The sequence below is a fragment of the Lentzea tibetensis genome (genome assembly GCF_007845675.1).
Taxonomy (GTDB): Bacteria; Actinomycetota; Actinomycetes; order Mycobacteriales; family Pseudonocardiaceae; genus Lentzea; species Lentzea tibetensis.
The window spans coordinates 1-57,671 of sequence record NZ_VOBR01000011.1 but is presented as its reverse complement, the minus strand read 5'-3'; the positions used below and the strand labels follow the sequence as shown (position 1 = coordinate 57,671).

The 57,671-nt window shown below is 69.8% G+C and carries 35 protein-coding genes (1 of these 35 running past the window's edge); 12 read left to right on the top strand and 23 right to left on the bottom strand.

The genetic code is table 11. The annotated features are described in order from the left end of the window. The 3 genes from FKR81_RS18650 to FKR81_RS18640 all read right to left on the bottom strand — a co-directional run. Nucleotides 1-2,908, bottom strand: partial view of a non-ribosomal peptide synthetase gene (locus FKR81_RS18650; RefSeq protein WP_146353356.1) — the 5' portion only. It extends 4,184 nt beyond the left edge of the window; only the first 2,908 of its 7,092 coding nucleotides appear in the window; it begins with the start codon at nt 2,906-2,908; its stop codon lies beyond the left edge, outside the window. Between the two features lie 9 nt (nt 2,909-2,917). Beyond that, the gene (locus tag FKR81_RS18645) at nt 2,918-5,938 is read right to left on the bottom strand and encodes an amino acid adenylation domain-containing protein (protein ID WP_268891572.1); all 3,021 of its coding nucleotides are present in this window, start codon (nt 5,936-5,938) and stop codon (nt 2,918-2,920) included. Between the two features lie 377 nt (nt 5,939-6,315). Continuing rightward, complete coding sequence (locus FKR81_RS18640; RefSeq protein ID WP_222598319.1) at nt 6,316-7,329, bottom strand: serine hydrolase domain-containing protein; 1,014 nt, start codon at nt 7,327-7,329, stop codon at nt 6,316-6,318. A 60-nt stretch (nt 7,330-7,389) separates the two neighbouring features. Between FKR81_RS18640 and FKR81_RS18635 the strand changes: the two genes are divergently transcribed. Further along, on the top strand, nt 7,390-7,854 hold the full coding sequence (locus FKR81_RS18635) for a MarR family winged helix-turn-helix transcriptional regulator (protein WP_222598318.1): 465 nt from the start codon (nt 7,390-7,392) through the stop codon (nt 7,852-7,854). Here FKR81_RS18635 and FKR81_RS18630 read toward each other — a convergent pair. The 3 genes from FKR81_RS18630 to FKR81_RS18620 are packed head-to-tail and all read right to left on the bottom strand — an operon-like array spanning nt 7,851 to nt 10,438. Continuing rightward, a complete protein-coding gene (locus FKR81_RS18630) occupies nt 7,851-8,639 on the bottom strand; it encodes an ABC transporter ATP-binding protein (protein ID WP_146353354.1) in 789 nt (262 codons plus the stop codon). The two genes, FKR81_RS18635 and FKR81_RS18630, sit on opposite strands and share 4 nt — an antisense overlap. Further along, nucleotides 8,636-9,631, bottom strand: coding sequence for an ABC transporter substrate-binding protein (locus tag FKR81_RS18625; protein ID WP_328593148.1), 996 nt, complete (start codon nt 9,629-9,631; stop codon nt 8,636-8,638). Before FKR81_RS18625 ends, FKR81_RS18630 begins: the two co-directional genes overlap by 4 nt. A gap of 27 nt (nt 9,632-9,658) precedes the next feature. After that, on the bottom strand, nt 9,659-10,438 hold the full coding sequence (locus FKR81_RS18620; protein ID WP_235921632.1) for an ABC transporter permease: 780 nt from the start codon (nt 10,436-10,438) through the stop codon (nt 9,659-9,661). Nucleotides 10,439-10,557: 119 nt separating this feature from the next. Between FKR81_RS18620 and FKR81_RS18615 the strand changes: the two genes are divergently transcribed. Together FKR81_RS18615 and FKR81_RS18610 are read left to right on the top strand one after the other, a co-directional pair. Continuing rightward, nucleotides 10,558-11,589, top strand: a complete 1,032-nt coding sequence (locus FKR81_RS18615; protein ID WP_186763042.1) for a LacI family DNA-binding transcriptional regulator — start codon at nt 10,558-10,560, stop codon at nt 11,587-11,589. Between the two features lie 375 nt (nt 11,590-11,964). Next, the gene (locus FKR81_RS18610; RefSeq protein WP_146353351.1) at nt 11,965-13,095 is read left to right on the top strand and encodes a mandelate racemase/muconate lactonizing enzyme family protein; all 1,131 of its coding nucleotides are present in this window, start codon (nt 11,965-11,967) and stop codon (nt 13,093-13,095) included. Here FKR81_RS18610 and FKR81_RS18605 read toward each other — a convergent pair. Then, nucleotides 13,081-14,118: a chitinase gene (locus tag FKR81_RS18605; RefSeq protein WP_146353350.1), complete on the bottom strand. Its 1,038-nt coding sequence runs from the start codon at nt 14,116-14,118 to the stop codon at nt 13,081-13,083. The two genes, FKR81_RS18610 and FKR81_RS18605, sit on opposite strands and share 15 nt — an antisense overlap. Before the next feature lie 213 nt (nt 14,119-14,331). On the opposite strand from FKR81_RS18605, the gene FKR81_RS46005 reads away from it, so the two are divergent. The 3 genes from FKR81_RS46005 (at nt 14,332) to FKR81_RS18590 (ending at nt 19,153) form a co-directional block, all read left to right on the top strand. Continuing rightward, a complete protein-coding gene (locus tag FKR81_RS46005) occupies nt 14,332-14,496 on the top strand; it encodes a proprotein convertase P-domain-containing protein (RefSeq protein WP_146353349.1) in 165 nt (54 codons plus the stop codon). 224 nt (nt 14,497-14,720) lie between these two features. After that, a complete protein-coding gene (locus FKR81_RS18595) occupies nt 14,721-17,585 on the top strand; it encodes a putative bifunctional diguanylate cyclase/phosphodiesterase (protein ID WP_146353348.1) in 2,865 nt (954 codons plus the stop codon). Between the two features lie 11 nt (nt 17,586-17,596). After that, nucleotides 17,597-19,153 (top strand): ABC transporter substrate-binding protein, encoded by a 1,557-nt coding sequence (locus FKR81_RS18590; RefSeq protein WP_146353347.1) that lies wholly within the window; start codon nt 17,597-17,599, stop codon nt 19,151-19,153. Here the strand turns inward: FKR81_RS18590 and FKR81_RS18585 are convergent. From FKR81_RS18585 to FKR81_RS18570, 4 genes are all read right to left on the bottom strand, one after another. Beyond that, on the bottom strand, nt 19,150-19,326 hold the full coding sequence (locus tag FKR81_RS18585; RefSeq protein ID WP_146353346.1) for a DUF397 domain-containing protein: 177 nt from the start codon (nt 19,324-19,326) through the stop codon (nt 19,150-19,152). The two genes, FKR81_RS18590 and FKR81_RS18585, sit on opposite strands and share 4 nt — an antisense overlap. Continuing rightward, nucleotides 19,304-20,173, bottom strand: coding sequence for a helix-turn-helix domain-containing protein (locus FKR81_RS18580; protein WP_146353345.1), 870 nt, complete (start codon nt 20,171-20,173; stop codon nt 19,304-19,306). The genes FKR81_RS18585 and FKR81_RS18580 overlap by 23 nt, the downstream gene beginning before the upstream one ends. 78 nt (nt 20,174-20,251) lie before the next feature. After that, nucleotides 20,252-24,892 (bottom strand): cytochrome P450, encoded by a 4,641-nt coding sequence (locus FKR81_RS18575; protein ID WP_146353344.1) that lies wholly within the window; start codon nt 24,890-24,892, stop codon nt 20,252-20,254. Next, complete coding sequence (locus FKR81_RS18570; RefSeq protein ID WP_146353343.1) at nt 24,889-26,589, bottom strand: fatty acyl-AMP ligase; 1,701 nt, start codon at nt 26,587-26,589, stop codon at nt 24,889-24,891. The genes FKR81_RS18575 and FKR81_RS18570 overlap by 4 nt, the downstream gene beginning before the upstream one ends. A 132-nt stretch (nt 26,590-26,721) precedes the next feature. Between FKR81_RS18570 and FKR81_RS18565 the strand changes: the two genes are divergently transcribed. Next, nucleotides 26,722-28,017 (top strand): FAD-dependent oxidoreductase, encoded by a 1,296-nt coding sequence (locus FKR81_RS18565; protein WP_146353342.1) that lies wholly within the window; start codon nt 26,722-26,724, stop codon nt 28,015-28,017. A 59-nt stretch (nt 28,018-28,076) separates the two neighbouring features. On the opposite strand, the gene FKR81_RS18560 is transcribed toward FKR81_RS18565, so the two are convergent. From FKR81_RS18560 to FKR81_RS18550, 3 genes are read right to left on the bottom strand one after another with little or no spacing between them, the layout of a single operon-like run. Next, nucleotides 28,077-35,027, bottom strand: a complete 6,951-nt coding sequence (locus FKR81_RS18560; RefSeq protein ID WP_146353341.1) for a beta-ketoacyl synthase N-terminal-like domain-containing protein — start codon at nt 35,025-35,027, stop codon at nt 28,077-28,079. A gap of 13 nt (nt 35,028-35,040) precedes the next feature. Next, nucleotides 35,041-41,583, bottom strand: coding sequence for a type I polyketide synthase (locus tag FKR81_RS18555; RefSeq protein WP_146353340.1), 6,543 nt, complete (start codon nt 41,581-41,583; stop codon nt 35,041-35,043). A 13-nt stretch (nt 41,584-41,596) separates the two neighbouring features. Beyond that, on the bottom strand, nt 41,597-43,207 hold the full coding sequence (locus FKR81_RS18550) for a PfaD family polyunsaturated fatty acid/polyketide biosynthesis protein (RefSeq protein ID WP_222598317.1): 1,611 nt from the start codon (nt 43,205-43,207) through the stop codon (nt 41,597-41,599). Between the two features lie 151 nt (nt 43,208-43,358). On the opposite strand from FKR81_RS18550, the gene FKR81_RS44360 reads away from it, so the two are divergent. The 3 genes from FKR81_RS44360 to FKR81_RS18535 are packed head-to-tail and all read left to right on the top strand — an operon-like array spanning nt 43,359 to nt 46,649. Then, nucleotides 43,359-45,347, top strand: coding sequence for an adenylate/guanylate cyclase domain-containing protein (locus tag FKR81_RS44360; RefSeq protein ID WP_222598316.1), 1,989 nt, complete (start codon nt 43,359-43,361; stop codon nt 45,345-45,347). After that, on the top strand, nt 45,340-45,870 hold the full coding sequence (locus FKR81_RS18540) for a GAF domain-containing protein (protein ID WP_186763041.1): 531 nt from the start codon (nt 45,340-45,342) through the stop codon (nt 45,868-45,870). The genes FKR81_RS44360 and FKR81_RS18540 overlap by 8 nt, the downstream gene beginning before the upstream one ends. After that, nucleotides 45,867-46,649: a S8 family serine peptidase gene (locus FKR81_RS18535; RefSeq protein WP_146353338.1), complete on the top strand. Its 783-nt coding sequence runs from the start codon at nt 45,867-45,869 to the stop codon at nt 46,647-46,649. Before FKR81_RS18540 ends, FKR81_RS18535 begins: the two co-directional genes overlap by 4 nt. Here FKR81_RS18535 and FKR81_RS18530 read toward each other — a convergent pair. The 8 genes from FKR81_RS18530 to FKR81_RS18495 form a co-directional block, all read right to left on the bottom strand. After that, complete coding sequence (locus tag FKR81_RS18530; protein WP_146353337.1) at nt 46,567-48,972, bottom strand: hypothetical protein; 2,406 nt, start codon at nt 48,970-48,972, stop codon at nt 46,567-46,569. The two genes, FKR81_RS18535 and FKR81_RS18530, sit on opposite strands and share 83 nt — an antisense overlap. Nucleotides 48,973-49,013: 41 nt before the next feature. Next, entirely contained in the window at nt 49,014-50,405 is a 1,392-nt protein-coding gene (locus FKR81_RS18525) for an acyl-CoA carboxylase subunit beta (RefSeq protein WP_235921631.1), read from the bottom strand. 17 nt (nt 50,406-50,422) lie between these two features. Beyond that, nucleotides 50,423-50,941 (bottom strand): sigma-70 family RNA polymerase sigma factor, encoded by a 519-nt coding sequence (locus tag FKR81_RS18520; RefSeq protein ID WP_146353336.1) that lies wholly within the window; start codon nt 50,939-50,941, stop codon nt 50,423-50,425. Between the two features lie 9 nt (nt 50,942-50,950). Then, nucleotides 50,951-51,715, bottom strand: coding sequence for an IclR family transcriptional regulator (locus tag FKR81_RS18515; protein ID WP_146353335.1), 765 nt, complete (start codon nt 51,713-51,715; stop codon nt 50,951-50,953). An 18-nt stretch (nt 51,716-51,733) separates the two neighbouring features. Continuing rightward, a complete protein-coding gene (locus tag FKR81_RS18510; protein ID WP_146353334.1) occupies nt 51,734-52,072 on the bottom strand; it encodes a hypothetical protein in 339 nt (112 codons plus the stop codon). Further along, nucleotides 52,069-52,305 carry a hypothetical protein gene (locus FKR81_RS18505; protein WP_146353333.1) on the bottom strand — a complete coding sequence of 79 codons (237 nt, stop codon included), beginning with the start codon at nt 52,303-52,305 and terminating at the stop codon, nt 52,069-52,071. Before FKR81_RS18505 ends, FKR81_RS18510 begins: the two co-directional genes overlap by 4 nt. 176 nt (nt 52,306-52,481) lie before the next feature. Next, nucleotides 52,482-52,907, bottom strand: coding sequence for a response regulator (locus FKR81_RS18500; RefSeq protein ID WP_146353332.1), 426 nt, complete (start codon nt 52,905-52,907; stop codon nt 52,482-52,484). A 79-nt stretch (nt 52,908-52,986) separates the two neighbouring features. Continuing rightward, a complete protein-coding gene (locus FKR81_RS18495; RefSeq protein WP_235921630.1) occupies nt 52,987-53,445 on the bottom strand; it encodes a GbsR/MarR family transcriptional regulator in 459 nt (152 codons plus the stop codon). 100 nt (nt 53,446-53,545) lie between these two features. Between FKR81_RS18495 and FKR81_RS18490 the strand changes: the two genes are divergently transcribed. Then, complete coding sequence (locus FKR81_RS18490; protein ID WP_146353331.1) at nt 53,546-53,986, top strand: NAD(P)-binding protein; 441 nt, start codon at nt 53,546-53,548, stop codon at nt 53,984-53,986. 54 nt (nt 53,987-54,040) lie between these two features. Continuing rightward, nucleotides 54,041-56,302: a helix-turn-helix transcriptional regulator gene (locus FKR81_RS18485; protein WP_146353330.1), complete on the top strand. Its 2,262-nt coding sequence runs from the start codon at nt 54,041-54,043 to the stop codon at nt 56,300-56,302. A gap of 366 nt (nt 56,303-56,668) precedes the next feature. Here FKR81_RS18485 and FKR81_RS18480 read toward each other — a convergent pair whose 3' ends face one another. Next, nucleotides 56,669-57,454: a helix-turn-helix transcriptional regulator gene (locus FKR81_RS18480; protein ID WP_186763039.1), complete on the bottom strand. Its 786-nt coding sequence runs from the start codon at nt 57,452-57,454 to the stop codon at nt 56,669-56,671. Between the last annotated feature and the right edge of the window lie 217 nt (nt 57,455-57,671).

Genomic DNA, 57,671 nt, shown 5'->3' with positions numbered 1-57,671 from the left:
CGACGAGCGTCGCGACGCTCCAGCCGTCCAGGATCGCGTGGTGGAAGCTCAGCCCGAGCACCACCCTGTCCGGCCCGGTGACGAAGAACCGCACCCGGTACGCCGGTGCGATCGTGGGGTCGACCGGAAGTCGCTTCTCCTGCTCGGCCCACGTGGCCGGGTCGACGCCGTTGAGCACCTCGACCGGCAGCGCGGGCGCGTCCTCGACGACCATCCGGTCGACGTCGAACCTGCTGCGCAGCACCGGATGCCTGCGTGCCAGCCACTCCCACGACGCGACCAGCGCGGCGAGGTCGACCCGCTCGACGGCGATCTCGTAGCGGAAGATGTCGTGGTAGACGGGGACGTCCGTCTCCAGGCTGGAGTGGTAGATCATGCCGACCTGCAGCGCGGACGCGCGCCACTCCCAGCAGTCCTCTTCGGACACCACGACCGCGGCTGAGGCCTTGCGCACCACCGCGGCGAGGTCCGAGAGTCGCTGGTGGGCGAACACGTCGCCGACGGTCAGCTCGTAGCCCGCCTCGCGCAGCGCCGCGACGACGCGGATGCCGAGGATCGAGTCACCGCCGAGCGTGAAGAACCCGTCCCGCGCGCCGACCCGCTCGACACCGAGCACGTCCGACCAGACCCGCGCGAGCAGCTGCTCCACCTCGGTGGCGGGCTCGACGAAGTCCTCGTTCGCCTGCCGCGACGGACGCGGCAACGAAGACAGGTCGCGCTTCCCGTTGTGGTTGGCGGGAATCTCGGGCACGGTCAGCACGAACTGCGGCACCATGTACGACGGCAGCTCGGCCGACAGGGCGGCGCGCAGTGCGGACTCGTCGAAGCCGGGACCGGCCACGACGTAGGCGACCAGCGCCTTGTCGTCGCCTTCGGTGACGGCCGTGACCGCGCACTCCGCCACACCGGCGGCCTTCGACGCGACGTGTTCGATCTCGCCCAGCTCGATGCGGTAGCCGCGGATCTTGACCTGGGTGTCGAGCCTGCCCAGGTACTCGATCGTGCCGTCGGGCAGCCAGCGCGCGAGGTCGCCAGTGCGGTAGTTGCGCTCGCCGTCGAACGACACGAACCGCTCGGCGGTGAGCTCCGGTGCGTGCAGGTAGCCGCGCGCGAGGCCGACACCGGCGATGCACAGCTCACCGGGCACGCCGATCGGCGCCAGCGCGCCGTTGCGCGTGCGGACGGACAACCGGATGTTGTCGATGGGCTTGCCGATCGGCACCGACCGCGTCGCGTCCACGGTGTCGCAGTCGAAGAAGCTCACGTCAACTGCGGCCTCGGTCGGCCCGTACAGGTTGACGAGCTGCGCGTCGGGCAGGATCCGGGCGAAGTCCCCGGCGTGCCCGACGGCCAGCGCCTCACCGCTCGCGAACACGGTTCGCAGTGACGACAACAGGTCCGCGCCGGCGTTGTAGGTCAGAAAGGCGTGCAGCATCGTGGGCACGAAGTGCATCGTGGTCGCGCCGCACTCGGCGATCCGGGCCGCGATCTGCGCCGGGTCGCGCTCGGCGCCGTTGGGCAGCGTCGCGACCGTCGCACCGGCGATGGACCACCAGAAGATCTCCCACACCGACACGTCGAACGTGAACGGCGTCTTGTGCAGGATCACGTCGTCCGGCGTCAGCGGGTACGCGCGCTGCATCCACCACAGCCGGTTGACGATCGCGCGGTGCTCGACGACGACGCCCTTGGGGCGCCCCGTCGAACCCGAGGTGTAGATGACGTAGCAGGCGTCGTCGGGCCCGGTCACCGGCTCGAGGTCGGTGTCGTCGTGGTCCCAGTTCCCCATGTCCGACAGGTCGAGCACGTGCGCGCCTGCCAGCACGTCCGCGGTGGACGGCGTGGCGAGCACGAGCTCGGTGCCGCTGTGGTCGAGCAGGTACTCGATCCGGTTGCCAGGCAGCGTCGGGTCGACCGGGAGGTACGCGCCACCGGCCTTGAGCACGGCGTAGATCGCGGTCAGCATCATCCCGGACCGGGGCACGCAGACGCCGACGATGCTGCCCGCGCCGACGCCGCGGTCGCGCAGCGTGCGGGCGAGCCGGTTCGCGGCGGAGTTGAGCTGCGCGTACGTGGTGCCGTCGTCGGCGATCGCGACGTGGTCGGGGTGCTCGCGCGCCCGTTCCTCCAGGAACGAGTGCAGCAGCCTGCTCGCCGGGAACTCGGCTTCGGTGTCGTTGAACGCGCCGGTCAGCAGGGCGAGCTCGTGCTCGGTCGGGGCGAGCAGCTCGGCGGCCGTGACCGCGGGGCGCGTGGTGATCGTGTGCAGGACGGTCCGGTAGGCGTCGAGCAGCCTGCGCGCGGTGGCGTCGGTGAACAGCACCGGGTCGTAGCGCAGCGCCACCCGCAGCGCGGGCTCGGTGATCAGCGTGAACAGCAACGGGGTTCCGGCGCGGTCCGCGTCGTCGCCGTCGATCTCACCGTCCACAGCGGACATGAAGTCGGTCGGGCGGGAGCCCGCGCGGTCGAGCAGGACCCCGACCGGCACGTCGAGGTTCGGCTCGGTCTCCAGGAACGCGGCGCGCACGGCGCCGAGGAGCTGCCGCGCGCTCGCGTCCCGCGCGACCTGGATGCCCAGGGGGACGGTGCGGTTGGGCGTGCCGAACTTCTCCGCGAGCGCGGGCGCGAACGCCACCACGTCGTCGCGGTCGGTGGTGCGGGCGGCCACGACCGCGACGACCGCGGCGGCGACCACTCTGAGCAGCAGCGGATCGCCGTTGGTGAGCCGCATCAGCGCGGCCGCGTCACCGGCGTCGGCCGCGAGCGTGACGGGCTCTCCGGCGTCGCCTCTGAGGTGGTCGCGGACGGCCACCACCGGCTCGACCCACTCGCGGTGCCGGTTGGTCCAGTACTCCTCTTGTGCAGGATGGGCGCGGAACGCCTGCTGTGCCTGCAATGCGCTGGTCATGAAGTCCTTCTAGAAGGTGAAGTCGGCGTGGGCTGTCGATGTGGCGCCGATGGACGCCGGCTGGTCGAACACGGCGTGGTCCGGTGCGCTGTCCAGCTCGTCGAGCAGGTCGGTGACCCGGCTGAGCAGGTACTCGGCGGACGCCGTGGTGAACAGCGAGGTGTTGTGCTCGAGCTCGAGCACGATCCCCTCGGGACGCTGGTAGGCCTGGAGGTTCAGGTCGAACCGGCACGAGTGCGGGTGCAGCAGCTCGACCTCGACGCGCAGCTCGTCGCGTTCGAAGGTGTAGAAGTCGATGTTCTGCAACGCGAAGAACGCGTCCAGCAGCGGCAACCGGCTCGGGTCGCGCGGCAGCCCCAGCCCGGCGACGACGTCGTCGAACGGGAACGCCTGGTGCTCGAGGGCTTCGGCGTGCCGCTGCTTCGTCGCGTGCACGAGGTCGGTGAGGCTCGCCTGCTCGTCGATGCCGATCCGCAGCGCGGCGGTGTTGACGAACATGCCGACCACGCCGTCGAAGTCGGGGTGCACGCGGCCGCTCGTCGGGCTGCCGACAACGATGTCGCGTTGTCCTGACAACCGCATCAGGACGGCCGAGTACGCGCTGAGCAACGCCACGAAGTCCGTGGTGCCCGCCCGCTGCGCGATCCGGCGGACCTGCTCGTTCGAGCACTTGCGGCGAACGGTCGCGCCGGCCGTTCTGCGGACCTCGGGTCTCGGGTGGTCGGTCGGCAGGTCGAGTCGCGGCGGGTCGGCCAGCGTCTCCAGCCAGTACCGCCCGTCTGCGGCGAACGTGCCGTCCGCGATCCGGTCCGCGCACCACTGCGACGCATCCGCGTAGCGCCAGCGCGGCGTGCCGATCCGGACGCCGGCCAGCAGATCCGTCAGCTGCGACACGAGAATCCCCAGCGACACCCCGTCGAACACGACGTGGTGGACGTCCAGGTAGAGCCGGTGCCGGGCGTGGTCCACCCGCACCAGCAGCGCGCGCACGAGCGGCGCCTTGGTGAGGTCGAACGGCCGGACGAACGCGCGCACCACGTCCTCGTCGCGCATGTACTGCGACTCGACGAGCTGCACGGTGACGCCGGAGTCGGCGACCTGCCGCGTTCCGACGAACCTGGTGCGCAGCGCGTCGTGCCGGTCGACCAACTCGGCGAGTGCCTCGCGCACACCGCGCGGGGTGACCGGGCCGGTGATGTCGAGCCGGACGGGAACGTTGTACGCCAACGACTTCTCGTCGACTTGCCAGTGCGTGTGCAGGCCGCGCTGCTGCGGGTGCAGCTCCGAGGGCACGCCGTCGGGGACGGCGTGGATCGGTGCGAGCTCCCTGGTCGCGGCCTTCGACACGGCGTCGGCCATCGCGGCGAGCGTCCGGTTCGCGAAGACCTCTTTGAACGGCAGGTGCACGCCGTGCCGCGCGGCGAGCCTGCCGAGCAGCGCGCCGACGGCGAGCGAGTTGCCGCCCAGCTCGAAGAAGTCGTCGCTCGGCCGGATCCGGCCGGCCCGCAGCACCTCGGCCCACAGAGTGGCGAGCTGCCGCTGGCCTTCCGGGAGGTCCGAGTGGTCGTGCTGCTCGGTCCGCGGCCGGGGCAGCTTCGCCTTGTCCACCTTGCCGTTCGGGTTGAGCGGCAGGCGTTCCATGACGACGACGTGCTCGGGCCGCATGTACTCGGGCAGCTTGGTGGCCAGCTCGGCGGTGACGTCGAGCAGGCCGGTGTCCGGCGCCAGCACGACGTACGCGCTGAGGAACTTGCCCGTGTCGTCCGCGCTGACGATGACGCAGCCCTCCACCACACCGGCACACCGGAGCAGGACGGACTCGGTCTCCTTGACCTCGACCCGGTGCCCGCGGATCTTGACCTGGTCGTCGACGCGGCCGTGGAACCAGATCAGCCCGTCGGCGTCGACGGTGACCCGGTCGCCGGTGCGGTAGTAGCGCTCGCCGTCGATCACGACGAACTTCTCGGCGGTCAGCTCGGGGTTGTTCAGGTATCCCCTGGCCAGCCCGGCGCCGCCGGTGTACAGCTCGCCCTGGTCCGCCGGGTGCCGCCGCTCGTCCAGCACCTTGACGGTGGTCTGGTTGAGGGGCCTGCCGATCGGGATGTCGCCCTCGCCGCCGGGCGGGATCTCGTAGGTCGTGGTGAACGTGGTGTTCTCGGTCGGCCCGTAGCCGTTGATCACCCGCAGCTCGGGGAACCGCGCGTGCAGCTGCGCGACGTGCCTGCGGTGCACGACGTCACCGCCGACCAGCAGCGTGCGCAGTCCGGCGAACGTCCCCGCGTCGTGCTCGGCGAGCTGCCCGAACAGCGGCGCGGTCAGCCACATCACGGTGATCCCGTTGTCCCGCAACGCGTTCTTCAACGCGTCCGGCACCAGCAGCGTCTCCTTGCCCGCCACGTGCAGCGTCGCACCGTTGAGCAGGCAGCCCCAGATCTCGAACGTGGCCGCGTCGAACTCGAGCGCTCCGGTGAGCAGCAGCCGCTCGCCGGCGTCGAACCGGAAGAAGTCCGAGTCCTTGACCAGCCGGACGATGCCCGCCTGCTCGACCAGCACGCCCTTGGGCCTGCCGGTGCTGCCGGAGGTGTACATGACGTACGCGAGCGGCGAGCCGTCCCACTCCGCGGGCACCGGCGCCTGCGCGTCGGTGTCCAGCTCGGCCAGCGTCGTGTTCGGGACGCCGGCGAGTGCGATCCCCTGGCCGCAGATCGCGAGCTCGGTGCCGCTGTCCGCGATCATGTGCGCGAGCCGCTCGCCGGGGAAGCTCGGGTTGAGCGGCAGGTACGCGCCACCGGCCATGACGATCGCCAGCGTGGCCACGATCGCGTCGGCCGACCGTTCGAACGCCATCGCGACGATCGATTCTCTCCCGACACCGCGTGCGACCAGGCCGGCCGCGATTCGGCCCGCTCTCCGGTGCAGCTCGCGATAGGTGAGCCGCACTTCCCCCTCTACCAGCGCAATTGCTTCCGGGTACCGTTCCACTTGTTCCAGGAACAGTTCCTCAACGAGCGGATGATGCTCTCCCGACATTTCCGCCGTGTTCATTTGTCAGCCTTTCCACCCCTCGGCGGGCGCGCGGAATCACAGCGCGCAGCGCCCAGCCATACGCGAATCTCAGGTCAGCTCATCAGGCCAGAAGACCAGAACGTAGTGGTCAAACACCCCTCGGCCACGAACGTATAGCTCACCAATGATTGAAGACCGCGGTCGCGAGCAGAACTCAGCGACCCCTCCGAGCGGTCGGGGCCGAGGTTAGCGATCTTCCAGAGAATTCAGCAAGTCGGCGTGACTGTGGTCACATTAATGCGGAATCGCGTAACAGGGAGGGGGCGACAAAGTAATGACTACCTCCCATTATCAGAATGACACCACATTCTCACCACACGGAACCATTAGGCGGAACGCGGTCAGATCTGGTAAAGCTCGTCCACCATCGTCGTCCAGCGGGCGTCCGCACCGGACGTGCTGATCACGAGCCGGTTCGTCGTGTACCCGAACCCGATGCCCGTGTCGGGGTCGGCGAACGCCAGCGACCCGCCCGCGCCGGGATGCCCGAACGCACGCGGGTTGGGCGAGAACGGCCGCACCTCGTTGGGCAACATGAACCCCAGCCCGAACCGGGTGTTGCCGTTCATGACCTGATCATGCCCGTCGCTGCGCACCGGCACGTCGAGGCCCGTCAGTCCGCCGTACAACGAGGCCAGCGCACGGGCCGACGCGTGCCCGTTGGCGGCCGGGATCTGCGCCCTGCGCCAGGCGAGGGTGTTCGCGACGCCGGGCACGAGCAGGGACGGCGGGTTCGCGAGCGCCTTCACCGCGATCGGGAGCGGGATCGGCATGTCACCGGCGACGCCGCCGTTCACCAGCTCGGCGGCTCGGGAGTCCGCGTGCTCGGGCAGCCCGACGAACAGATCCGGCACGCCCAGCTCGGTCTCGACGAGCGTGCGCACGTCCTCGCCGGTCACCCGGCGCAGCACCTCGCCGACCAGCCAGCCGAACGTCACCACGTGGTAGCCGTGCCCGGTTCCCGGTTCCCACCAAGGGGTTTCGGCCGCCAGCGCGGACGTCATCGCGTCCCACGAGTACAGGCTCTCGGCGGGCAGGCCGGCGCGCAGCGCGGGCAGCCCGGCCTGGTGCGACAGCAGCTGGGCGACGGTCACCGGGGCCCGGAACTCCGGCCAGTAACGGGACACCGGCGCGTCGAGGTCGAGCGAACCGTTGTCCACCAGCCGATGTGCGAGCGCCGCCAGCCAGCCCTTGGTCACCGAGAAGACGTTCACGACGGTGTCCCGCTCCCAGTCGCCGTGCCACACGTCCACGACGGTCCGGCCGCCCGCGGTGATCGACAACGCCGCGCCGCCGTCGCCGACGCCCTCGCGGAAGGCCTCGACCACGGAACGGAAAGCGGGATCGCAGATCATCGGGAACCACATCCTCAACCGAAGTTGCTAAACCATGGTTGAAGATGTCACCATCCGGCGGTGCTGTCAACCGACCGGGATCTCACGCTGCTGTTCACCGCGCTGTCCGCCGCCTGCGACGCCGCGGTCCGCCAGCGCATGGCCGACGCCGGGCACAGCGAGGTCCGCACGGTCCACGGTTACGTGTTCCAGCACCTGCTCGCCGGTCCGGTCCGGGTGACCGACCTGGCCGACCTGCTGGGCATGACGGCGCAAGGCGCGTCCAAGGTCGTGGCGGAGATGGAACGCGTCGGCTACGCGGAACGCCACATCGACCCCAACGACAGCCGCGTCCGGCTCGTCGAGATCACCGCGCGCGGCCGGGAAGCCGTGGCGGAGGGCCGCCGGGCCCGTGCGGAGGTGACCGCCGAACTGCTGGACACGCTGGGCCCCAAGGCGGACGACCTGCTCGACTGCCTCAACCACCTCTCCGACCACACCAACGCGCTGCAGGAACTCCTGGCGCGCCGCCTGCGCCCGCACTAGTCGTCGGATCCTCCTGCTCCGAGCAGTGAGCGGATGTGCGCCGCCGTGGAGCTGAACTCCGGGCGTGCCATGGTCTCCGAGTACCTCCGCACCTCCGGCAGCGACACCTCGATGACCTCCTGCACCGCACCCGGCCGGGCGGTCATGACGACCACCCGGTTCGCCAGGTAGACGGACTCGGCGATCGAGTGCGTCACCAGCAGCACGGTCGTCCCGGTCTCCCGCCAGATCCGGTGCAGCTCCACGTTCATCTGCTCGCGGGTCAACGCGTCCAGAGCACCGAACGGCTCGTCCATCAGCAGCACCCGCGGCTCGTGCAGCAGCGCGCGGCACAACGCCACGCGCTGCTGCATGCCACCGGAAAGCTCGTGCGGCAGTGCGTCCTCGAACCCGGTGAGCCCGGTCATCTCGATCAGCTCGTCGGCCCGCTTGCCCGCGTCGACCGACGACATGCCGCGCATCTCGGCCTGCAGCAGGATGTTCTTGCGCGCCGACCGCCACTCCAGCAACGCGGCCCGCTGGAACACGTAGCCGATGTCGTGGCGTGGCCCGGTGACCGGGTCGCCGAGCAGCCGAACGGTTCCGCTCGACGGCTTCAGCAACCCGGACACGAGCTTGAGCAGCGTGGACTTGCCGCACCCGGACGGACCGACGATCGAGACGAACTCACCCGGCGCGACGTCCAGCGAGACCTCGCGGATGGCGGTCACGTCGATCTTCTTCGACCTGAAGTGCACGGCGACGGAGTCGATTTCGACCGCGGCCGTCCCGAGTGTCACGGTCATCCCTTCGGTGCCACGCTCTCTTCCCAGTACGCGCCCGGATCCTGCCCCTTGGGGATGATCCCGGTGCGCACGAACGTGTCAATCGTCTTCTTCCAGTCGTCCGCGGAGTTCACGCCCGGCCCCTGCCCCTTCGAGGCGTCGGTGTGCAGCAGGGTCAGCGTGGTCTTGAACTGCTCCAGCACGACCGTCGGTGACGGCAGCTGCTCGGACGCGCCCTTCATCGAGTCGGCCGCGGCCTGCGGGTCCTTCTCGGCGGCCGCCCACGCCTCCGCGGTCGCGGCGACCATCTTCTTCACCAGCTCCGGGTCCTTCTGCAGCATCGTCTTCGACGTGAGCAGGCCGTTGCTGAAGTAGTTCAGCCCGAACTCGGAGAACTTGAGGTACGACACCGGTTTCCCGGCCTTCTCCTGCATGGTCGGGCCCTGGTCGGACGCGAACCCGAGCAGCACGTCCGCGCGACCGGAGATCACCGCGGCCATCTTGCCCGCCGCGTCGGTGTTCTGGATCTGGACGTCGCTGTCCTGCATGCCGTTCTGCTTCAGGAACGCGGGGAACGTCTTGGTGAGCGCGTCACCGGCGGTCGTGGCGACCTTGAGCCCCTTGAGGTCCTCGGGCTTCTTGATGTTCTTCTCGGTGAAGAACTGCACGGACGCGGGCGTCGTCTGCAGGAACACGCCGACGCTCTTGACCGGGACGCCCTGCTCGACCGCGGCGGCCAGCGCGGACGTGTCCGCCCAGCCGAAGTCGGTCTGGCCGGCGCCGGTGGCCTGCACGGTCTTGCCGGAACCCTGCCCGGCCTGGATCTTCAGGTTGATCCCGTGCTTGGTGAAGATCCCCTGCTTGAGACCGTAGTAGAACGGCGCGTGCTCGCCGTACGGGTACCAGTTCAGCGTCAGGGTGGCGTCCTTGGCCTGCTGGTTGGCTGGCGGCGCGGCGCCGTCACCCCCTCCGCACGCCGTGGCGAGTAGCAGCACACCGGCGACGATGGCCATTTTCTTCATCGAATCGAAGGCCCTTCGCTAGATGGTGGTGGTCACGGCCGAGCCGCGGCGGCTGACGTGCCACGGCAACACGAACCGCTCCGCGAGCTCGAGCAGGACGAACAGGACGACGCCGACGACCGACATGACGATCAGGCCGGCGAACAGCATCGGTGTGTCGAGATTGCCGTTGGCCTGGAGGATCACGAAGCCGAGGCCTTCGTTCGCGCCGACGAACTCGCCGACGACCGCGCCGGTCACGGCCAGGGTCACCGCGACCTTGAGCCCCGAGAACAGGTGCGGCAGCGAGGCGGGGAACCGGATCTTGACGAACGTCTTGAGCGGCCCGCCGCCCATGGTCGACGCCAGTTCCAGCATCTCGGTGTCGACCGACTTCAGCCCGGTGACCATCGAGATCACCACCGGGAAGAACGCGATGAGCACCGCCACGAGCACCTTCGGCCCCAACCCGAAACCCAGCCACACCACGAACAGCGGCGCGATCGCGATCTTGGGGATGACCTGCGCGAACAGCAGGATCGGGTAGAGCGTCTTCTCGACCGTGCCGGAGTAGACCATCGCGACCGCGGCGAGCACGCCGACGACCGCCGCGATCACGAACCCGAGCACGGTCTCGTAGGTGGTGACCCACGTGTGCTGCCAGATGTACGGCCACTTGCCGACCAGCACGTCGAGCGTGTCGCCCGGCGACGGCACGAGGTACGGCGCGATCAACCCGGTCGCCGTCACCACCTGCCACAGCGCGAGGAACGCAACCAGCAGCAGGGCGGGACGCCAGGTCCGTTCCAGCCAGTCCATCGCACTCCCTGTCGTCATCCCTCTGTCGTCATCCCTGTCGTCACTGGTGACGGAAAGCGCTTTCGGAAAGCGCTTTCCGCTAACGTAGAACCGGCTCACAAACCGGTCAAGGGAGTCATATGGCCGAACAGGGGCAGGTGACGCTGGGCGACGTGGCCCGCGCGGCCGGCGTCTCGCTCGCAACGGCGTCCCGCGCGCTCAACGGCGCGACCCAGGTCCGCGCCGACCTGCGACAACGCGTCCGCGCGGCGGCGGAGCGCCTGGCCTACTCGCCGAACGCGCACGCGAGAGCACTGGCGAAGTCGTCGAACGCGGGTGTCGGCGTCATCTGCCACGACATCGGCGACCCGTACTTCGCGGGCATCGCGCGCGGCGTCATGCGCGCGGCCTCCCGGCACGACCTCCAGGTCATCCTGGGCAGCACGTTCCGCGACCCGCTGCGCGAGATCTCGTACGCGTCGATGATGCGCGGCCAGCGGGTGCGCGCGATGCTGCTGGTCGGCTCCGGTTTCGAGAACCGCGAGTGGCAGGAGTCCCTGCGCAGGGAGCTCGACCTGTACCGCGCGACTGGCGGCCGGGTCGCGGTCATCAGCAGGCATCGCGGTGTGCGCGCGGACGCGGTGCTGCCGGAGAACCGGGGTGGCGCGGCCGAACTCGCGCGGTCGTTGCTCGCACTGGGCCACCGCTCGTTCGCCGTGCTGTCCGGCCCCCTGTCGCTGACGACCGTCGTAGACCGGCTCGCCGGCTTCCGGTCGGCGCTCGCTTCGTGGGGCATCCACCTGCTGTCGACGCAGATCGTCGAGGGCGCGTTCACGCGTGACGGCGGCTACGAGGCCACTCAGGAACTGCTGCGCAGAGGCTTGCGCGCCACCTGCGTGTTCGCCTCGACGGACGTGATGGCGATCGGCGCGCTGGCCGCGTTCCGCGAGGCCGGGCTGCGCGTGCCGGACGACGTGTCGCTGGCCGGGTTCGACGACATCCCGATGATCCGCGACCTCACTCCCCCGCTCACCACCGTGGCGCTGCCGCTCGAAGACCTCGGCGAGCGGGCGATGGAGATGGCGCTGCTGCCCGAGCGTCCCGCTCGTGTTCGCGTCGAGCGCGTGCAGGGGCAGGTCGTGCTGCGGGCGAGCACCGGGCCGCCGCCGTGAGGCTGTGCCGCGGGACGGCACCAGACCGCGGCTGGGCTGGCGCGCTCCGGGCGAGTTCCGTGAGGCTGTGCCGCTGGCCAGTAACCGACCACCGCCGCGAGACCGTGCCGCGGGCGAGCCTGGAGCGACTGCCACGGGCCGGGCTGCGAGCCGATTGCGGGCCACGCCGTCCTGTAGGGATGCCCGTGGGCCGAGCCACCGGCCAGCGCCGGGCCACCACCGTGACTCCCGCGGCGGGAGCTTGCCCGCTGCCCCCGCGCTTCCTCCTTGCGCAACGATTCTCCGACCCCAAACGTTCCGCCCACAACCCAGAAGGCCGAGTCAACGGCCCGTTGACGAGAAACACCTGGTAACGGCCCCGGAGAGGAAGATCGAATGATCGGTCTGACAGTCGACCGCGTCGAGACGTTCGCCGTCGCGCTGCCGACGGTGCGCAGCTTCGGCGTGTCGGGCGGATCGGTCGCGGTGAAGGGAACGCCGAGCATCCGCGTGCTGGTCAAGGTGAGCGCGGACGGCGTGCACGGCTGGGGTGAGGCGACGCCGATTCCCGCGTGGACGTACGAGACGACCGAGTCGATCGTGTCGACGATCGAGAACTACCTGGCGCCCGCGATCATCGGGCGGCCGGTGTGGGATCTCGACGGGATCAGCCGGATCTTCGACCGCACCATCAACCGCGGGTTCTCGATCGGCGCCCCGCTGGCCAAGTCGGCGGTGGACGTGGCGTTGCACGACCTGCTCGGGCGCGCACTCAACGTCCCGATCGGCGTGCTGTGGGGGCAGCGGCGCACCGAGGACATCCAGCTGGCGTGGATCGTGTCCGGGCAGACACCCGACGAGGTCACGGACTGCGTCGACGAAGGACGAGCCCACGGCTACGAAGCGTTCAAGGTGAAGATCGGGCTCAACGACGAACGCACCGACCTCGCCGTGGTGACGGCCGTGCGCACCGCCGCGCCCGAGGCACCGCTGTGGGTGGACGCGAACCAGGCGTACACGTGCGACACGGCGATCCGGATGGCGCACCTGTTGCAGGACCTGGGCGTCACGGCGTTCGAGCAGCCGCTGCCCGCCAACGACGTCGCGGGGCAGAAGCGGCTGCGCGCGGCGTCGCCGCTGCCGGTCGCGCTGGACGAGAGTCTGCGGCACCCGACGGACCTGGCGACGTTCGTGAAGCTCGACGCGGTGGACGTGGCGATCGCGAAGGTCCAGCGCAGCGGGGGGCTCATGCTGTCGCGGCGGTTGTGCCAACTGGCTGAGGACTGCGGCGTGCGGCTCATGGGGTCCGGCCTCACCGACTCCGACATCGGGCTGGCCGCGAGTCTCCACCTGTTCGCCGCGTTCGGCATCGGCACGCCCGTCGACCTCAACGGGCGGCAGTTCATCGAATCTCCATACGCCACAACGACAGTCCACCTCGACGCCGGACGAGCGCTGGTGCCGACCGGGCCCGGTCTCGGCGTCGAGGTGGACGAAGCAACCGTCAGAGAACTAGCGGCGCTGTAGCGACTTCACGTTGTCGCCGAACGTCCAGTTGCGCGAGCCGTCCCAGTTGATCGACCACGTCATGAGGCCCTTGAGACCGCCTCCGTAGTTGTTCCACGCCTGGCCGACCAGGCCGGTGGACATGTAGCCGCCACCGGCACCGGGCTGCGCGGGCAGGCCGGGCACCTGCTTGTCGAGCGGCACCTTGATCGTGACGCCCTGCACGACGAGTCCCTTGTTGAGGCAGTTGGTCTGCGCGACGAAGCCCTGCACGGTGCCCGCCTGGTAGGAGTCACCGGAGCAGCCGTACATGGAACCGTTGTAGTACTGCATGTTCAGCCACCACAGCCGGCCGTTGTCCGCGTACTTCTTGACGATGGGCAGATACGCGCCCCAGATCGAGCCGTAGGTGATGCTGCCGCCGGTCACGTACGCGGTCTCCGGCGCCATGGTCAGGCCGAAGTTCGACGGCATCCGCGAGAGCACGCCATCGATGATGTGGATGAGGTTCGCCTGCGACGTCGACAGCGTCTTGATGTTGCCGCTGTTGGTCAGGCCGGTCTCGATGTCGATGTCGATGCCGTCGAAGTTGTACTTCTTCAACAGCGGCACGACGGTGGCGATGAACTTGTCCGCCACGGCCCGCGAGTTCAGGTCGATGCCCGCGGTCGCGCCGCCGATCGACATCAGGATCGTCAGACCCGCCGCCTTGGCCGCGCACATCTCGGCGGGTGTCGGGACCTTCACGGTCGCGTCCATGCCGTCTTCCCACAGGACCGTGCCGTCCGAGCGGATCACCGGGAACGCCGCGTTGATCACGTTGTAGCCGTGCTGGCGGATGCGCGGGTCGGTGATCGGCGTCCAGCCGAACGGCGGGTGCACGCCGTTCGATGCGCCGTCCCAGTTCTCCCAGTACCCGTGCAGGACCTTGCCCGACGGACGGGACTTCACCGCGCACACGTCAGCCGCGTTGGCGGCCGGTGCCGGTGTCACGACGGAGGCGATCAGGGCGCCTACCGCCAGCAGTGCTTTCCAGCCACTCATTCCCCGACTCCCTCAGGACGTGCCAATGCGGCGGGGGGCGGCCCACATCCGATCGTGGCGTGGATGAAAGGTCTAGACAACCCGGCATTCGGACCAACATGCAGAGGGCCATAAGGGTTGCCAAACCCTGTTCCCCCGGCCGACGGCGCGACGCACACCCGCATTCAAGACCTGAATATTTCTCTCGTCTTACCCGCAGGCCGCTGATACCAATTGCAGCGTTACGGCGGCTCCCGTGCACTCGTCTCTCCGGGGGCGAAATCCTTCACCGTTCATCCGGCCGCGGGCGAACGGGCGGGCGGCAGGTGGACGCTGCGGATGGGCGACAACAGCCCTGGTGACACGGGTGTGCGCGACACCTGGTCCATCACCGTCTGATGAAAGTGCGGACCGCCCCATCGGGTGGTCCGCACCGACCAATTGAGACGTTTGATGGCGCAACTCGCCCGTGGACTCGACAATGGCCAACACACCGCAACGACATACCCACCGACGGTCGATGCAACTACCGTAGCCCGGTAGGGTGAGCCGGATCACTCCACGGAGCCGAATAGGCAGTCGCGACTGTGCCGAATAGACCATGCAGCCGCCGGCGGTCTCGCGTGTGGCACAAGCTCGCGATGATCGGGCTGGCGTTCACCCTCCCGTTGGCGACCGCGACGTACCTGCTCATGGTCGAGAACGGGCGCCGCATCGAGTTCAGCGAGAACGAGCTGCGGGGCATGGACTACCTGCGGCCGCTCACCACGTTGCTCGTCGACCTCTCCGCCCACCGCACGCTGAGCAGGCAGTTCCTCGCGGGCGAACGGCCGGAGGCGGACCTGAAGGCCCGCAGCGAGAAGGTCGACGCGGACTTCGCCGCGCTGCTCGAGGCCGACGCCCGGCTCGGCTCGCAGCTGCGGACCACCAATGCCGACCTCAACATCAACGCCACGCCCGCCGCGCAGGCCGACAGGTGGAAGACCTGGCGGACGGGTCAGCCGGACGAGGCGGCCAGCGACGCCGCGCACACGATGATGATCGGCAACGTCCGCACGCTGATCAACTACGTCGGCGTGACGTCGAACCTCGTGCTCGACCCCGAGCTGCGCACCTACAACCTCGCCGACGCGCTGGTCACGCACGGGCCCGAGCTCGCCGACCGGATCAGCAGGCTCGGCGACACCGTCGACGGGCTGCTGGTCGACGCCCGGATCACGCTCCAGGACCGCACGGCCGTCGCGGCGACCGTCGCGACGCTCACCCAGCACGTCGACGGCCTCCAGGAGGACCTGTTCACGACGTTCCGCGAGGGTGACGACGGCCTGCAGCAGGCGCTCGGCCCATTGCTGCACGACACCTACCTCGCGGTGACCGACCTCGGGACGGCCACGACGCGCGGCTTCGTCGACGCGGGCACGGTCGAGCTGGACCGCGCCGAGTACCAGCAGGGCGTCACCAGGGCGGTCGACTCGCTCGCGAAGCTGACCGACCGGCTCTTCGAGCAGGAGCGGCAGCTCCTGAAGGCCAGGCTCGACGGGCACGCGCGCGACCGGGCGCTCGCGCTGGCGGCGGTGCTCGCGACGCTCGCGGTGACCGTGCTGCTCACCGTGTGGCAGTCGCGGCGGATCACCGGCGACGTCGGCACGGTGGCGCGCGGCGCGGCGGAGCTCGCCAAGGGCGACCTGACCGGCCGCGTCCAGGTGCGCAGCAAGGACGAGATCGGCGCGATGGCGGGCGCGTTCAACAGCATGGCCGAACGCCTGCAGGTCATGGTCGAGGAGCAGCGCGCGTCCGAGACCGAGCTGCGCGAGGCGAAGGAACGCTTCCAGCAGGCGTTCGACAACGCGTCCATCGGCATGTCGCTCGTCGACCTCGACACGAAGCTCACCCAGGTCAACCGGGCGCTGTGCGACATGCTGGGACGCACCGAGGCCGAGCTGATCGGCAGCTCGTTCGCCGACTTCACCCACCCCGACGACGTCGAGGCGTCGATGTCGGCGGCGACGGCCATGATCGCCGACCACCACGTCGGGCCGTTCCGCATGGAGAAGCGCTACCTGCACTCCGACGGGCGCACGGTGTGGACCGTGATGACGGCGTGCATGGTGGCCGCCGAGGACGGCGAGCCGCTGTACTTCGTCACCCAGGCCGAGGACATCACCGAGCGGCGGCAGGCCGAGGCGCAGCTGGTGCGCCAGGCGCTGCACGACCCGCTGACCGGCCTGCCGAACCGCATCCTGCTGCTGGACCGGCTGCGCCAGGTGCTGGCCCGGTCCGAGCGGCAGCACCAGCTGACCGCGGTGCTGTTCATCGACCTCGACGGGTTCAAGGACGTCAACGACAGCCTCGGCCACGACGTCGGCGACGAGGTGCTGCGCGAGGTGGGCCGCAGGTTGCAGCACCACGTGCGGCCGTTCGACACGGTCGCCCGGCTCGGCGGCGACGAGTTCGTCGTGCTCTGCCAGGACCTGCGCCAGGAGCAGAACGTCATCGAGATCTCCGAACGGCTGGCGCGCACGCTCGCGTCGCCCGTTGTCGTCGACTCGTTCGAGGTCGTCGTGACCGCGTCCGTGGGCATCGCGCTGGCCAACGGCGACGCACCGACACCGGAGGACCTGCTGCGCGACGCGGACGCCGCCATGTACGGCGCGAAGGCGCGCGGCAAGAACCGCTGCGAGATCTTCGACGAGGCGCTGCGCGAGCGGTCCATCGACCGCATCGCGATCACGGCCGCGCTGCGGCAGGGCCTGCGCGACGACCGGTTCGTGCTGCACTACCAGCCGGTCGTGGACGTGATCACCGGTGCGCCGGTGGCCGTGGAGTCGCTGGTGCGTCTGAACGACCCGAAGCGCGGCATGCTCGCGCCGGGCGAGTTCATCCAGGTCGCCGAGGACAGCGGACTGATCGTGCCGATCGGGACGTCCGTGCTCGGCCAGGCCTGCCGCCAGCTCGCGGCGTGGCGGGCGAGCGGCGAGGTGGAGCCCGGCATGCGGACCGCGGTGAACCTGTCGGCGCGGCAGGCGACCCGGCGTGACCTCGTGGACGTCGTGACCGCGGCGCTGGCCGAGTCCGGGCTGGAACCGTCAGCGCTGGCGCTGGAGCTCACCGAGACCGCGATCATGGAGGCCGACGCGGCCACGTTGCGGCAGCTCGAAGAGATCCGCGACATGGGCGTGCGGCTCGGCATCGACGACTTCGGCACCGGCTACTCGTCGCTGAGCTACCTGAAACGGCTGCCGGTGAGCTTCGTGAAGGTCGACCGCTCGTTCGTCGCGGGCCTGGTCAACGATCCGTCGGACCGCGAGATCGTCACCGCGGTCATCCGGCTCGGCCAGGCGCTCGGACTCACCACGATCGCCGAGGGAGTCGAGGAACCCGCTCAGTTCGCTCTGCTACGGGACCTTGGCTGCGACCAGGCGCAGGGATACCTTCTCGGACGGCCGCAGGCAGAGCCGCCCGCCCGCCTGCAGCCGACCGCCCGGTGAAGGGACCGCCGATGGTGTCGCGTCGAGACCTCCTGCGGACCACCGCCGGCCTGATCGTCGGCTCAGCGCTCGGCACCGGACTCGGGTCGTGCGGTGACGCCAACGACCGCCAGGTCAGCTCGGCCGCACTGGGCCCGCGCAAACGCGGTGGCGTGCTGCGGATCGGTGTGACCGGCGGCAGCACGGACGACACGCTCGACCCGCACAAGTCGGTGACCTACCCCGACCAGGCGCGCATGTCGAACCTCTACGAACCCCTGTTCCGGCGGGACGCTGCCTACCAGATCGAGCCGGTGCTGGCACAGTCGTTGGAAGCAGCGTCTCCCACGTTGGACGAGTGGACGCTGCGGTTGCGGCCCGGCGTGGTGTTCCACAACGGCAAGCCGCTCGACGCCGACGACGTCATCTTCTCGTTGCGCCGCATCATCGACCTGCCCGGCATGGGCGCGCCCGCGTTGCGCATCCTCGACCTGGGTGCTCTGCAGAAGATCGATCCGCTGACCGTGCGGATCAAGCTGACCCAGCCGCACGCGTCGTTCCAGGACGAGCTAGCCCAGTACTACCTCGGCATCGTGCCCGTCGACTTCGACCTCAAGGCTCCCGTCGGCACCGGGCCGTTCAGGTTCGGCACCTTCATCCCCGGCCAGCAGAGCACGTTCCCCCGGTTCGCGGGCTACTGGCACCAGCACGAGCCGTACGTCGACGAGCTGGTGATCGTCGACTACCCCAGCGAGCGCGCCAGACTCGACGCGCTGCTCGACGGGTCCGTGCACGCCATCGACAACCTGCCGCAGAACCAGGTGGCGGCGGTGAAGGCGTCCGGCGCGAACGTCCTGATCTCGGAGACCGGTATCTGGATGCCGTTCACCATGCGGGTCGACACACCCCCGTTCGACAACGTGCTGGTGCGCCAGGCGTTCCGGCTGATCGTCGACCGGGACCAGATGGTGTCGCAGGCGCTCGGCGGGCAGGGGCGCGTCGGCAACGACATGTACGCGCCCTTCGACCAGTGCTACTCCAAGGAGCTGCCGCAGCGGAAGCAGGACCTGGCGTTGGCGAAGTCGCTGCTCAACCGCGCCGGGCACACGGCGTTGAAGGTCGAGCTGGTGACTTCCGACGGCATCGGGGCCGGAGCTGTCGCCGCCGCGCGGTTGTTCGCGGCGCAGGCTCGTGGTGCCGGGGTCGAGGTCGCTGTCCGCGAGGTGGACAGCGGTGTCTTCTACGGCAAGGACTACCTGCACTGGCCGTTCGCGCAGGACTACTGGTTCACCCGCAGTTATCTGCCTCAGGTCACGCAGGGGTCGTTGCCCGACGCGCCTTTCAACGAGTGCGGGTGGAACGACGACTCGTTCAAGGCGCTCATCGGGAAGGCTCGCGAGGAGGTCAACCGGGAGAAGCGGTGTGCGGTGCTTCGGGAGGCGCAGAAGATCGAGTACGACCGTGGGGGGTACATCATCTGGAGCTTCAAGAACCAGGTGGACGCCTACTCCAGCAAGGTGACCGGGTTCGTGCCTGATCGGAACCTGCCGCTGTCGTCCTTCCAGTTCAGGTACGTGTCGTTCGTCTAACGGGTGAAGCGGCTGTCCTTCACGGCCGCCACGAACCCGGCGAACGCGGTGCGGCTGAAGTCGAGCACCGGCCCCGGATTCTTGGAGTCGCGCACGCGCCCCGGAGCGACCTCGAGGCAGTCGCTTTCCTGCCCCCCGCTGTAGCTGCTCTTACGCCACTCCGCCTCGGCCATCGTCGTCGGACTCCTCTCGCGGACCAGCAACGAGGCTGGCGATGTACTTCCGCGATTGTCCCTCGGACATAGCGAGACCGTCCAGTTCCTTGATCGTCTCCTGGTAGGCGGCGATGTGCACCTCGTTCTCCATGACCAGCGCGGTTGCTCGGGTGTCGATCCGCGCCACCAATATCCCGTCGCGCCGTTCGATGAAGGTGAACGAGCCCTGCCCCGCCGAGTGCACTCCCGCGGATGTCGGCAGGATGCGGATGCTGACCTTCTTCCAGTCCGCCATGAACATCAGATGCAGCAGCTGCTCCTCCCCGATCTCGGCATCGCTGGCGGTTCGCAGCAGGACACCCTCCTCGATGTAGAAGACGACCTTGGGCGCGCGTTCCCCGGGCAGTACCTCTTGGCGAGTCATCCGCTGCTCGACCGTCAACAGGATCGTCTTCTCGTCCTGGTGCCAATGACCGATCGTGGCCTGGGCATACGCGCGAGTCTGCAGCAGGCCGGGAATCAGGACGCACGCGTAGTGGGTGATGGTCTTGGCGGCTCGTTCCTCAGCGACGAGAGCCCGGCCCGAGGTCGGCGAGTGGGGCACCACCCAGGTGTCCCTTGTGGCCTCCCGGTTGTCGTTGACCAGTTGCCGCAGCTGCGGGTACTTCACGTCGCAACTCGTGAGCCAGCTGATCAAGTCGACCTCATCGACAGCCTGCTTGCCACCCTCGATCCGGGACACCTTGCTCTGATCCCACCCGAGCCGGTTGGCGAGCCCGATGCCGTCGTACCCAGCTTTCTCGCGAATGGCGAGCAGTTCCAGTCCGATGTCACGGCTGCGGGCCGTGGAGCGCCGTGGCGTCATGGGAACAAGGTATTGGCGCGCAACGTCACTGTGGACGTTGCGCGCCGGAAGTCCGCCCGAAAGTAGCAGGTCCGCAGATCAATTGTCCTTGGGACATACGGAGGTGCGGACGTGCAGGTGTGCCAAACCCCGCAACAACGGGTCGTCGCGGAACACCGGAGCCGGCATGGACGGATCCAACCGGAGGTGCGGGAACCGAGCCGTGAGCCGGGTGAAGTACTCCTGCGCCTCCATCCGAGCCAGCGCCGCACCGACGCAGAAGTGGATGCCGACACCGAAGCTCAACTGTCCGTTGGGCGGGCGCGTGACGTCGAGCTGGTCGGGCTCCGGGAACCGCACGGGATCACGGTTCGCGGCACCCACCATGGGGTAGATCAGCTGACCCTTCTTGATCAGTTGGCCGCCGATCGAGATGTCGGCGTCGGCCAGCTGCGGCGTGAGGATCGGGGTGGGACCGTCGTAGCGCAGCAACTCCTCGGCCGCCGACTCGGCGAGCTGAGGGTCGTTCCGCAGCAACGAGTACTGCGCGGGGTTGCGCAGCAGCGCCAGAGTGCCGTTACCGAGCAGGTTGGCGGTCGTCTCGAGACCCGCGTTGAGCAGCGCCATGCAGTTGAGGATCAGCTCTTCCTCGGTGAGCTCCCCGCCGATCAACGTCGACAACAGGTCCTCGCGAGGCGAACTACGACGCAAAGAAATGAGCGACGTCATGTAGGACACGAACTCGTTCATCGCCGCGTGCGCCTTGCGGGCGATCAGGGGTGCGTCCTTCGAGTACTGGGCGCCGAGCAGGGCCATCATCTCGGTGGCCAGGTAGGTCATCCGCGCGTGGTCTTCCTCCGGCACGCCGATGAACTCCATGATCACGGTCGACGGCAGCGGGTACGCGACCAGCTTCATCAGGTCGCCGCCGTCGCACACGTCCAGCACGTCGAGCAGTGAGTCGGTGATCTCGGCGATCCTGGCGCGCATCGCGCGGACGCGGCGCGGGGTGAAAGCCTTGCCCAGCAGGCTGCGCAGGCGGGTGTGGTACGGCGCGTTCGTGAACGGCAGTGAGCCGGCGAGCTGGCGTTCGAACGCGGCCATCTCGTCGCGCTGCGACTGCGGCACCGAGGCGAACAGGTAGTCGGTCACCGGCGGGCGGATCACCCGCGGGTCGCGCAGGAGCTGGGACACGTCCTCGTAGCGGGTCAGCATCCAGCCGCCGAGGGTGTCCTCGTAGTGGATCGGGTCGCTGTCGCGCAGGGCGCGGTAGAACGGGTACGGGTCGTTGAGGAACGCCGGGTCGTCCGGGTTGAACGCGATCGCCTTGGCGCCCACGGTGTTCGCCGAGCGGCGCTCCTCCTCCGCCAGGCACGTGTGGACAGCGCCGGCGATGATCTCGTCGTGCGGCTCGACGAACATGGTGAAGTGGTCGCCGGGAATGTCCACAACGGACAGCGTGCCCAAACTGACGTGCTCCCAGCCGTTCGCGGGGTCGTCGAGCGCCAGAGCGGTGTTGCGGTGCGGCTTCATGACCGGCGGGAAGCCGTCGGTGGCCTTCATCAGGGTGACGTTCAGGTCGGACGGGAGCGGCTGGTACTTGACGTTGGCCTCCAGGTTGGCCTGGTACACGCGCAGCATGTTGCTGATGTGGTCGTCGACCGGGAGTGAGCCGTTGGCGCCCAGGAAGCGGCCTAGACGTTCCTTCTGCTCCGAGATCGCGAGCGACGGGTCGATCTCCACGCCTGCCGGGCCGCCCGAGGAGAACGCCAGGCGGTTCATCGTCAGCAGTTCCTCGATCGCCGCCGCGTCGTCGACCGGCGGCAGATCCTGCCCAGCAACCGGAACATAAGCATCGAGCAGCACAACACGGGTGACCTCCTCGCCCGCCGCGCGCAGCTGCCTGCCCATCTCGTACGCGACGACGCCGCCGAACGAGTGGCCGCCCAGCAGGTACGGGCCGTACGGCTGGACCAGGCGGATCTCCTCGACGTACCGGGCGGCCAGCTCCTCCACGGTGTCGAGCGGCTCCTCCAACCCGTCGTAGCCCGGCGCGCGCAGCCCGTAGAACGGCCGCGACGAACCGACGTCACGCGCCAGCTTCAGCAGGTAGTACGCGGCACCGAGAGCGCCGCCGACGCAGAAGAACGGACGCGCCGACGTCAGGCCCAGCAGCAACGACCTGGTGGGCGCGACCGGCGGCGCGTCCTCCTCCACGGCCAGGTGCCGGGCCACCGCGTCGATCGTCGGCTGCTCCAGGAACAACGTGTGCGGGATCCGGTAGCCGAGCCAGTCCGAGAGACCCGACTGCAGAGCGGCTACCGACATGGACTCCAGCGCGAAACTGTCCAAACGCGACGAAGCGGAGACCGAGGTCGCGGGAAGGCGCAGCTCGTCGGCGATGTGCGACACCAGCCACGTGCGCAGCGCGTCCACCGTGGGCTCCGGGCGTTCCTCCGTGGTGATCACGGCCGCGTGGCCGAACACGTCGTCCTCGTCCGCACCGCCGAAGTGCTGCCGCACCAGCTGCCTGCTGTACGCGACGTTGCACTCGACCAGCTCGTAGGCCGGCAGGCTGCCCGCGTGGAACGTGTGGTTGCGGCCCTGCAGGTGCTCGATCCGGTCGTACACGCCGTCGCGGATGTCGGCGCTGCCGAAGTACGGCAGGAACTTCCACCGCCGCTGCGTGTGCACCTCCCCCATCGTGCCGCCCATGCGCTCCACGTCGGCGCGGAACCCGGCGATGATGTCGTCACCGTCCAGCTCCGGCGAGCCGTACGAGTACACGGCGTAGACGTCGCTCTCGGGGTACCGGTGGTGGAACGACACCGCGTGCCCGGGAACGTTGTCCACCAGGAAGAACGCCGACGACGGCAGGCCAGAGGCGGAGACGACGGTCGTGTAGTAGTCCATCGACCGCACCCGGCCCGCGACGTCCAGCTCGTCGGGCGTCGCGTCGAGCACGTCCACCAGCTCGGAGATCGGCACGGTCAGCACGAGGTCGTCGGCGACCACGTCACCCTGCTCGGTGCGCACCAGCACGCCGTTGCGCGGACGATCGGGATCCCGTGCGATGCAGGTGATGTTCACCCCGCACCGGACGTCGGACAGACTCGCGGCGACCTTCTCCCACAGGCCCTTGAAGCCGCCGACGATCGTGAAGCTGCCCGGATGTCCCAGCAGTTCGGGACGCGCGGACAGCAGGCCGGTCATCTCGGCGTACTTCACGAAGTACAGCGCGGGCAGGTCACCCGCCAGGTACCCGTAGCCGGCCGCGGTGTACCCGGTGCCCAGCGAAGCGGCCATGGACGTCAGGCCGTGCGAGGAGAGCCACGACGTCACCGGCTCGGCCAGCGCCCGTGCCGAGTGCGCGAGTCCGGCGGAGGCGATCAGCGGGAACTCCGCGTCGCGCAGCTCCTGGTAGCGGCTGAAGGTCGCGCGCTGGAAGAACTCGGTGCTCTGCGGCACGGACGAGCCGGACTCGATGTCGTGCACCCGGTGCGGCGTCGTGTCCTCGGTCGGTACGCCCAGCTCGACGGCCAGCCGCGCGACGTTCTCGTACTGCGTCGTGCAGACGTGGCCGCCCAGGTCGTACGCGCGGTCGTCGATGTCGATCGACTCGCACTTGCCGCCGACCTCGGGCAGCTTCTCCAGCACGATCGCCCGATGCCCGGCGCGCTCCAGTTCCCGCGCGAAGCTCAGCCCGGCCGGGCCGGCGCCGATGACCACCACGGAACGGCACTCGGGCACCGAGGTGTCGCCGATGCGCGCCGCCGCGGTCAGCCGGTAGACCAGCGCCCGCAGGTGGTTCAGCGAAGCGGGCTCCGACGGTGACGTGGCGAGCACGACACCCAGGTCGGCGGGCGTGTTGGCGTGGTTGAACCGCAGGCCCTCGATCGCGTCGTTGTCGAGCATCGAGTCGAGCTCCAGCGTGGCCAGGTCCCGCCACGGCAGGTTCCACGCCCGCGTGCAGTCCAGCGGGGCCTCGTTCTCGTCGTCCGACGAGCTCACCGGGTGCAGCTGCACCTGGAGCACCGCGGACACCGCGCCCGCGGACAACCGTTCCCGCAGTTCCTCGTGCAGGAACGTCCGCGGGCGCGGGTCGTCCGCGTCGAACCGGGTGAGCTCGCCGGGCGGCTCGGGCGGCAGGAACCGGTCGCCCGGATCCACGAACCCGGCGTCCGGCACGCCGACCGGCACCAGCCGGTAGCGGATCAGCCACCGCGAACCGTCGAGGCTGACGAACCCCGACGGCACCTGCGAGTAGTAGTGGTACGAGGCGTAGGAAGTCGCGTGCCGGTACAGGTTCCACGCCGTCTCGCGGAAACCGGGGATCTCCTCGACCAGCGCGGCGCCCTCACCGCGGAAGTAGCGCAGGAACACCTCGGCCGACCGCGCGAAGAACCGGTCACCGGTGTTCAGCGACAGGTCGAGCTCGCCGCCGTCGAGCCGGAGCGTCACGCCGCGGATGGCGGGCGCGATGTCGTCGTTCTCGATGCTGTTGCTGTACCGGGCGGTGACGTCGAACCGCCTGCCCGGCCGGAAGAACGAGTGCGGCGGCAGGTCGGGAGCGTCGACGACGCGCAGCACGCCGCGCGCGCCGGTCGCGTTGCGGTGGAACACCCGGCGCCTGGTCATCTTCGACGCGGCGACCAGCGGTCCCAGCGCCTCGATCACCGACTGGAACGACGGATCGACCTCGTCGAGCCTCGGATCGTCCGGTCCCGTCGCGAACCTCATGCCGCCTCCCCAGCCAGAAATGCCTGCTTGCACGCCGAGCGGCGGACTTTGCCGCTCGTCGTCTTGCGCACGATGCCCTGCTTGCCGACCACGACCGCGTGGCAGCCGAGCTGGTGCTCCTCGTAGACCCGGCGCCGCACCGACTCGACGATCGCGTCGCGCTCGTCGAGGCCGACCTTGTCCTTGGTCTCCACGAACAGCACCAGTTCCTCGCTCGCGTCGACCTCGACGGCGAACGCCGCCAGCCCGCCGGGCCGGATGAGCGGGTGGCAGTCGCGGACGCTGTCCTCGATGTCCGCCGGGTACAGGTTGCGGCCGCGCACGATGATCAGGTCCTTGTTGCGCCCGGTGATGAACAGCTCGCCGTCGTGGAAGAACCCGAGGTCGCCGGTGCGCAGGTACTCGACGTCGTCCGGCGAGCCGGCGATCCGGGCGTGGAACGCGGCCTCGGTCTCCTCCGGCATGCCCCAGTAGCCGAGTCCCTTGGTGGGCGAGTCGACCCAGATCTCACCGATCTCGTCGGGCCCGCACTCGCGCAGCGACACGGGGTCGACGATGCGCACCACCGCGTCCGGCTTGGTGATCCGGCCGCACCCGACGTACGGGACGCCGTCGGCGGCCGGCAGCACCTTGCCCGACTCGAGCGCTGTTTTGTCGATGTGCAAAGTGGAACGTCCACCCATCGACACGCTGACCGTGTGCTCGGCGAGCCCGTACGCGGGGAAGAACACGTCCCGGTCGATCCCGGTCTCCTCGAACGCGGCGAAGAAGTTGTCCATCGTGGAAGGACGGATCGGCTCGGCGGCGGACATGACGGCCCGCAGCGCGGAGAGGTCCCAGCCCGCCCGCTGCTGCGGCGTCGTCTTGCGCACCGCGAGCTCGAACGCGAAGTTCGGCGCGGCGGTGTGCGTGGCGCGGGTGCGGGACAGGACGTCGAACCACACGCTCGGCCGTTGCAGGAACGTCAGCGGCGACATGAGGGTGGTCCGGCCGTTGCCCGCGATGGTCGACAGGATGACGCTGATGAGGCCGAGATCGTGGTACTGCGGCACCCAGAACACGCCGCGCGCCTGCGGTCCGAGCCCGAGGTCGGCCGCGTTGGCGGTCACCTCGCAGGCGAGGTTGCCGTGGCTGATGATCACGCCCTTCGGCGCGGACGTCGAGCCGGAGGTGTACTGCAGGAAGGCGGGCGTCGCGGAATCTGGTTGGCACCAAACGACTTCCTTGCCGGACGCACGCAGCTTGTCCGTGCGGTACCAGGGCAGGCTCGGCCAGCGGGGTGTGTCCGAGCTGAAGAAGCTGGTCACGGAGCCGGCGGTGCGGGAACGGTCGTACGTGCCGTTGGTCAGGATGCCGCGCGCGCCGCAGTTGTCCGCGATGGCGTTGAACGTCGCGAGGTCCTTCTTGAGCTTGAACGGGTTCGGCGGGTACACCGGCACCGGGATGACGCCGGCCGCGAGGCAGCCGAGGAAGGCCTCGACGAAGTCCAGCGACGGCGGGTACACGAGGATCGCGCGGTCACCCGGAGTGAAACCCCGGTCGCGCAACGACTCCGCCACCCGGTCCGCGGCCGCGCCGAGCTGACGCGCGGTGAGCGTGGCCTCGTCGTTGCCCTTGTCGTCGACGAACGTGAACATCCGCCGGTCGGGGTCTTCGGCGCGAAGTCGTTGGAACGACGAGAGGATCGAGTCGGTCACGGCAGTGGCCTCCCAGGTCAGAGTCTTGCTGCGCGTCGAAAGTTACGGAGGCCGGGACACGCCGTTCACCCGTCGTGCCGCCAAACGGGACGATTGAGTTCAGCAGCTCAACGTGGTTGGCACGATCGCTTCATGAAGCACGCAATCGTCGTCGGCGCAGGGTTCGCCGGACTGCTCGCCGCACGTGTCCTGTCCGAACACTGCGGCCGCGTCACGCTCGTCGAGCGCGATCACATCGACGCTGACACCGCGCACCGCAGCGGCGTGCCTCAGGCACATCACCCGCACGCGTTGCTCGCCCGCGGCGCCCAGGTGCTCGAGGACCTGTTCCCCGGTCTGAGAGCAGAACTGTCCGAGCTCGGCGCGGTCGTCGCCGACGTCGGCAGCGAGTTCAAGAGCCGTGCGCCCGCGGGCTGGGCGCCGCGCGACGCGATCGGGATCGAGGTCCAGTCCGTCACCCGCGTGACGCTGGAACGCACCGTCCGGCGCCGGGTGCTCGAGATCCCGTCGGTGTCCGTCGTGGGCGGGGTGCGCGTCGACGGGCTGGTGCACGAGAACGGCCGCGTCGTCGGCATCCACGGGCGGCACCGCGACGCCGGCGCCGACTTCACCGAGCACGCGGACCTCGTCGTGGTGGCGTCCGGCCGCACGAGCAAGCTCGTCGACTGGCTCAAACCGCTCGGCGTGCACTGCCCGCCTCAGCAGGTCGTCGACGGCCACCTCGCCTACACCTCGCGGCTCTACCACGTCGACGAGGACCTGAAGTTCGACTGGCTCACCGCCTACGAGATCACCCACGCCCCGCACACGAAGCGCGGCGGCGCGGTGTCCACCGTGGACGGCAAGCGTTGGTTCGTGACGCTCTTCGGCGCGGGCGGCGACATCGCGCCGACCGACGAACACGGCTTCCTCGAGTACGCGGGCACGCTGGAGTGCCGCGACGTCGCGGACATCGTCAAGAACGCCGAGCCCGCCTCGTCGATCTACCGGTTCGCGAACCTGGGCAGCAAGTGGAACCGGTTCGACAAGGTGCGCGACTGGCCGCGCGGCCTGATCGCACTGGGCGACACGGTGTGCGCCATGAACCCGGTCTACGGCCACGGCCTGACGCTCGCCGCGCTCGGCGCCGAGATCCTCGGCAAGCTGCTGCCCAAGCAGAACATCGAGCGGCGGTTCCAGCGCAAGCTCGCCCGCGTGGTCGGCGTGCCGTGGCTGACCGCGACGACCACCGACCTCGGCTGGCACCAGGGACATCTGCCCTGGTACGTCCGCGCGCAGCGGTGGTACGGCGAGAAGCTGTTCGCCGTCATCCCCGGCAACCCGCACGTCTACCGCCGGTTCATCCGGACCTCCCAGATGGTCGACCACCCGGCGACCCTGTTCCACCCCGCACTCGTCGCCACCGTGATCCGCGGCCTCTTCCGCTAGCGAACGCCGTGAAGGGAGCTTCCAAGCGCTGGACGCTTGGAAGCTCCCTTCACGGCATTTCAGCCGCGGACGAAGACCACCGACTCGTGCTCGGTGACGAGCACGTCGTAGGTCTCGCCCGCGACCTGTGCGGTGTGCCCTTCCACCCGGACGGCAGACGGGTGGACGCGCAGCAACCTGGCGACGTGGTCCTGCACCGCGATGCGGGCCAGGTGGTCACGTCCCCTGGCTCCCGCCGGCAGTCCGTACGCGCTGGCGACGGTGCCGACGAGCCAGTCGCACTGCTCGACGTCCGCGAGGGACAGCCGGGTCGTGCCCACCTCGGTGGTGGAGAGCCCCAGACCGTCGGCGTAGACGCGGTCGCGCAGGAACGCCCGGCGCTGGGCGGACGACGCCGCGCCGAACACACCGGTCGGCATCAGCACCTCCACCAGCCGCATCGCGACGAGCACCTGCCCGTCGCTCAGGAGCTGCAGCTGCACGACCGGGAACCGCCGATCGCCGTTCTCGAACCCCGCGAACCGCGCCTCGACCTGAACCTCACCCGACGACGGCAGCGGCTCGTACTGCTCGAAGCTGGTGATCCGGTGCGGGTACGCGACCTGGTCGCGCGGGATCTCCTGGTACCAGCGCCACATGCTGTCGTGCGGGATCGCGTGCGTCGCCGCGTCCAGCAGTCCCTGGTGCAGGTTGCCGCGCGGCACCGAGCCGGCACCCGCGTCGAGCACACCGGAAGCGCCACCGGCACTGCGCCGCAACGACTTCAGGTAGTGGAACGCGGGCCCGTGGAACAGCGCGCCCGAGGTGTAGAAGTCCGTGACCGGCTCGGCGTTCGGCAGCTCGGCGAACGGAGCGGGCCGGGCGCCGCGCGGCACGACCTTCGCGGTCGCCACCGGTTCGAACCGGGACAGGACCGGGTTCTGCGCGTCCCGCCAGACGAGCAACGTCACCAGCGAGCCGTCACGTTCGACCTTCATCCGCGGCGGCTCGGCGGCCGGGATCCAGCGCCGCAGCGTCACGTCGCGCAACGCCGTCTCACCACCGGCCAGCTGGTCGACCACCGACATCATCGGCACGACCGGCACCGTCCACGTCGGACGGTGGTCGTGCAGCCAGTTCTCCTCCTGGGACGCACCGACCACCCGCACTCCGATCTCGGCGGTGCTGTAGATGCGCCTGCCGTCCACCCACAGCCACGCCTTGGCCTTCGCGCACCGGTTCTCCGCGTCGTACGAGGTGATCTCCAGCTCGGACGAGATCGTGGTGTGCGACGGCACGACCTGGCCGCGGTACTTCCACACCATCGGTGCGCTGTCCATCATCATCTCGAACCGCGGCTGCGCCAGCCCTTCGCCCGCACCGCGTTCCAGCAGGTAGAACTGGAGCAGCTGGTAGAGCGCCTCGATGCCGAGCGAGCCGGGCTGCACGGGATCCTGGAAGAAGTGCGCCTTGAAGAACCACTCCCCCGCGTCGACGTCCTTCTCCGCGGTGAGCCTGCCCAGCCCGGCCGCACCACCGGTGGGGTCGTAGCCGGTGACCCGGTCGAGCATCAGCAGCATCGGACCGGCCAGCCGCAGCTCGCCGTCGCAGTACTTCGCTGGACGCGCGGTGAGGTCGACGACCTGGCCGCTCGGGGCGAGCGCGGCGCGTTCGGCGTCCGTGCAGCCGAGTCCTGGCTGGTCGACGAACGACTCCGGCGGGAAGAACCCGAACACCGTGTCCAGCTCGTAGACCAGCGCGTCGTCGCCGTAGCAGCGCACGTCGAACGAGACGATGATCATCGGACCGTTGACCGAGATGTCGCGGAGCTTCGTGGTGGTGCGGACGACCTTCGTGTCCGGCGTGATCTCGCCGTGGATGGTGCCCTTGCCGTCGAGGTTGCGGAACAGCAGGTCCTTGTCGATCTCCACCGCGCACCCGACGTAGGACGCGAGCCAGCCGCACGGCTGGAGCACGACCTCCATCAGCACGGCCAGCGGCATCGTGGCCTGGCCGTTCTGCTCGAAGTACCAGGCATCCGCGGGCACGTCGTACTCGACGACGCACGAGCTGCCCGCCTCCATGCCGCCGATCGCGCCGTCGACCGACGCGATCCTGCTCATGAAGTGGTAGGGCGCTCCCGGCAGCCGGGCGACCTTGCGGTGGCTGTCGAACCGCGCGTACAGCTCGCCGAACGCGTCGGACGGCTTGCCCCAGGCGCACGCGAGCAGCGCCGCGTAGTCGAACCGGACGCCACCGGCCTCGGCGACCGCGCCGGTCTCGACGTGGTTCGCGAGCTCGCGGGTGCGCCACTGGTCGAGCGGCCAGGCAGGCACCAGCCGCAGGCCGACGCGCTTGGCGTGGAACGCCTTCACACCGTCCACAGTGCACAGCACGTCCGCGTGCAGCGTCGGGATCGGGCCCGCGACGAGCTCGGAGACGAACACCTCGTAGCTCAGGTTGCGGCTGTCGGGCGTGACCTGGCCGCGGCAGCGCATGTCGTAGCCCTCGCCGGGCACCGGCTCGAAGCGCCACGCGTCGTTGCCGATCGTGAAGCCGCAGCCCGCCAGGTAGAACGACATCGCCTGCAGGCAGCCCTGGAACATCAGGGTGCCCGGCATGCACGGGTCGTTCTTGAAGTGGCCGTCGAAGAACCACTCGTCGGGCTCGACCTTCGTCTCCGCCTTGAGGTAGCCGCGCTGCCACGGCCCGCCCTTGACGTCGAAGTCGGTGACCTCGTCGAGGAACAGCATCCGGCCGTCGTCGATGCGCGGCGTGCGGATGTGCGCCCGCGTCAGGTCCCACTGCGGCCCGAAGCAGTCGTACGGACGGCCATCGGCGAACGCGCGGACCTGCTCGGCGTCGAAGCTCCGCTGCCCGGTGACCACGACCGGTGCCTCGCACGGGCCTTCCGGCCGTTCGAGCTCGGGATCCCAGATGACGCCGGTGGTGGCCGCGAGCTCCTGGTCGGTGAAGAACCCGGCCTGTCCTTTTCGGACGGACAGGCGCAGCTCGTCGCCGACGTAGCAGTCGTAGTGGAAGAAGAACAACCGGATGCCGTTGAGCTCGGCGTGCCCGTCGATCTCGATCTGGTAGCGCAGCGTCTCGCCGGGCTCGGGCGGGCTGCCGTGGAAGGTCAGCTCGCAGCCGAGCAACCGGTAGACGCGCTCGCCCTTGTTGAGCAGGTCCGCGCCGAGCCAGCTGATCAGCAGCAGGTCGGCCTGGCCGGACTCGATCAGGATGCCCGGCGGCATGCGCCCGGTGCTGTCGAGGTACCAGGCGTCCGGCAGCACGTCGGTCTCGGTCCAGATCGTGCCGGTGCCCATGCTGCCCGGTTCGGCGTCGATGCCGGTGACCCGGTCGGCCAGCAGCATCGGCGGCTGCGGCATGCGGCACTGGCGTGCGTAACCGTCCTGCGCCTCGAACATGAAGCCGAACAGCTCGGAGATCTTGCCGCCGGCGAGGTGCTCGAGCTGCTCGCGGGTGAACTTCGGGCCGGGCTTCGAGTCGTCTCGGGGAAGGCCCGGTGCCGCGACCGCATCGGGGAGGGACGGTCGCGGCACCGGGGTCGTGACCGGAGGCAGGACGGGTGGACGAACCATGGTCGTCTTGGACAACCTGACCTCCGGTGGATGTGCGGGGAGCGTGAGCACGCTCCGTTGTGCAGCGGTGCCGGGCACCGCCGAGTCGAGCTGGTCGTGCAGTGCGGTGGTGTTGACGTCGACGCCGGCCGCGACGAGCTCGGCCGCGACCCTGCTGAGCTGGCGCACGCTGCGCCCGTCCTGCGCGTCGAGCGCGACCGCCAGATGCTCGCGGTCGCCGAGCGTGCGGCGGATCCAGTCGCTGCACAGCGACTTGGGGCCGTGCTCGACGAAGATCCGGACGCCGTCGCGCCAGGCCTGCTCGATCGCACCGGCGAAGTCCATCGTGCCTACGGCCTGCGCGGTGAGCGCGTCCGCGACGCGTTCCGCGGTGGGCAGGTAGGAGTCGTCCGTGGCGCAGCTGTAGAACCGGACGCCCGGCGGTGGCGTGGTGGGGCGGCAGTGCAGCCGCCACCACTCGTTGCGCACCTCGCCGAGTTCCGGCGTGTGCACGGCCAGCTCGTACGGGACGGGCAGCGTGTACGCGGCGTCCAATGTGGACAGCACGCGTTCGCACGCGGTGACCTCGCCGCCGATGATGCACGAGTCCGGTGAGTTGACCGCGATCAGGTGGACGGCCTGCTCGCCGTGCAGTCGTTTCCGCGCGTGGTCCGCGCTGACGCCGACCAGGTAGTTCTTCCAGCGCGTGCCCTCGACGCCCTGACGCGCCCACGCCCGCTTGATGGCCATGAACTCGCCTGCGACCTGGCGGCTGAACATGCCGGACGAGGTCATCTCGGCGCGCAGCTTGCGCATGTCCGTCCAGACGCCGAGCGCGACCAGCGCGTTCGACTCGCCCGCCGAGTAGCCGAGCGCGGCGTTCGGCGTGATGCCGAGCAGGTCGCGGGTGATCATGGCGTGGACCTGGCTGAGCAGTGCGGTGCCCCAGATCTGGTCGAGCACCTCGCGCGGCTCGCTGTCCGCTCCCTCGAACGCCCAGCCCACCACGTCGCGCACCGAGCCGGACCGGGCCTCGATCTGCTCGAGCAGGTGCGGGAACGCCAGCAGCAGCTCGCGGCCCATACCGGGGTACGCGGCGAGACCGCCGGTGAAGACGAAGCCGATCTCGCCCGCGAGCGGGGTGGCGCGGAAGGCCGCGCCCTCCGGCTTGAGCGCCCGGCCTTCGAGCCAGGCCTTCGCGGGGGCCTTGTCGTCGTCGAGCAGCACGAGCCGGGCCGGTCCCTCGCCGGACTCCCTGCCCGCGTCGAGTGCGTCGATGACCGCGGTCCTGTCGGCGCCGGAGTACACGCGGAGACGCGGCGGCCGTTCGGCGATCCACGGCTTCGTCCGGTGCTGGCGCAGGCGGACGGTCTTCTCGCCTGCCTCCAGCGGTTTCACGACGACCTTCGCCGTGTCGACGTCGAACGCGGGGTCGGCGGGCGCGCCGGTGCGCGGGGTGGCGCGGTGGCGCAGCGCGAGCGCCGCGGTGGCGACGGCGAGAAGTCCCTTGGCGGCGTGCGGGGTGCCGCAGACGATGCTCGGGTCGAAGCCCCTGTCCCCCACGATCAGGTCGGCCTCGGAGGTGGCGTCGTCGAGCAGCGCGATGATCTCGTCGTCCTGGGCGTCGCTGAACTTCTTGAGCACCAGCACGACGGCCGCGTCGCCGGACTCGCGCGTGATGCCGAGGTCCGCGAGCGCCTGCTCGTGCACGGGTTCGTGGGACAGGTCGACCGCGCCGACCACCGCGGCGTCCGCCTCGCCGTGGCGGATCGCGCGGGCGGCCAGCTCGAGCGCGACCACGCCCGAGGCCTCCTCCGCCGAGACGCTGAAGCTGGGGCCGGCCAGGTCGAGGACGGCGTTGATGCGGTTCGCGGTGATGTTGGGCATGGTGCCGACGACGGCCGCGCTGGTCAGGTTCGGCACGACGCCGTCGCGCTCCTCGGGTGCCGCGCGCCAGCGCGCACCGTACCGGGCGACCTCGGCGTCGCAGCCCATGCCGATGAGCACCATCGTGCGGTCGCGCGGCAGGTTCCTCGCTACCTCGCGCGCGGTTTCCAGCACGAGCAGCTGCTGGGCGTGCGTCTGCGCGAGGTCGAGCGGCGGCATGCGCAGGCCCTGCAGCGCGACGTCGACGGACTCGCGCTTGCCGGTCTTCTCGCCGGTGAACAGGGCGCGGGTCAGGTCGTGCGTGCTGTCGCCGGTGCCGACCTTGGCGCCGATCGCGACGATGGCCACGGGTTCCTTGAGCGGCAACGGTTCCACCGCGCCGTGGTGCTGGCCCGGTGCGTCGACGATCAGGTGCGCGTTGTTGCCGCCGAACCCGAACGCGCTCACCGCGGCCCGCTTAGGCTTGATCCACTCCTCGGCTTCGGTGAGCACCCGCAGCGGGGTGCCGTCGAGCGCGTCGATGGTGTCGTCGGCGTTGAGCGTGGCCGGGCGGACGCCGTTCCTCATGGCGCCCAGCACCTTGATCAGCCCGGCGACACCGGCCGCGGTGATCAGGTGGCCGACGTTCGACTTCGCCGAACCGATCGCCAAGCCCTTGTGGTTCTTGAAGATCTGGGCGGCGCTGGTGACCTCGACGACGTCGCCGACGGGCGTGCCGGTGGCGTGGCACTCCAGCAGCTCGACGGTTTCCGGTGCGACACCGGCCATCTGGTACGCCTGGCGCATCGCCCGGATCTGCCCCTCGGCGGAGGGGACGAGCATGCCGGAGCCGCGTCCGTCGTTGGACAGCCCGACGCCGCGGATCACGCCGAACACCTCTTCGTCCCGCACGTCCGCGAGCCGCATCAGCGACACGAACGCCGCACCCTCGGCCGGGACGAGCCCGTCCGCCTCGCGGTGGAACGGGCGGCTGCGGCCGGACTTGCTCAGCGCCGACAGCGCGGAGAAGCCGACGTGGATGAACAGGTCGTCCGCGCAGTTCACCGCACCCGCGACCATGACGTCGGCCGTGCGGTCGTGCAGCCGGTCGCAGGCGAGCTTGATCGCGTACAGGCTGGACGCGCAAGCGGCGTCCAGCGCGAACGCGTCGAGCCCGGTGAGGTGCGCGGGCAGCCCGGACATGAACCGGTTGCGCGGGTCGGTGCGCTCGTTGCCGCGCCACACCCGTTCCGCGTAGTCGGCCATGCCCACCGTGGGGAACGACAGGTTGCCGAGCACCAGGCCTGCCCGGCCGCGGTCGAGTCCCTCGAGCGCGGCCTCGACACCGTGGCGGACCCACTGGAACTGCGGGTCGAGCCCTTGTTCGGCGGCGAAGTGCCGCACGTAGCCGCCGACATCACCCCACGTGCCCTCCGGCACCCCGTGCGGCACCTTCCAGCGTCCCTCGGGGGCCGTGCTGATGCTCATCCGGCCGGCGATCACGTTGGCGCAGAAGGTGTCCGCGTCACGAGCGTCGGGCAGGACAGCTCCCCGCCCGACGATCGCGATGGGTTCGAAGCGCATCTCGTCGCCTTTCCTACGACCGGGCCACGAGCGAGACGCCGAACAGCTCGGAGATGACCGTGCCGTCCTCGCCGATGAACGCGATGTCGCACTCGACCGCGTCCTGCCACACGCCGACCTTCGTCAGCACGCACCGCGTCCGCCCGCGGTGCAGACCGCGCTGGTACGTCCGGCACTCGGCGACGCTCATCGGCAGGCTCGCCTTGCCGAGCACGTGCCGCGCCCACAGCACCGCCAGCTGCAACCCGCCGTCGACGGCCGCGGGGTCGGTGTTCCAGACCTTGCCGCACCACCCGGCCTGCCGGGCTCCGGTGACGGTCGCGACCGCGCCGCCGTCCGACACCCCGTGGACCTCCTCGATGACCTGGAACTTCGGTCCGTGGAAGAGGGTGTGGCCGTCGTAGACGTCCGATCCGACCGGCTGGAGATCGCCGGGCTCCTGCCACGTGCGCGGTTCCTGGCGGGTGCCGATCCTCGCGCGGTAGTGCCCGGTGATCTCCAGGCGGCCGTCAGCGCGACTGACCTTCACCCGGTCGCCGTCGGCGTGGAAGTTGTCCAGCCGGATCTTCCGCAGCACCTTGACGTCCTCGACCACCGTCGACACCGCGGTGAACCACTCGAGCGCCATCGCGATCGGCACGACCGGCGCGCCGGCGATGTCGTGGTCCTCGAGGTACGGGTGCGTCCTGGCGCTGAGCTGGATCTCGCCGTGGTGCGGCTTGTCCTCGTCGTCCTCGCCCGCGGCGATGACCACGTGCACGTCCCCGTCGCTGTTCACCTCGTCGACGAACTGCCGCGCGCCCTCGCTGATCGGGATGAGCGGCACGCCCTGGCTGTGGAAGTGCTGCGCGAGCGCCGGGTTGACCATGCCGCCCTCCCACGGTCCCCACGCGATCGACTTGACGACGCACCCCGGCCGCTTGTGCGCGTGAGCCACGTGGTTGAGCACCTCGTTGGCCATGGCGTAGTCGCACTGCCCTGGGTTACCGGCGAACGCCGAGATCGACGAGAAAAGGCACAGCGTCCTGATCGGGTCGTTCCTCGTGGCGTCGAGCAACGCCCTCAGCCCGCCGACCTTGGTGTCGAACACCCTGTCGAACTGCTCGTCGGTCTTCTCCGCGATCGCCTTGTCCGCGATCACCCCGGCGCCGTGGACGATGCCCGTGATCGGACCCAGCTGCCGCGCCTTGGCGAGCGCCTTGGCCAGCGCGGCCTCGTCACGGGTGTCGACCGCTTCGTAGACGACCTCGGACCCGGCTTCGCGGATGCGCCTGATGGTCTCCTCGACCTCGCGGGCCGCCTTGACGTTCGCCAGCTCGGCGTTGATCTGCCGCGGCGTGCGGCCCTGCTGGATGAGCTGCTTCTTCAGCTCGTCGGTGTTCCTGTCTTCCTGTCGTTCCTGTCGTTCCGTCCGTCCGAGCAGGACCAGCTTCGGCCGGCACTGCCTGGCCAGCTCGATGAGCGCCTCGGCCGTGACACCTCGCGCGCCGCCGGTCGCCACGATGACGTCGTTCTGGGTGATGTGCCTGGTCTTGGCCAGTTCCGCCGCGACCGCTTCGATCCTGGTCCGCTTGCCTTCCTTGCTCAGCCCGATGTCCGGCGTCGACCCACCGGTGAGCAGCTCCCTCGTGATCGCCTCGGCGATCGCGGCCGACGTCCGCCTGCCGCGTTCGCAGTCGATCGCCTTGACGCTGGCCTCCGGCCACTCGGCCGCCGCGGTGCGGGTGAGGCCGGCGATGCCGCCCACCCAGGCCCTCTCGGGGTTCTCGCCGCTGATGCCGAAGTCGCCGCCGGTGTCCTGCACGGTCACGAACACCTTGACGTGTCCGGCCACCGTCCGCGCCACCTCGAAGACGTCCCGCTGCACCTCTCGTGCTTCCTGCGGGGTGCGGACGTCCTTCAGCCCGCCGAGGTGGATCACGCCGTGCGTACCCGCCGCGACCTGGTCCACCTTCTCCGCGTCGATGCCCGCGGCCTTGAGCCTGGCCACGACGTGCGCCGCCACTCCCCTGCCGTCATCGGTGACCACGATCCTGCCGTCGCGCAGGCCCGTGAGGGTCAGGCCGCACGGGTCCGACTCCTTGGTGCGCACGGCCAGGCGGACCAGGGTGCTCGGTGCCTGCTCGGTGCTGATGTGCTCGGTGTTGACTTGCTCGGTGATGCTGGGCTGCGCGGTGGTGCTGCCGAGGCGTTCGGTGATCTCGCCCAGGGTGCGGAGCTTGCCGAGCTCGACCGGGTCCACCTCGGGGAGGCCGGGCACCGCACGCCGCACCGCGGAGAGGATCTCGACCCGCTTGATCGAGTCGATGCCGAGGTCGGCTTCCAGATCCATGTCGGAGGCCAGCATCTCCGCCGGGTAGCCCGTCTTGTCCGCCACCACGTCCAGAACCAGCTTCTCCAGGTCCGCCAGCGACTCCGCCACCTCGGAGGTCACCACCGGCGCGACAGGCGCGGCAACAACCGGGGCAGCGACTGCGGACTGCGCCGCGGGCTGGCTCGGGCCGCCCAGCCGCTCGGTGATCTCACCCAGCGTCCGCAACTTGCCCAACTCCACCGGATCAACCTCCGGCAGACCAGGCACCGCACGCCGCACCGCCGACAGAATCTCCACCCGCTTGATCGAGTCGATGCCGAGGTCGGCTTCCAGATCCATGTCGGAGGCCAGCATCTCCGCCGGGTAGCCCGTCTTGTCCGCCACCACGTCCAGAACCAGCTTCTCCAGTTCTGCCAACGACTCCGCGGCCACCACCGGCGCGACAGGCGCGGCAACAACCGGAGCCGCAACCGGAGGCGTCACCTGAGCAGGAACAACCGGAGCGGCGGGCTTGCTCGGGCCACCCAGCCGGTCAGTGATCTCACCCAGCGTCCGCAACTTGCCCAGTTCCACAGGGTCGACCTCCGGCAAGCCCGGCACAGCACGCCGAACCGCCGAGAGGATCTCGACCCGCTTGATCGAGTCAATGCCCAGATCGGCCTCGAGATCCATGTCCGCGGCCAGCATCTCCGCCGGGTAACCGGTCTTGTCGGCCACCACGTCCAGAACCAGCTTCTCCAGGCCCGCCAACGACTCCGCTATCTCAGCCACCACCACTGGCGCGGCAGCGACCGGAGCGGCGGCCGTCACGCGTTCCGGGTAGTCGCCGGAAGTCGACACCGCAGGCGGCGCGCCGTGGAGGCGCGAGATGATCTCACCCAGGGTCCGCAGCTTGCCCAGCTCGGTCGGCTCCAGCGTCGGCAGCCCCGGCACGGTCCGCCGCACGGTCGCGAGGATCTCGACCCGCTTGATCGAGTCGATGCCCAGGTCCGCCTCGAGATCCATGTCCGCAGCGAGCATCTCCGCCGGGTAACCGGTCTTGTCCGCCACGACGTCCAGGACCAGCTTCTCCAGATCCGCCACCGCGGCAACGGGTTCAGCGACGACGGCCAGAGGCGCGGCAGGTGTGGGCACCACGGGCACCCCGCCTCCCAGGCGGGAGATGATCTCGCCGAGCGTGCGCAGCTTGCCCAGGTCCGTCGGCTCGAGGTCGGGGAGACCGGGAACCGTCCGGCGCACGGTCGCGAGGATCTCGACCCGCTTGATCGAGTCAATGCCCAGGTCGGCCTCGAGGTCCATGTCGGCGGCCAGCATCTCGACCGGGTAGCCGGTCTTGTCCGCCACCACGTCCAGGACCAGCTTCTCCAGGTCCGGACCGGCCGCGGCCGGAGCAGCCACAACCGGAGCAGGCGCGACAACGGGCGAGTCGGGCATCCGAACCGAAGGCACGACAACCTCCGAAACAGCGACGGGAGCGGCGGGCGGGTAGGGCTTGCCGTAGTTGGCGCCGGACAGCTTCTTCACCATGCGCGGCTTGCTCTCGACGGGCTCGGCGGGCGGGGCGACGTGCGCCCACAGCGCGTCGAAGTCGGCGGCCACGCCGTTGACGGCCAGCTGCCCCAGAGCGGAGAACAGCGCGGTGACCCCGTGCTGCCCCTTGCGGTCCAGCGACACCGCGACGAACGGCCGGGACCCGAGGATCTTGCCGACCAGCCCGGTCAGCGTGGAACCCGCCCCGACCTCGACGAACGTCCGGACACCGGCCGCGTACATGGCCTCGATCTCGTCGACGAACCGGACGGGAGCGGCGAGGTGCCCGGCGATGCGCGACCGGATGGCAGCCGGGTCAGCGGGGTACACGGAAGCGTCGGTGTTGCCGTAGACCGAGATGCGCGGCGGAGAAACCGCAACGGAACCGAGGAACGAAGCCAACGCCGTGGTCGCGGACGCGACCAGGGGCGAGTGGAACGCGGTCGAGGTGTCCAGCCGCCGGCAGGTCACGTCCATGGCGGTGAAGTGCGACTCGACGGCCGCGATCCCTGCAGGCGTCCCCGACACGACCACCTGCGAGGGCGCGTTGTGGTTGGCGATCCACACACCATCCACATCGGACACGACGGCGAGCACGTCGGCGTGCGACGCGGACACGGCCATCATCGAGCCGGCGCGCCCGGCCGCCTGCATCGCCTCGCCGCGCTGCCGGGCCAGGCGAACCAGGGTGGCGCTGTCGAAGGAACCCGCGGTGTGCAACGCGACCAGCTCGCCGAAGCTGTGGCCCGCCACGGCGTCCGGCGACACCTTGAGCGAGTCGAGCAGAGCGAGCTGCGCCAGGCTGGCCGCGGCCAGCGCGGGCTGCGCCCACTCGGTCGCCGTCAGAGCGGTCTGCTGGGCCGAACGCTCGTCCGCGGAGAACACCGGAACCGGGAACACGTACTGGTGCACGGGCAGGACGTCGGCGACCGAGTCCCACACGGCGCGCGCGGCCGGGAACTCCATCGCCAGGTCGCCACCCATGCCGACGTACTGGCTGCCCTGACCGGAGAACAGGAAACCCACCTGGCCGGGGTCCGGGTCACCGCAGGCGTAGGTGACGCCGGGAACGGTGGTGCCGGACGCGATGGCGGAGACGGCGAGCGAGAGCTTGGTCGCCAGCTCGGCGGCGGACTTGGCGACGACCGCCAGCCGGGCCTCGTCGGTGGGCACGAAGGAGGTCTGCGACGAGCGGGCGATGTCGGCCAGTGGCGCGGCGAGGTCGACCTGACCGGCGCGCGTCACCAGCTCGGCCGGGGTGGCGGCGGAGAGGAGCACGAGCTCCGCCGGCGCGCTGTGCGTGCGCCACGGGGTGCGGCCGCCGTGTCCGGGCACGTACTCCTCCAGGGTCAGGTGGAAGTTGGAGCCGCCGAAGCCGAACGACGACACGGACGCGCGGCGCGGGTGCGCCGACGAGCGGATCCACGGGCGCGCCTCGGTGTTCAGGTACAGCGGAGACGACGCGAGGTCGAGCTTCGGGGACGGGGCGTCGACCTTGATCGTCGGCGGGAGGACCTTGTGGTGCAGGGAGAGCACGGCCTTGAGCATCCCGGCGGCACCGGCCGCGGACTTGGTGTGGCCGATCTGCGACTTCACCGAACCGAGCGCGCACCACTGGGAGTCCGCGCGGCCGCTCTCCGAGAACACCGTGCGCAGCGCGGTGAACTCCGCCAGGTCGCCCGCCGTCGTGCCGGTTCCGTGCGCCTCCACCAGTTCCACGGTCTCCGGGCCGTAGCCCGCCGAGGAGTACGCGCGGCGCAGCGCACGCGCCTGGCCCTCGGGCAGCGGGGCGTAGATCGCGGTGCTGCGGCCGTCGGACGAGGTGCCGACGCCCTTCAGCACGGCGTAGACGTGGTCGCCGTCGCGCTCGGCGTCCGCGAGGCGCTTCAGCGCGAACATGACCAGGCCCTCACCGAGGATGGTGCCGTCCGCGTCGGAGGAGAACGGCTTGCAGTCACCGGACGGCGACAGGGCCGGGGTCTTCGAGAAGCACATGTACATCGTGATGTCGTTGAGCGTGTCGACACCGCCGGTGATCACCATGTCGGACGTGCCGAGCATCAGCTCGTTGACACCGGCCTGCAGCGCGGCCAGCGACGAGGCGCACGCGGCGTCGGTGGTGCAGTTGGTGCCGTGGAGGTCGAACTTGTTGGCGATCCGGCCGGCGACGACGTTGGACAGCAGTCCGGGGAAGGACGCCTCCTGCCACGGCACGTAGTGCGAGGCGATGCTGTCGCACACGGCCTCGGCATCAGCGACGCCGTGCTCCCGCAACGCCTTCAGCCACACCGGGCGCTGCAACCGGGAGGCCATGGTCGCCAGCAGCTCCAGCGGAGCCGTCCCGAGGATCACCGAGACCTTGTCGCGGTCCAATGAGGACAGTGATCCGCCGGTGGCGTCGCGCAGCACCTGCTCGGCGACGATCAGCGACAGCAGCTGCGTGGTGTCGGTGGCGGGGATCTGGTTCGGCGGCATGCCGAACGCCAGCGGGTCGAAGTCGACCGGCGACAGGAACGCGCCGCGCTTGCCGTAGGTCTTGTCGGGCGCGGACGGGTCCGCGTCGTAGTAGTCGGAGATCAGCCAGTGCGACGACGGGACGTCGGTGATCTGGTCCTCGCCGCGCAGCACCGAACGCCAGAAGCCGTCCACGTCCGACGAACCGGGGAGCAGCGCGCTGACACCGACGACGGCAACAGGGATGCGCTTGGACATCTGCGACAACTCCTCAGATCAGGTTTCGAGGGGCGAAGGCGAAGGACTGAGCGGGCACCGGCACGCCGTACGTGCGCAGCTGGTGGGCACGAGTGATCACCGCGGCCCCTTCGAGCAGGTTCAGCGCGACCTGCACGACCGTCCGCGCGGACGGCGATGCGAGGAAGCTGTCGGCGGTCCACCGGTTGAACGCACCCATCGCGGGACCGCACCAGATCTGGAAGTCGACGCGCCGCGACGCGTCACCGTCGATGGCCCAGCGCGAGGCCTTGCCGAGGTACCAGCGGAACAGCAGCGCCATGCGGTGCTTGGGATCCGCCATGGCGCGGTCCAGCTCCGCGGGGTCGCGCTGCCGCCAGAACGCCGCCGTCCCCTCCCAGATCTCGGAGATCGGCGCGCGCAGGACGTCGCGCTCCAGCCGCTGCCGCACCGGGTCGGGCAACGACTCCAGCGACGGGTACGTCCGGTAGGCCTCGTAGAGCTGCCCGGCGCGCGCGGCGAACATCGTGCCGCGCCGCAGCACCTGCAGCTTCACGCCCTGCTCGAACATGTCGGCGGCGGGCGCCATGATCACGTCGGCGATGTCGGCGGAAGCCAGCATCTCCCGCGCTTCTGGAGAGATGCCGGCCTCGACGCACGCCTGGTTCACCGAACCGGTGACCACGTACGCCGCTCCGAGGGCGAACGCACCGGCGACACTCGCCGGTGTGCCCAGCCCGCCCGCCGCGCCGACGCGGATCGGGCAGCCGTGCGACGCGACCACGCTGTCGCGCAGCCCGAGTATCGCGGGCAGGAGCGACACCAGTGGCCGGTTGTCGGTGTGCCCGCCGCTGTCGGACTCGACGGTGATGTCCTCGGCGACCGGCACGCGCGCGGCGAGCGCGGCCTCCTCGGCGGTGATCTGCCCGCGGTCCAGCAGGACGCGCAGGATCTCGTCCGGCGCGGGCGACATGAACTGCGCGGCCACCTCGGGCCGCGACACCTTGGCGAACACGCGGGTCCGGCGCGTCACGACGCCGTCGACGAGCCGCAGCCCGGCCACCGCGCAGCGGACGACGGCCGGGGTGAGCGCCATGAACGCCGACGCGGACACGATCGGCACGCCGCGCGTGATCAGCAGCTCGGCGACCCGCTCCTCGACCGACGGCTCGTTCGGCGAGTGGATCAGGTTGACGCCCCAGTTCGGCAGCGACCCCAGCTCGCGGACCAGCTCCTCCACCGCTTCCTCGACCCGAGCGGGCGCGAGCCCACCGGCGCCGAAGAACCCGAGCATCTCGGCCCGCGCCATCTCGATGACCATGGTCGTGGTGGCGATGCCGTTCGCCATCTCGCCCGCGATGTAGGGGAACCGCACGCCGTGCGCCTCGCAGAACGACCGGTCGCCCAGCCACTCCGGGTACAGCGGGGGCAGCGTGCCGAGCAGCCGGTAGCCCGAGTCGGAGGCCAGCGCGTCGCCGCCGAGCGCGATGCCGACGCCGTTGCTGTGCCCGTGGCCGGCCAGCACGTGCACCGGCTCGCGGATCTCCGCCGCGATCTCCGCGATGCCCTGCGGGTCGAACGCGGGCTGCCGCGCGCCTGGAACCCAGGTGGCGACGGGCGCGTGCGACCGCCGAAAATCAATCACCTGCGCAGTGGTCGAGCCGTGGTCCGCCGACACGGTGTCCCCTTTGAATGATGGAAATGATGTAACGCACCCCCTGTTACGTCTCGATCCGTGTGCAGGGTCGGCCGCGAATCGAGATTTCTTCTACTGTCGTCTCACTTCGCTGATCTCCATGGAGGCGAACCTGAGCACCCGAGCGCGCACGACCGTCCCCGCCGTGGTGTGGCTGCTGCACATGGCGCTGCCACTGCTGGGGCTCTGGCTGCTCGGCGCGCAGCCGGTGTTCGACGTCCACTGGGAGGACCACCCGGCGCACTTCTGGCTGGTCGCGGGCGTGGCGGCGGTCAGCCTGGCGCTCGCCGCGCGGGTCAACGAGCAGGCGCGCGCACGTCAGGACGCACGCCTGTTCCTCGTGTCGCTGGCCTTCATGACGGCGTCCGGGTTCCTGGCTCTGCACGCGCTCGCGACGCCGACCGTGCTGGTGCACCACCCGAATCCGGGCTTCTCGATGGCTGCTCCGATCGGGTTGTTCCTGGCGAGCGTCGTGGCCGTGCTGTCGGCCGTCGAGTTCGGCGCGGGCGGTGCGCGGCACGTCGTGCGCTGGCAGCTGCCCGCGCGCATCGGTCTCGTGCTGATCCTGCTGGCGGGCGGCGCGCTGAGCTTCGCCCGCGTGTACGGCACGGAAGGTGAGGCGCACGGCCCGCTCGTGCCCGTCGCCGCCGTCGGCGCGCTCCTCTACGTGGTCGCCGCGGCGGGCTACTACCGCGTCCACCGCCGCAGGCCGGCCGCGATCCTGCTCAGCGTCATCACGGCGTACGTGTTGCTCGCCGAAGCACTGGTAGCGATGGTGTACGCCCGCAACTGGGCCGCGTCGTGGTGGGAGTGGCACCTGCTGATGCTGCTGGCGTTCGGGTTCGTCGCCTACAGCGCGCACGGCCACTACCAGCGCGAAGGCACGAGCTCAGGGCTGTTCAACAGCGTGGCGCTGGAGCAGACGCTCGACGAGGTGCGCCGCGAGCACGCCGCCGCGATCGAAGCGCTCGTCGAGTCCATGATGGACTCACCGGACGAGGCGAAGCTGGGCCGCGTCACGGCCAGGCTCGCCGCCGACTTCGGCCTGACCGAACGCCAGGCCGAGGTGCTCGAGCAGGGCGCGGCGGCCGTCGCCAGGGAACGCGACCAGGCGCAGAAGCTCGAAGCGCTCGTCGAGGTCGGTCTGCTGTCCCGCGTCAGCATGCCGGAGGGCAGGCTGCTCGACGCGGTCACGACGCTCGCGCAGGACGCGTTCGGCCAGGTCCGCCTGCAGCTCGTCCGCGCGGGGAAGCTCGACCACGACGACGAGCTGACCGCGGAGGTGATCGGCACGAGCGAACCGGCCGCGAACGCCGACCGGGTCGTGCTGCCGCTGACGGTGCGGAACCGGGCCGTGGGCGTGCTGGAGATCTGGGGCGCGAAACGCGGAGACCCGGTGCTGCGGTCGCTCGCGAGCCAGGTCTCCACCGCGTTGGAGAACGCGCGGCTCTACCAGCACCTCGACGGCCTGTTCCGCAGCTACCTCTCCCCCGACGTCGCGCAGGCGCTGATCGCCGACCCCGCGCAGACCGCGCTCGGCGGCGCGACGGCCGAGGTCACCGTGCTGATCGCAGACCTGGCCGGGTTCACGACGTACTCGGAGAGCACCGCGCCGGCCGAGGTCGTGCGCATGCTCAACACCTACTACGGCGAGATCGTCCCGCGCGTGCTGCACCACGGCGGCACCATCACGCAGTTCGTCGGCGACGCGGTGATCGCGCTGTTCAACGCCCCCGTGCCGCAACCGGACCACGCGGCACGCGCCGCACGAGCGGCGTTGGACCTGCAGGCAGCCTCGTCGCGCATCGCGAAGCCCGGCTGGCCGCTGTTCCGGGTCGGCATCAACACCGGGCCCGCGCTGGTCGGCAACATCGGCAGCGAGTCCATGCGGCACTTCACCGCGATCGGTGACACCGTGAACCTCGCGGCACGCCTCGAAGGCGCGGCACCCACGGGCGGCGTGGTGATCAGCGCGAGCACCCGCGCCCAGCTGCCGGACGCACCCGTGACGCCGCTGCCCCCGATCACGGTGAAGGGCAAGGCAGAGCCCGTCGAAGCGTTCCTACTCCGGGGAGATGGCGATGGATGACCTGCGGCGACTGCTCGACTCCGTGGTGGCCACCGCGCAGCACGTCACCAGCGCGCGGGCCGGTTCGGTCGCGCTCGTCGAGGGCGGCGAGCTCGTGTTCCGCTCCGCGACGGGCCCGCAGGGACACGCCCTGATCGGCGTCCGGCTCCCGATCGGCAGCGGCATCGCGGGCTACGCGGTCAGCTCGGGTCAGGCGATCGCGCTGGACGACGTGCGCGAAGACCCGCGCTTCGCCCGCGACCTCGCCGAGTCGCTCGGTTACGTGCCGCGCGGCATCGTCGCCGTGCCGCTGGACACCGATGACGAGGTCGTCGGCGTGCTGGAACTCCTCGACCCGGCGGGCGAGGTCGAACTGGACGTCCTGTCCCTGCTCGCGCGCCAGGCCGCGCTGTCGATCACGCTCGCCCGCGCCTTCGGCGCGCTGACCGGCGACACGGAGGCCGCCGAGCTGGCCAAGCGGCTGAGCAGACTCGGCGACCGGGAAAGACTGCTGGTGCGCGCGTTCCTGGACTACGTGGGATGAGGCCGGCGTGGTCGTGGCAGTTCGACAAGGAGACCTCGCGCGAGGTCACGCTCCCGGTCACCCGTGACTGGGCGTGGGGCGACGCAACCGGCGCGGACGTGAAGGTCGCGGTGATCGACAGCGGCGTCGACGCGACGCACCCGGCCGTCGGCCCGGTGGCGGGCGCGGTACTGGTCGACGGCAGGGAGCTGGTCGAGGGCCCGCACGACGACGCGTTCGGGCACGGCACCGCGTGCGCGGGCATCATCCGCCGCACCGCGCCGGACGCGGAGATCTACAGCGTCCGCGTGCTCGGCACCTCGTTGAGCGGCACGGGAAACGCACTGCTGACCGGGTTGCGCTGGGCGCTCGACCAGGGCGTGCACGTGATCAACCTCAGCCTGAGCACCAAACGGCGCGAGTACGCCGCCGCGTTGCACGAGCTGGCCGACCGGGCCTACTTCGGCAACACCGTGCTGGTCGCGGCGGTCAACAACGTGCCGGCGGTCAGCTATCCGGCCGAGTTCTCGTCGGTCATCTCGGTCGCCGCCTGTCCGGGTGACGACCCGTTCCTCGTGCGGTACAACCCTTCGCCGCCGGTCGAGTTCGGCGCACCGGGGATCGGTGTGCGCGTGCCCTGGCCCGGTGGAGGAACCGTGACGGCCACCGGCAACAGCTTCGCCGCCGCGCACATCTCGGGGCTGGTGGCGCGGATCCTCAGCAAGCACCCCGGCCTGACGCCGTTCCAGCTGAAGTCGATCCTGCACGCAGTCTCCGACACTCCTCCAAGGCACGCTTGACCCCGATGTCATCGACGTAGCGACTCCCGAAGACGATCAAGCAGTCTTCAGCGAGCTCACGCAACTTCACCTGAGCCTCATCCAGACAACCTGCCCGCATGAGAGCAGTTGCCTCCCAGTACCGTCGCCGGCAGTCCATCCCGAGCGCGTACTGCTGGTTTCTCTCCTCACGCAACTCCATCAGCAGCCGAACGGCTTCGCGCTCGTTGCCACACCGCCCAGTCCAATGTGCAATCGCTCGTCGGAGTATGAACACGTACAGGTCCTGTGGATCACCTGCCTGTTGGTACTCATCAAGCAGATCGTTGTAGCGCCTCAGCGCACGTTCGAATTGGCCGGACTCGCCAATGCAGTCAGCCAAGCTGAGCTCAACGCTCACCGCGTGAGAGCTGAACCGCCCTGCAGTCCGTCGCTGATAGGACACGAGGTCCTCGTACTCGGCGATGGCCCGGTCATACTCCCTCGCGCCTTCGAGTTGTCGAGCTCGCGTGTATCTCAACGTGAGGCGGGTGTCAGCGGGAGCTCGTCTCTCGACGAGCCAACCTTCGACCTCATCCAGCAGCTCAACGGCTCGTGCAGGTGTTGTGCACACGGCCACAGCGTCCACATATCCAAACATCATGGAGTAAGTGAGCCAGTCGTTGACGTCCAGGTTGTCAAGGCAATCCTCGATCAGCTGCAGATACATTCGTGCGGCCTCACGCGACTCACCCGCTTGACCGAGCCAGTGAGCGATTCCTCTCTGGATGAGCAACATGGTTCGGTGTCGCCTACCCAGGACAGGAGCAGCTTCTCCGTACAACGCTTGGAGCGCCCGCAGGGACTTGCGGACGTTGATGCCCTCGCCGCACTCCCAGGCGACGCCGAACCTCGCCTCGATCGTTTCCTCATGATCGCGCCCCAGCCTCGCCTCGAGCTCGTCGGCTGTTCGATGCAGGAACTCGAGGTGCGCGACCTGACCGTCTCGTTCACGGATCACGTATCCACGGTCGAAACGCGTGCCCGGATGAGACTCCGACGCGCGCTCGAACGCCAGCTCCGCTTGGTCGAGCCTGCCCCAGGTCCAAGCCAGCCGCCCGATGTCCTCGAGCTCGTCGACACGTGCCCCGGCGATGAACGCCTCGAAGGCGTCCGCCGGAATCGTCTTTCGCTCCACGGCGTCGATCAGGTAGTCGAAGGCCAGGTATCCGCCGTTGTCGTCCGGTAGCAGAAGACTGCTGGTGGCCCGAAGCGGCGAGGTGGCCCACGCAACAGCTTCATCGATCGACTCCGGACGCAAGCGCAGACCACCACGCCGCTGAAGATAGGACTCGTGGGCAGCCACCAACACATCCAGCGGCAGAGGTCGATGCATCCCCGCCCGTCGAGCGTCGACACTGGCAAGAACCAGCGCGGCTGCGCGGGGATGAGCGCCGGGTGCCCACGCGTCCCGCCAGGCAGCAAGAAGCTGGGGCCCGGCGGCGAGGTACTCCGCGACACCGAACTGATCAACGTGCTCGAGTGCTTCCTCTACTCGTGAGTCGCGCGACTTCAGCTCCTCGGCACGCCGAACCTCTTCTGTGCTCCACGATCGCGGCAGGTCGATGCGGGTGGCGAGCCTCAGCACCTCCCAGCCCTGGCGAATGGTCTCCCAGCTGCGAGTCGCGTCAGCCGCGGTCGTCGCGCCACCGCAGAAGTACGAGTACTCCTCCGATCGCATGGTCGCCACGATGCTGTGCCCCGCACCCAGCACACTCGATATTCCAGCCCCGGTGAACCCGTCTTCCCCGAGGAAGCGCTCGATGTCGTCCAGCCACAACACCGCACGGGATGTGGAGAGCATCGTCTCGACCGCGGCACTGGCACCGGCGCGTACACACGGCTCAACCAGCCGGTGGTCGGGGAACAACGAGCGCACACATTCGTAGGCGGCACGTGACTTCCCCGCCGTGGACTCCCCGACGAGAAGCACGAAGCCGTCACGAGTGATCAGCGAGGTCAACTCGTCCATCACGTCACGCCGCACGAAGGTCGGCACGCGTTCGAGAGACTCGACGAGTGCGGCCGGGTGGACGCCGAGCTGCACGGGGTCGCCCAGGTCACGCACCAACGGCAGGCGGCCGCGGTGGTCGAACCTCAACACAGCCCGATGGGTGTCCTGGCGATCATCGCGGGACTTCAACACCGCGGCGGCCCGCGTGGTGGATACACCGGCGACGATCGCACCCACGGCAACGACGACAGACGAGATCACAGCAGGTACCGGGAGTTTGGTGAGCGCAGCACCAACCGCCGCGACGAGCGAAGCCACCACGACAAGAACCCAGATGAACCGATGCCGCATCGCCCCTCCCAACGGAGGATTGTATGCGCCCAAACCGTCGATTACAGCGGGATGTTGCCGTGTGCGCCGCGGCCGGGCGGTGCGGCGGCCAGTGCCTCGGCGAGCCGGGACCGCGTCGACGACGGCGCGATCACCTCGTCGACCACCCCGAGCTCCAGCGCCCGCGCGACACCACCCGCGACGCGGACCTGCTCGGCCACCAGCGACGCGCGCAGCTCCTCACGCGAGTCATCCGGCGCGGCCGCGAGCTTCTTGCGGTGCAGGATGTTCACCGCTGCCGAGGCGCCCATCACCGCGACCTCGGCGCCGGGCCACGCGAACACCGCGGAGGCACCGAGAGCCCGCGAGTTCATGGCGAGGTACGCGCCGCCGTAGATCTTGCGCGTCACCAGGGTCGCGCGCGGGACGACCGACTCGGCGAAGGCGTGCAACAACTTCGCGCCGCGCCGCACGACACCGCTGGTCTCCTGGGTGAGCCCCGGCAGGTAGCCGGGCACGTCGACGACCACGACCAGCGGCACGCCGAATGCGTCGCACATCCGCACGAACCGCGCGGCCTTCTCCGCGGACGGCGAGTCGAGGCAGCCACCCTTGCGGATCGGGTTGTTCGCGATGACGCCGACCGCGTGCCCGCCGAGCCTGCCCAGCGCGATCACGATGTTGGGCGCCCACTTGGGTTGCAGCTCGACAGAAGCGCCGTCGAAGATCTCCCGCACCAGCGGCCGCACGTCGTAGGCGCGATTGGCCTGCGGAGGCAGGAAGCGGGACAGGTCAGCGGAATCGTTCACCGCCGAGAAGTGCCCGCGATGCCCCAGCAAGGAGGTCAGGAACCTGGCGTCCCGCAGGGCTTCCGAGTCCGACTCGGACGCCACGTGCACGACGCCGGAGCGGCTGTGCGTGTCCGGGCCACCGAGCATCTCCATGTCGACCTGCTCGCCGGTCACCGACCGCACGACGTCCGGCCCGGTCACGAACACCCGCCCGGCAGGTCCCATGACGACGACGTCGGTCAACGCCGGCCCGTACGCACCGCCACCGGCCGCGGGCCCCAGCACCACGGAGATCTGCGGCACCTTGCCGGAGGCGCGGACCATCGCGGTGAACACGTGCCCCACGGCGTCCAGCGCCTCGACGCCCTCCGCGAGCCGCGCGCCACCGGAGTGCCACAGCCCCAGCACCGGCATGCGGTCGGTGAGCGCGGCGTTGATGGCGTCGACGATCCGGCGGCAGCCCTCGGAGCCCATCGCGCCACCCATGATGGTGGCGTCGGTCGCGTAGGCGATGGCGGGACGTCCGTGCACGAGTCCCAGCCCGGTCAGCACACCCGACGCGTCGCGCGGGGTGATCAGGCGCATCGAGCCGACGTCGAACAACGACCGCAGTCGCAGTTCGGGGTCACGCAGGTCCAGCGGCGAAACGACCGCAGTGGTCACGGAAATGGCTCCTCGGACTAGGCGGCGACCAGCTGCGAGCGGAGCGCGCGCAGTGCGGAGTTGACGCGGGACTTGACGGTGCCGACAGGAATGCCGAGCACGGAAGCGGTCTCGTCCGGGCTACGACCGTGGAAGTACATGTGCACGACCACCGCGCGGCGGTTCGGGGTCAGCTTCGCGACGGCCTCGTTGACCGTCAGCGACGTGACGACGCGCTCGGCCTCGCAGTGCGGCGACGGGATGAACGGCAGCGCCGCGTCGCTCGCCTCCTGCGGGCGGCAACGCCGGTGCCGCAACCGGTCGACGACGATGTTGCGGGCCACCGTGACGAGCCACGGGCGGCAGGTGTCGAGCTGCGACGAGAGGTCCGCCTTGCGCCACGCGCGGAGGAACGTCTCCTGCATGATGTCCTCGGCCAGGTGCGCGTCGCCGAACGTCAGCGTCATCAGGTAGCGGAGGAGGAACCGGCCGTGCCGGTCGTACAGCTCGGCGAGCTGCGGTCCGTCCAAAGAGGATCGTTGAGTGGGGAGGTTCATGACCGCTCCTCAGGCCGAGACCGAGTCGGGACGACCGGAAGCCAGCGCCATGGACGCGGCGTGTGCTGCGCGGCGGACGCGGTCGGTCACCATCGCCGGGGTGAACCGCTCGGCCGGTCCGCTCACCGAGATCGCCGCGATCGCGCGGCCCTCGCGGTTCAGCACGGGTGCGGCGACGCAGTTGACGTCCGGGTGCGTCTCGCCGAGGTCGAACGCGACACCGGCGCGCCGGGTCCGGCGCAGCTCGGCCGACAGGACCAGCGGCTCGTCCAGGTAGGTGAGCACCGAGCGCTGGACGTTCAGCGAGGAGAACGCGAGCAGCGCCTTGCCGAGCGCGGTCGTGTGCGCGGGCAGCACACCGCCGACGCGTGATGCCAGCGGGCTGCGGCGGTGCCCGTAGATCTTCTCGACGCAGTGGACGTCCGCGCCGTCGAGCGCTCCCAGGTGGACGGTCTCGTGCGTCAGCTCGTAGAGGTCCTGCATGAACGGCAGGCCGACCTCGCGCAGGTCCGGGAACCCGGCGGCGACCATGCCGGAGATGCCGCGCAGCCGGTCGCCGAGGCGGTAGCTGCCGGACAGCCGCTCGACGACACCGGCGGCCTCCAGGATCCCCAGGAGCCGGTGGCTGGTCGACTTCGGCAGCCCGGTGCGGCGGGCCAGTTCGGACGCGCCGAGGCTCTCGCCGCGGTGGTCCCACGCTTCCAGCACTGCGAATGCCTTTTCCACGACGGCACGGTTGGCCTGTGCGACGGAGTCGAGACGGGTGATGGTCATCGCGATTCCCTCCTGCTCTTAGGCCACTGCGCTGAGGTGGCGGGGCTTCTTGCGGGCGAAGGAGATGCTGGCCCGGCACGCGGCCAGCAGGCGGGTCGTTGCGGCGCTTCTCCCGCCGCCGCAACGGGGACAGCTCATCAACACGGTCAGCGACAACTCGTCCACCACGACCGTCAGCGCCGTGTTGCACGAGCGGCACCACCGGTGCCGGGTGACCTGGTTGACGTGCGTCGAAGAGGAGACGCACTGGTGGATCCACCTGCCGTGGACGTGGCACGTGAGGCGCTCGTCCGGCGAGATCTGGCCGTTGTCCTCCGCGCGGTCCTCGGAGGCGAGGTGCCGCTCCAGCGGGCTCATGCCGCCAGCTCCGTGGAGACGCGGAGCTCGATGCGGCGGGCGTGCTCGTAGCTGGCGGCGGCGTACGCGAACTCCTGCGCCGCGTCCGGTCCGCCCTTGGCTGCCACCTGCTCGTGCATCCGGCCCTTGGCGCGGTACCAGGCGGCTACGGACTCATCCGACGCGCCGGCACCCGGACGGCCGTAGAAGAGCGCCGTCATCTCGATCATCGGGTTGAGAGGAGAAACGTTCATCTCGCTCGCCTCCGGCGTGTTAGGTGTCCGCTTTGACACTCCAAACTGTGCTCCGGATCACAGCGAGACTCATCGGTCGGCAGACCGAACCTGTGCAGGTAGTTGAGGAGCCAACGATCAGGACCGAAGTCCACCCGGATCTACGTCATCCGACGTAGCCCGCTGGTGGAAGGGGGTCAGCAACCCGACTTGCAGGCGTTGCGCAGCGCGCGGAGCAGCCGCTCCGAGGAGCCGTCCTTGGTCAGGAACTCGCACGCGCCGGCGGCGAGAGCACTGGGACCGAGGGTGCTGCGCAGACTGATGGCGACGACGGGGACGCTCAGCTCTCCGGTGAGCTCACGGAGCAGCTCGAGCCCGTCCTGGACGTTCGGCATCAGCACGTCGACGACGGCGACGCAGGGGTTGGCCGAGCGCGCGAGCTCCAGCGCTCGCGCCGTGGATCCCGCTTCGCCCACCACTTCGAAACCGTGGTGCGCGGCGAGGAACGTCCGCAGCGCGTTGCGCACACGGGCGTCGTCGTCCGCGATCAGCACCCTGATGGGTGAGGGCGGCACCTGCCCGTCGCGGACCATGGACAGGCCTCCTACCGAGGTCAGGCTCATCGGCTTCCAGTCAACATCGTCGAGCCTCGAAACTTGAGAGGCGGATGACGCGACCGGAGCGCGACGTTTGTCGCATGTCTCATTTCGCCCGGCGGGCCTCGAAGCGCTCGAGCAGGGCCGGGATCTCGCTGAGCATGAACGTGTAGAAGTCGCGCATGTGCTCCAGCCGCTGCCGCGCGGGCCCGTCGTCGACAGCGGCGATCCCCCGGTCTGTGGACTGGAGTATGAGGTCGATGACGGTGTTCTGCTTGCTGTAGAGGTCGGCCCACGGCTCGGCGCGCATCCGGAAGTGCTCGCTCCTGCTGCTCGGCACGGGTACGCGTTCGACCATGCCGAGTGCGTCGAGCAGCTTGATGGCGCCGGAGAGCGACCCGGCGCTGGCGTCGAGCTGTTTCGCCACGTCACCAGCGGTGAGGCTGGGTTCGTCGGTGAACAGGAACGCGGCCAGCACCCGCGCGGCCATGCGCTGCATCCCGCTCTGCGTCAGCGCCAGTGCCAGGTGTTCCGCCGCGTCGCGGCGACTCTTGTCGTCGGTCACGCGGATAGTCTTCAGAAAATTCCGAAACTTCGCTACTCTTGTCCTCGGTGTGCCGGGAAGTCTGGTCGGCGTGACGTAATCCTGCGGAAAAGGACAGGTCATGCCATCAGCACTCGTGGTCGGAGCGAGCGTCGCCGGACTGGTCACCGCCTACCGATTAGCGCGCAGCGGCTGGGACGTCGTGATCATCGACTCGTCCGTCGCACCGCCCGAGCACCACGTCGTCCCCACCGGGCCGGGACTCGAAGCCGCGCGCCGCATGCACATCCCACCGCTCGGCGAACTGCGCGACAAGCTCGCGATCCGCTGCGGCACGTCGGTCCGCGCGCAGGAGCCCGACCGGTTCGGCGTCACCGTCACGTTCTCCAGCGGCGACGACGAGTGGTTCGACCTCGTCGTCGACACCGCCGCCCGCTTCGGCCGTCTCGACGACTCACTCGCGATCTACGCGGCCGAACTGCTCGGCGACGCGTTCGACATCTTCCGCGACTTCGGCGAAGCGCTGAGCTGGTGGGATCAGGAACTGCACAAGGTCACCTGATGAGAGCAGTTTGAGACAATCGCAGAACAGTGATCTGGTGCTACTTTCGTCCGAGTGGAGAAACTCGCCGAGCGTGACATCGAATTGAGACGGCTGCACGACGAATTGGCCGGTTCGACGCTCGGCACAGGCCGCCTTGCCGTGGTCACCGGCCCACCGGGCAGCGGAAAGACCAGCTTGCTGAATGAATTCGCCACTCAGGCCGCTGAACGCGGGACGCTCGTGTCGAGCGCCGTCTGCTCGCGTGCCGAGCAGGACCGCCCGCTCGGAGTTCTCGCCCAGTTGTTTCCCGAGCTGAGTCCCTTCACAGGGGCAAGTGAAAATGCGCTCGCAATTCATGGCCAACAGATTTGTTCGTTGCTCGACGACCGTGGACCGCGGTGCGTCGTGATCGACGACGTCCAGTACGCGGACACCGCGTCGCTGCAGTGCCTCTCCCGCTTCGTGCTGGGGTCGGCACCGGTGCTGCTGGTGATCAGCACCTGCGCCACGCACTCTGAGTTCCAGCCCGAGCTGCACCTCCGGCTGCCGCTGCTGTCGGTGAACGGGGTCGCCGAGCTGCTGTCGTCACTCGTCGACGAGCCGGTGGCGCACCGGCTGGCGCCCGCGTGCCACATGGCGAGCGGCGGCAACCCCCGGCTCGCGCACGCGCTCGCCGAGGACTACCAGGCTTCCGCGCAGCACGTGCCCTGTGACCTGGTGACCGGTGACGCGTACCGCAAGGCCGTCGTCGCGTGCCTGCACCGGGGCGGCCCCGACCTGCTGCGCGTCGCGTCGGCGCTGGCGCTGCTCGGCGACACCGAGGTGCCGCTGGACGAGCTGCTGGGGATCGAGGACGTTTCCCTTGCCGTGTCGGCGTTGGCGGACATGGGTCTCGTGTCCTACGGCCGGTTCGCACACCCCGCCGCGCGGACCGCCGTGCTCGGCACCCTCGCGACCGACGTGCGTGCGTCGCTCAACCTGCGGGCGGTGCGGCTGCTGCACGAGCGAGGCGCACCCGCGCGCCTGGTCGCGGAGCACCTGATCGCGACCAACCACGTCGAGGACGACTGGGTGCTGCCGGTGCTGGAGGAGGCGGCCGAGCAGGCACTCGAGCACAACGAGCTGCACCTGGCCGAGCAGTGCCTGCGGCTCGCGGTGCGCGCGTGCCCGGACGAACGGCGCCGCACGTCGCTCCTGGTCGGCCTGCTGCGCGCCGAGTGGTACATCGACCCGGCGATCGGCGCGCGCCACGTACCGGACCTGGTGACCGCCGCGCGACGCGGCCTGCTCGCCGGGTGGGACCTGATGGTGCTGATCTACCAGTCGCTCTGGTTCGGCCACGTCGACAACGTGGTGGGACTGGCGGGCATCGTGCCGCGACCGGAGCTGGAGGTGCTCCGACTGTGGTCCAGGTGCTTCCTCCCGTCGCTGACCACCGTGCTCGGCCCGCCGGCCGACGTGCCACCGGACGACCTGCGCGCGCAGTCGTTGCTCGCGCTGAAGGAAGTCCTGTCGGGGCAGGCGGACCGCGCCACTATCGGCCGTCTCGACGGGCTGCTGGAGCGCTGCCTGCCGACCCCTCAACCGTTGCAGCCGGAGCTCATCGCGATCGCCGCACTCGTGTACGCGGGCGAACTCGGACGCGCGCGGTCGTGGATCGACCGGCTGCTCGACGGCGCACCCGGCCGCAACTCCCCTTCGTGGGAAGGCGGTTTCGCCGCTCAGCAGGCGGAGATCTCACTGCGGCTGGGCCGCCCCGAGGAGGCGGCGCGGTGGGCGAACGACTCGCTGACGTGCATGTCGCCCCAGGGCTGGGGCATCGCGATCGGCCGTCCACGCGCCGTGCTCGTGCTGGCGGCTCTCGAACTAGGCGACCTCGACGAGGCCGCCGACCAGCTGCACCACCCGGTGCCCCCCGCGACGTACCAGAGCCTGTGGGGCCTGCACTACGTCCACGCGCGCGGCCGCTACCACCTGGCGACCGGCAACCTGCACGCCGCGCTCGGCGACTTCCTGCGCTGCGGCGACCTGATGACCGAGTGGGCCGTCGACCACCCCGGCCTGGTGCCGTGGCGCGCGTCCGCCGCCGAGGCCTACCGGCTCCTCGGCCGCCCGGACCGCGCGGACGCCGTGCGCGCCCGCTTCCCGGCCTCCCCGTTGACCGACGCGGAACGCCGGGTCGCGGTGCTCGCCGCCTCGGGTCACCCCAACCGGTCGATCTCTCGGCAGTTGCACATCACCGTCAGCACGGTCGAGCAGCACTTGACGCGCACCTACCGCAAGTTGAACGTCACGTGCCGCGAGCAGCTCGCTGACCGGTTGCAGCTGAACTGACCGCGGCCGACGGCGGCACCGGCCACGCACAGCCCAGCCCCACAAGAAGCCAGAGCGCGTGCCAGAGCAGCGAATCACCGCGGTTGACCCCGACGGCAGAATCAATCGCCGGACGGCGCACTCGTTCACCCCTCCGAACCAACAGCCGCCCGGTCACGCCGTAGCAGTGCATCGGGTCAACGAGCCGGGCCACGAACACGAGCACCGTGCCCACAACCCGCCGGTCAGTCGCATGAAGGATCGGGCCGGCCTTCAGCCCACCTGCCAGCACAACTCGTCGCCGCACCGCCAGGCATCAGCGCCAACACCACCCGCGGTCCGCACCAGGATCGCCTGGTCCTCGCATGCCGCCGCACAGCGAGCGCTTCACCGTCCAGGTCGCCTCCCCAACGCGCCGCGCAGCGCAGACGGCGTCTCGCCGACGTGCTCTCGCACCGTCCGACTCAGGTGGGCCTGGTCAGCGAACCCGAGCTCGGCGGCGAGGTCGGTGAGCCGCTCCTCCCCCTGCTCGATCCGGTCGAGCGCCCGCCCCACCCGGACCCGGTTGCGGTACCGGGTGAGCGACACCCCGACCACGCGCGGGAACACCCGGCTCAGCCGGTACGGCGACACCCCGAGGTGCGCGGCGAGCGGCACCAGCCCACCCGCCGCGGGATGGCCGTCGTGGATGACCGACCGCGCCCTGCCGACGAGCGCGTATTCCCCCGGCACCGGGTGCACCGGGGCCGCGAGCGCGGAGCCGAGCAGTCGCACCAGCTGTTCGGCTAGAGCGAAGTCGTGGTCCTCCGCTCGGGCGGCCGCGAGCAACCGCCGGTGGGCGAGGTCGAGCCGCGCGTCCACGTACAGGGCCGGCGCCGCGACCGTGCCGAGCGACCGCCACAGCGCCCGGCTCACCGACACCGCGGTGCACACGTCGCCGCCCGCCGGATGGGCGAACACCTCTTCCTCGCCCGGCACGCCGAGGTACGCCGTCGTCGGGTCGACGTCCGCCACGCCGGACCGCGAACGACGCCGGAACCGCCCGCGCCGCACCAGCACCACCCGGTAGCTCCCCGCGGCCTCCGGTTCCGACCAGCGCGCGTGGTCGTCCCGGCAGGTCACCGAGGAGATGACGAAGCCGGGCCCGGCAGCGATGTCCACAGAGGAGCGCACGGGAAGGACGCTACGCCGGGGGTCTGACAGAAACAGGGCGCAAGAATCTTCAAGGACGCCGGACGGTCCGCGGGCAGGCTGACTGCCACACGAAAGACATCCCAGGAGCTTGAATGTCAAGCAGCAGCCTTCTCGACACGATGCGACCAGGCGGTCGCCTCGTCGTAGTGCGTGCGGGTTTTGAGGCAGCCATGCAGGATGCCGACGCACCGGTTGG

Bases quoted from the DNA above. Each gene is read 5' to 3' on its own strand.
- FKR81_RS18520 (WP_146353336.1), bottom strand. From the start codon at position 50,941: ATGAACCTCCCCACTCAACGATCCTCTTTGGACGGACCGCAGCTCGCC.
- FKR81_RS18500 (WP_146353332.1), bottom strand. From the start codon at position 52,907: ATGAGCCTGACCTCGGTAGGAGGCCTGTCCATGGTCCGCGACGGGCAG.
- FKR81_RS18615 (WP_186763042.1), top strand. From the start codon at position 10,558: ATGGCCGAACAGGGGCAGGTGACGCTGGGCGACGTGGCCCGCGCGGCC.
- FKR81_RS18645 (WP_268891572.1), bottom strand. From the start codon at position 5,938: ATGTCGGGAGAGCATCATCCGCTCGTTGAGGAACTGTTCCTGGAACAA.
- FKR81_RS18620 (WP_235921632.1), bottom strand. From the start codon at position 10,438: ATGGACTGGCTGGAACGGACCTGGCGTCCCGCCCTGCTGCTGGTTGCG.
- FKR81_RS44360 (WP_222598316.1), top strand. From the start codon at position 43,359: ATGGAGGCGAACCTGAGCACCCGAGCGCGCACGACCGTCCCCGCCGTG.
- FKR81_RS18505 (WP_146353333.1), bottom strand. From the start codon at position 52,305: ATGAACGTTTCTCCTCTCAACCCGATGATCGAGATGACGGCGCTCTTC.
- FKR81_RS18530 (WP_146353337.1), bottom strand. From the start codon at position 48,972: ATGCGGCATCGGTTCATCTGGGTTCTTGTCGTGGTGGCTTCGCTCGTC.
- FKR81_RS18575 (WP_146353344.1), bottom strand. From the start codon at position 24,892: ATGAGGTTCGCGACGGGACCGGACGATCCGAGGCTCGACGAGGTCGAT.
- FKR81_RS18610 (WP_146353351.1), top strand. From the start codon at position 11,965: ATGATCGGTCTGACAGTCGACCGCGTCGAGACGTTCGCCGTCGCGCTG.
- FKR81_RS18510 (WP_146353334.1), bottom strand. From the start codon at position 52,072: ATGAGCCCGCTGGAGCGGCACCTCGCCTCCGAGGACCGCGCGGAGGAC.
- FKR81_RS18625 (WP_328593148.1), bottom strand. From the start codon at position 9,631: ATGGCCATCGTCGCCGGTGTGCTGCTACTCGCCACGGCGTGCGGAGGG.
- FKR81_RS18515 (WP_146353335.1), bottom strand. From the start codon at position 51,715: ATGACCATCACCCGTCTCGACTCCGTCGCACAGGCCAACCGTGCCGTC.
- FKR81_RS18630 (WP_146353354.1), bottom strand. From the start codon at position 8,639: ATGACCGTGACACTCGGGACGGCCGCGGTCGAAATCGACTCCGTCGCC.
- FKR81_RS18535 (WP_146353338.1), top strand. From the start codon at position 45,867: ATGAGGCCGGCGTGGTCGTGGCAGTTCGACAAGGAGACCTCGCGCGAG.
- FKR81_RS18560 (WP_146353341.1), bottom strand. From the start codon at position 35,027: ATGCGCTTCGAACCCATCGCGATCGTCGGGCGGGGAGCTGTCCTGCCC.
- FKR81_RS18565 (WP_146353342.1), top strand. From the start codon at position 26,722: ATGAAGCACGCAATCGTCGTCGGCGCAGGGTTCGCCGGACTGCTCGCC.
- FKR81_RS18540 (WP_186763041.1), top strand. From the start codon at position 45,340: ATGGATGACCTGCGGCGACTGCTCGACTCCGTGGTGGCCACCGCGCAG.
- FKR81_RS18605 (WP_146353350.1), bottom strand. From the start codon at position 14,118: ATGAGTGGCTGGAAAGCACTGCTGGCGGTAGGCGCCCTGATCGCCTCC.
- FKR81_RS18555 (WP_146353340.1), bottom strand. From the start codon at position 41,583: ATGTCCAAGCGCATCCCTGTTGCCGTCGTCGGTGTCAGCGCGCTGCTC.
- FKR81_RS18580 (WP_146353345.1), bottom strand. From the start codon at position 20,173: ATGACGCCACGGCGCTCCACGGCCCGCAGCCGTGACATCGGACTGGAA.
- FKR81_RS18490 (WP_146353331.1), top strand. From the start codon at position 53,546: ATGCCATCAGCACTCGTGGTCGGAGCGAGCGTCGCCGGACTGGTCACC.
- FKR81_RS18590 (WP_146353347.1), top strand. From the start codon at position 17,597: ATGGTGTCGCGTCGAGACCTCCTGCGGACCACCGCCGGCCTGATCGTC.
- FKR81_RS18640 (WP_222598319.1), bottom strand. From the start codon at position 7,329: ATGATCTGCGATCCCGCTTTCCGTTCCGTGGTCGAGGCCTTCCGCGAG.
- FKR81_RS18585 (WP_146353346.1), bottom strand. From the start codon at position 19,326: ATGGCCGAGGCGGAGTGGCGTAAGAGCAGCTACAGCGGGGGGCAGGAA.